At 66.6% G+C, this 48551-nt stretch carries 59 protein-coding genes and 1 pseudogene (1 of these 60 cut by a window edge); 35 read left to right on the plus strand and 25 right to left on the minus strand.

The window, feature by feature from the left end:
• A protein-coding gene (locus ASE48_RS22285) for a helix-turn-helix transcriptional regulator (RefSeq protein ID WP_082614352.1) crosses the window boundary here: on the minus strand, nucleotides 1–1867 show its 5' portion. 899 nt of this gene lie to the left of the window's left edge; 1867 of the gene's 2766 nt are visible here — the first part of the coding sequence; its start codon is at nucleotides 1865–1867; its stop codon lies off the left edge, out of view.
• 163 nt (nucleotides 1868–2030) lie between these two features.
• On the opposite strand from ASE48_RS22285, the gene ASE48_RS22290 reads away from it, so the two are divergent.
• Nucleotides 2031–2225, plus strand: a complete 195-nt coding sequence (locus tag ASE48_RS22290; RefSeq protein ID WP_057169305.1) for a hypothetical protein — start codon at nucleotides 2031–2033, stop codon at nucleotides 2223–2225.
• Here ASE48_RS22290 and ASE48_RS22295 read toward each other — a convergent pair.
• The 10 genes from ASE48_RS22295 to ASE48_RS22340 form a co-directional block, all read right to left on the minus strand.
• On the minus strand, nucleotides 2197–3075 hold the full coding sequence (locus ASE48_RS22295) for a TIGR03854 family LLM class F420-dependent oxidoreductase (RefSeq protein ID WP_057169306.1): 879 nt from the start codon (nucleotides 3073–3075) through the stop codon (nucleotides 2197–2199). The genes ASE48_RS22290 and ASE48_RS22295 overlap by 29 nt on opposite strands.
• 6 nt (nucleotides 3076–3081) lie before the next feature.
• Nucleotides 3082–3429 (minus strand): STAS domain-containing protein, encoded by a 348-nt coding sequence (locus ASE48_RS22300; protein WP_057169307.1) that lies wholly within the window; start codon nucleotides 3427–3429, stop codon nucleotides 3082–3084.
• A gap of 116 nt (nucleotides 3430–3545) precedes the next feature.
• Nucleotides 3546–4526, minus strand: a complete 981-nt coding sequence (locus tag ASE48_RS33525; RefSeq protein WP_057169308.1) for a helix-turn-helix transcriptional regulator — start codon at nucleotides 4524–4526, stop codon at nucleotides 3546–3548.
• A gap of 215 nt (nucleotides 4527–4741) precedes the next feature.
• Entirely contained in the window at nucleotides 4742–5440 is a 699-nt protein-coding gene (locus ASE48_RS22310) for a GAF and ANTAR domain-containing protein (protein ID WP_057169309.1), read from the minus strand.
• Between the two features lie 95 nt (nucleotides 5441–5535).
• Entirely contained in the window at nucleotides 5536–5997 is a 462-nt protein-coding gene (locus ASE48_RS22315; RefSeq protein WP_057169310.1) for a hypothetical protein, read from the minus strand.
• A 109-nt stretch (nucleotides 5998–6106) separates the two neighbouring features.
• Complete coding sequence (locus tag ASE48_RS22320; RefSeq protein ID WP_057169311.1) at nucleotides 6107–7345, minus strand: MFS transporter; 1239 nt, start codon at nucleotides 7343–7345, stop codon at nucleotides 6107–6109.
• Nucleotides 7342–7806, minus strand: a complete 465-nt coding sequence (locus ASE48_RS22325) for a MarR family winged helix-turn-helix transcriptional regulator (RefSeq protein WP_057169312.1) — start codon at nucleotides 7804–7806, stop codon at nucleotides 7342–7344. The genes ASE48_RS22320 and ASE48_RS22325 overlap by 4 nt, the downstream gene beginning before the upstream one ends.
• A 24-nt stretch (nucleotides 7807–7830) precedes the next feature.
• Nucleotides 7831–8160, minus strand: coding sequence for a rhodanese-like domain-containing protein (locus tag ASE48_RS22330; protein WP_057169313.1), 330 nt, complete (start codon nucleotides 8158–8160; stop codon nucleotides 7831–7833).
• Nucleotides 8157–8576 (minus strand): hypothetical protein, encoded by a 420-nt coding sequence (locus ASE48_RS22335; protein ID WP_057169314.1) that lies wholly within the window; start codon nucleotides 8574–8576, stop codon nucleotides 8157–8159. Before ASE48_RS22335 ends, ASE48_RS22330 begins: the two co-directional genes overlap by 4 nt.
• Nucleotides 8577–8597: 21 nt before the next feature.
• Nucleotides 8598–9017: a MarR family winged helix-turn-helix transcriptional regulator gene (locus ASE48_RS22340; protein ID WP_057169315.1), complete on the minus strand. Its 420-nt coding sequence runs from the start codon at nucleotides 9015–9017 to the stop codon at nucleotides 8598–8600.
• A gap of 85 nt (nucleotides 9018–9102) precedes the next feature.
• Between ASE48_RS22340 and ASE48_RS22345 the strand changes: the two genes are divergently transcribed.
• Genes ASE48_RS22345 through ASE48_RS22375 form a run of 7 tightly spaced genes read left to right on the plus strand, consistent with a single transcriptional unit; the run spans nucleotide 9103 to nucleotide 14218 of the window.
• Nucleotides 9103–10071 (plus strand): AAA family ATPase, encoded by a 969-nt coding sequence (locus ASE48_RS22345; protein ID WP_057169316.1) that lies wholly within the window; start codon nucleotides 9103–9105, stop codon nucleotides 10069–10071.
• A 7-nt stretch (nucleotides 10072–10078) separates the two neighbouring features.
• Nucleotides 10079–10948 carry a DUF58 domain-containing protein gene (locus ASE48_RS22350; RefSeq protein WP_057169317.1) on the plus strand — a complete coding sequence of 290 codons (870 nt, stop codon included), beginning with the start codon at nucleotides 10079–10081 and terminating at the stop codon, nucleotides 10946–10948.
• Complete coding sequence (locus tag ASE48_RS22355; RefSeq protein ID WP_057169318.1) at nucleotides 10938–11420, plus strand: hypothetical protein; 483 nt, start codon at nucleotides 10938–10940, stop codon at nucleotides 11418–11420. The genes ASE48_RS22350 and ASE48_RS22355 overlap by 11 nt, the downstream gene beginning before the upstream one ends.
• Entirely contained in the window at nucleotides 11411–12334 is a 924-nt protein-coding gene (locus tag ASE48_RS22360) for a hypothetical protein (RefSeq protein WP_057169319.1), read from the plus strand. Before ASE48_RS22355 ends, ASE48_RS22360 begins: the two co-directional genes overlap by 10 nt.
• Nucleotides 12331–13119 carry a vWA domain-containing protein gene (locus ASE48_RS22365; RefSeq protein WP_057169320.1) on the plus strand — a complete coding sequence of 263 codons (789 nt, stop codon included), beginning with the start codon at nucleotides 12331–12333 and terminating at the stop codon, nucleotides 13117–13119. The genes ASE48_RS22360 and ASE48_RS22365 overlap by 4 nt, the downstream gene beginning before the upstream one ends.
• Nucleotides 13116–13757, plus strand: coding sequence for a hypothetical protein (locus ASE48_RS22370; protein WP_057169321.1), 642 nt, complete (start codon nucleotides 13116–13118; stop codon nucleotides 13755–13757). Before ASE48_RS22365 ends, ASE48_RS22370 begins: the two co-directional genes overlap by 4 nt.
• Nucleotides 13758–13807: 50 nt before the next feature.
• A complete protein-coding gene (locus ASE48_RS22375; protein WP_057169322.1) occupies nucleotides 13808–14218 on the plus strand; it encodes a Dabb family protein in 411 nt (136 codons plus the stop codon).
• Here the strand turns inward: ASE48_RS22375 and ASE48_RS22380 are convergent.
• Nucleotides 14175–14561, minus strand: coding sequence for a winged helix-turn-helix transcriptional regulator (locus tag ASE48_RS22380; protein WP_057169323.1), 387 nt, complete (start codon nucleotides 14559–14561; stop codon nucleotides 14175–14177). The genes ASE48_RS22375 and ASE48_RS22380 overlap by 44 nt on opposite strands.
• A gap of 46 nt (nucleotides 14562–14607) precedes the next feature.
• Between ASE48_RS22380 and ASE48_RS22385 the strand changes: the two genes are divergently transcribed.
• The 5 genes from ASE48_RS22385 to ASE48_RS22405 are packed head-to-tail and all read left to right on the plus strand — an operon-like array spanning nucleotide 14608 to nucleotide 18194.
• Nucleotides 14608–15270, plus strand: a complete 663-nt coding sequence (locus tag ASE48_RS22385) for an LpqN/LpqT family lipoprotein (protein ID WP_082614353.1) — start codon at nucleotides 14608–14610, stop codon at nucleotides 15268–15270.
• 25 nt (nucleotides 15271–15295) lie between these two features.
• Nucleotides 15296–16132 carry an SDR family oxidoreductase gene (locus ASE48_RS22390; protein WP_057169325.1) on the plus strand — a complete coding sequence of 279 codons (837 nt, stop codon included), beginning with the start codon at nucleotides 15296–15298 and terminating at the stop codon, nucleotides 16130–16132.
• 15 nt (nucleotides 16133–16147) lie between these two features.
• Nucleotides 16148–16867 (plus strand): pyrimidine reductase family protein, encoded by a 720-nt coding sequence (locus ASE48_RS22395; protein WP_442928754.1) that lies wholly within the window; start codon nucleotides 16148–16150, stop codon nucleotides 16865–16867.
• Nucleotides 16868–16869: 2 nt separating this feature from the next.
• Nucleotides 16870–17883, plus strand: coding sequence for a DNA topoisomerase IB (locus tag ASE48_RS22400; RefSeq protein ID WP_057169403.1), 1014 nt, complete (start codon nucleotides 16870–16872; stop codon nucleotides 17881–17883).
• Between the two features lie 53 nt (nucleotides 17884–17936).
• Nucleotides 17937–18194: a DUF7218 family protein gene (locus ASE48_RS22405; RefSeq protein ID WP_057169404.1), complete on the plus strand. Its 258-nt coding sequence runs from the start codon at nucleotides 17937–17939 to the stop codon at nucleotides 18192–18194.
• A gap of 2 nt (nucleotides 18195–18196) precedes the next feature.
• Here ASE48_RS22405 and ASE48_RS22410 read toward each other — a convergent pair whose 3' ends face one another.
• Complete coding sequence (locus ASE48_RS22410; protein ID WP_057169327.1) at nucleotides 18197–18742, minus strand: nucleotidyltransferase; 546 nt, start codon at nucleotides 18740–18742, stop codon at nucleotides 18197–18199.
• Between the two features lie 47 nt (nucleotides 18743–18789).
• Between ASE48_RS22410 and ASE48_RS22415 the strand changes: the two genes are divergently transcribed.
• Nucleotides 18790–19554: an endonuclease/exonuclease/phosphatase family protein gene (locus ASE48_RS22415; RefSeq protein WP_057169328.1), complete on the plus strand. Its 765-nt coding sequence runs from the start codon at nucleotides 18790–18792 to the stop codon at nucleotides 19552–19554.
• Here ASE48_RS22415 and ASE48_RS22420 read toward each other — a convergent pair.
• Nucleotides 19551–19733 (minus strand): hypothetical protein, encoded by a 183-nt coding sequence (locus ASE48_RS22420; protein ID WP_057169405.1) that lies wholly within the window; start codon nucleotides 19731–19733, stop codon nucleotides 19551–19553. The two genes, ASE48_RS22415 and ASE48_RS22420, sit on opposite strands and share 4 nt — an antisense overlap.
• Before the next feature lie 52 nt (nucleotides 19734–19785).
• On the opposite strand from ASE48_RS22420, the gene ASE48_RS22425 reads away from it, so the two are divergent.
• Nucleotides 19786–19974, plus strand: coding sequence for a hypothetical protein (locus tag ASE48_RS22425; RefSeq protein WP_057169329.1), 189 nt, complete (start codon nucleotides 19786–19788; stop codon nucleotides 19972–19974).
• Here ASE48_RS22425 and ASE48_RS22430 read toward each other — a convergent pair.
• Complete coding sequence (locus ASE48_RS22430; RefSeq protein WP_057169330.1) at nucleotides 19971–20210, minus strand: DUF6480 family protein; 240 nt, start codon at nucleotides 20208–20210, stop codon at nucleotides 19971–19973. The two genes, ASE48_RS22425 and ASE48_RS22430, sit on opposite strands and share 4 nt — an antisense overlap.
• Before the next feature lie 75 nt (nucleotides 20211–20285).
• On the opposite strand from ASE48_RS22430, the gene ASE48_RS22435 reads away from it, so the two are divergent.
• The 3 genes from ASE48_RS22435 to ASE48_RS22445 all read left to right on the plus strand — a co-directional run bounded on the left by ASE48_RS22435 (nucleotide 20286) and on the right by ASE48_RS22445 (nucleotide 24241).
• A complete protein-coding gene (locus ASE48_RS22435; RefSeq protein WP_057169331.1) occupies nucleotides 20286–21800 on the plus strand; it encodes an FAD-dependent oxidoreductase in 1515 nt (504 codons plus the stop codon).
• 16 nt (nucleotides 21801–21816) lie between these two features.
• Nucleotides 21817–22998 (plus strand): zinc-dependent alcohol dehydrogenase, encoded by a 1182-nt coding sequence (locus ASE48_RS22440; protein ID WP_057169332.1) that lies wholly within the window; start codon nucleotides 21817–21819, stop codon nucleotides 22996–22998.
• Between the two features lie 97 nt (nucleotides 22999–23095).
• Nucleotides 23096–24241, plus strand: a complete 1146-nt coding sequence (locus ASE48_RS22445) for a 1,4-beta-xylanase (protein ID WP_235571428.1) — start codon at nucleotides 23096–23098, stop codon at nucleotides 24239–24241.
• On the opposite strand, the gene ASE48_RS22450 is transcribed toward ASE48_RS22445, so the two are convergent.
• Nucleotides 24216–24602, minus strand: a complete 387-nt coding sequence (locus ASE48_RS22450) for a VOC family protein (protein ID WP_057169334.1) — start codon at nucleotides 24600–24602, stop codon at nucleotides 24216–24218. The genes ASE48_RS22445 and ASE48_RS22450 overlap by 26 nt on opposite strands.
• 9 nt (nucleotides 24603–24611) lie before the next feature.
• Entirely contained in the window at nucleotides 24612–24785 is a 174-nt protein-coding gene (locus tag ASE48_RS32845) for a hypothetical protein (protein WP_156409326.1), read from the minus strand.
• 104 nt (nucleotides 24786–24889) lie between these two features.
• On the opposite strand from ASE48_RS32845, the gene ASE48_RS22455 reads away from it, so the two are divergent.
• Nucleotides 24890–25570: a winged helix-turn-helix transcriptional regulator gene (locus ASE48_RS22455; protein WP_057169335.1), complete on the plus strand. Its 681-nt coding sequence runs from the start codon at nucleotides 24890–24892 to the stop codon at nucleotides 25568–25570.
• Here ASE48_RS22455 and ASE48_RS22460 read toward each other — a convergent pair.
• Both ASE48_RS22460 and ASE48_RS22465 read right to left on the minus strand, forming a co-directional pair.
• The gene (locus ASE48_RS22460; protein WP_057169336.1) at nucleotides 25567–26241 is read right to left on the minus strand and encodes an SDR family oxidoreductase; all 675 of its coding nucleotides are present in this window, start codon (nucleotides 26239–26241) and stop codon (nucleotides 25567–25569) included. The two genes, ASE48_RS22455 and ASE48_RS22460, sit on opposite strands and share 4 nt — an antisense overlap.
• Before the next feature lie 71 nt (nucleotides 26242–26312).
• The gene (locus ASE48_RS22465; protein WP_082614369.1) at nucleotides 26313–28820 is read right to left on the minus strand and encodes a DEAD/DEAH box helicase; all 2508 of its coding nucleotides are present in this window, start codon (nucleotides 28818–28820) and stop codon (nucleotides 26313–26315) included.
• Nucleotides 28821–28914: 94 nt separating this feature from the next.
• Here ASE48_RS22465 and ASE48_RS22470 point away from each other — a divergent pair, with 94 nt between their 5' ends.
• The 9 genes from ASE48_RS22470 to ASE48_RS22510 all read left to right on the plus strand — a co-directional run bounded on the left by ASE48_RS22470 (nucleotide 28915) and on the right by ASE48_RS22510 (nucleotide 36603).
• Nucleotides 28915–30198, plus strand: coding sequence for an aromatic ring-hydroxylating oxygenase subunit alpha (locus ASE48_RS22470; protein WP_057169338.1), 1284 nt, complete (start codon nucleotides 28915–28917; stop codon nucleotides 30196–30198).
• Nucleotides 30167–30496 carry a hypothetical protein gene (locus ASE48_RS22475; RefSeq protein ID WP_057169339.1) on the plus strand — a complete coding sequence of 110 codons (330 nt, stop codon included), beginning with the start codon at nucleotides 30167–30169 and terminating at the stop codon, nucleotides 30494–30496. Before ASE48_RS22470 ends, ASE48_RS22475 begins: the two co-directional genes overlap by 32 nt.
• Nucleotides 30493–31737, plus strand: coding sequence for a metal-dependent hydrolase family protein (locus tag ASE48_RS22480; protein WP_057169340.1), 1245 nt, complete (start codon nucleotides 30493–30495; stop codon nucleotides 31735–31737). The genes ASE48_RS22475 and ASE48_RS22480 overlap by 4 nt, the downstream gene beginning before the upstream one ends.
• A 69-nt stretch (nucleotides 31738–31806) precedes the next feature.
• Nucleotides 31807–32265, plus strand: coding sequence for a MarR family winged helix-turn-helix transcriptional regulator (locus ASE48_RS22485; protein WP_442928748.1), 459 nt, complete (start codon nucleotides 31807–31809; stop codon nucleotides 32263–32265).
• Between the two features lie 68 nt (nucleotides 32266–32333).
• Nucleotides 32334–33380 (plus strand): ferredoxin--NADP reductase, encoded by a 1047-nt coding sequence (locus ASE48_RS22490; protein WP_057169406.1) that lies wholly within the window; start codon nucleotides 32334–32336, stop codon nucleotides 33378–33380.
• Nucleotides 33381–33395: 15 nt separating this feature from the next.
• Entirely contained in the window at nucleotides 33396–34139 is a 744-nt protein-coding gene (locus tag ASE48_RS22495) for an SDR family NAD(P)-dependent oxidoreductase (RefSeq protein WP_057169342.1), read from the plus strand.
• Nucleotides 34140–34155: 16 nt separating this feature from the next.
• A complete protein-coding gene (locus tag ASE48_RS22500) occupies nucleotides 34156–35400 on the plus strand; it encodes an aromatic ring-hydroxylating oxygenase subunit alpha (RefSeq protein ID WP_057169343.1) in 1245 nt (414 codons plus the stop codon).
• Nucleotides 35397–35738 (plus strand): hypothetical protein, encoded by a 342-nt coding sequence (locus ASE48_RS22505; RefSeq protein WP_057169344.1) that lies wholly within the window; start codon nucleotides 35397–35399, stop codon nucleotides 35736–35738. Before ASE48_RS22500 ends, ASE48_RS22505 begins: the two co-directional genes overlap by 4 nt.
• A 13-nt stretch (nucleotides 35739–35751) precedes the next feature.
• Nucleotides 35752–36603 carry a TauD/TfdA dioxygenase family protein gene (locus ASE48_RS22510; protein ID WP_057169345.1) on the plus strand — a complete coding sequence of 284 codons (852 nt, stop codon included), beginning with the start codon at nucleotides 35752–35754 and terminating at the stop codon, nucleotides 36601–36603.
• Between the two features lie 5 nt (nucleotides 36604–36608).
• On the opposite strand, the gene ASE48_RS22515 is transcribed toward ASE48_RS22510, so the two are convergent.
• The 3 genes from ASE48_RS22515 to ASE48_RS22525 form a co-directional block, all read right to left on the minus strand.
• The gene (locus tag ASE48_RS22515) at nucleotides 36609–37106 is read right to left on the minus strand and encodes a DUF1942 domain-containing protein (protein ID WP_235571430.1); all 498 of its coding nucleotides are present in this window, start codon (nucleotides 37104–37106) and stop codon (nucleotides 36609–36611) included.
• A gap of 218 nt (nucleotides 37107–37324) precedes the next feature.
• Nucleotides 37325–38191 (minus strand): SDR family NAD(P)-dependent oxidoreductase, encoded by an 867-nt coding sequence (locus ASE48_RS22520; protein WP_057169347.1) that lies wholly within the window; start codon nucleotides 38189–38191, stop codon nucleotides 37325–37327.
• A 4-nt stretch (nucleotides 38192–38195) separates the two neighbouring features.
• Nucleotides 38196–39587, minus strand: a complete 1392-nt coding sequence (locus ASE48_RS22525) for an aldehyde dehydrogenase (RefSeq protein ID WP_235571431.1) — start codon at nucleotides 39585–39587, stop codon at nucleotides 38196–38198.
• 159 nt (nucleotides 39588–39746) lie between these two features.
• Between ASE48_RS22525 and ASE48_RS22530 the strand changes: the two genes are divergently transcribed.
• From ASE48_RS22530 to ASE48_RS22540, 3 genes and pseudogenes are all read left to right on the plus strand, one after another.
• Nucleotides 39747–40499, plus strand: coding sequence for an SDR family oxidoreductase (locus tag ASE48_RS22530; RefSeq protein WP_057169349.1), 753 nt, complete (start codon nucleotides 39747–39749; stop codon nucleotides 40497–40499).
• 38 nt (nucleotides 40500–40537) lie between these two features.
• Nucleotides 40538–41245: an SDR family oxidoreductase gene (locus ASE48_RS22535; RefSeq protein WP_327049662.1), complete on the plus strand. Its 708-nt coding sequence runs from the start codon at nucleotides 40538–40540 to the stop codon at nucleotides 41243–41245.
• A gap of 52 nt (nucleotides 41246–41297) precedes the next feature.
• Nucleotides 41298–42143, plus strand: a pseudogene (locus tag ASE48_RS22540) (hypothetical protein); the annotation flags it as partial.
• Here the strand turns inward: ASE48_RS22540 and ASE48_RS32310 are convergent.
• Nucleotides 42104–42754, minus strand: coding sequence for a potassium channel family protein (locus tag ASE48_RS32310; RefSeq protein ID WP_082614370.1), 651 nt, complete (start codon nucleotides 42752–42754; stop codon nucleotides 42104–42106). The pseudogene ASE48_RS22540 and the gene ASE48_RS32310 overlap by 40 nt on opposite strands.
• A gap of 37 nt (nucleotides 42755–42791) precedes the next feature.
• Here ASE48_RS32310 and ASE48_RS22550 point away from each other — a divergent pair, with 37 nt between their 5' ends.
• A complete protein-coding gene (locus tag ASE48_RS22550; protein ID WP_057169352.1) occupies nucleotides 42792–44288 on the plus strand; it encodes a potassium/proton antiporter in 1497 nt (498 codons plus the stop codon).
• A 9-nt stretch (nucleotides 44289–44297) separates the two neighbouring features.
• Here the strand turns inward: ASE48_RS22550 and ASE48_RS22555 are convergent, their stop codons facing one another.
• Nucleotides 44298–45110, minus strand: coding sequence for a mycofactocin-coupled SDR family oxidoreductase (locus tag ASE48_RS22555; RefSeq protein ID WP_057169353.1), 813 nt, complete (start codon nucleotides 45108–45110; stop codon nucleotides 44298–44300).
• An 89-nt stretch (nucleotides 45111–45199) separates the two neighbouring features.
• Between ASE48_RS22555 and ASE48_RS22560 the strand changes: the two genes are divergently transcribed.
• Nucleotides 45200–45739, plus strand: a complete 540-nt coding sequence (locus tag ASE48_RS22560; protein ID WP_057169354.1) for a hypothetical protein — start codon at nucleotides 45200–45202, stop codon at nucleotides 45737–45739.
• Here ASE48_RS22560 and ASE48_RS22565 read toward each other — a convergent pair.
• Nucleotides 45713–46300, minus strand: a complete 588-nt coding sequence (locus tag ASE48_RS22565) for a TetR/AcrR family transcriptional regulator (protein ID WP_057169355.1) — start codon at nucleotides 46298–46300, stop codon at nucleotides 45713–45715. The genes ASE48_RS22560 and ASE48_RS22565 overlap by 27 nt on opposite strands.
• Nucleotides 46301–46505: 205 nt before the next feature.
• Here ASE48_RS22565 and ASE48_RS22570 point away from each other — a divergent pair, with 205 nt between their 5' ends.
• Both ASE48_RS22570 and ASE48_RS33530 read left to right on the plus strand, forming a co-directional pair.
• Nucleotides 46506–46937 (plus strand): MmpS family transport accessory protein, encoded by a 432-nt coding sequence (locus ASE48_RS22570; RefSeq protein ID WP_057169356.1) that lies wholly within the window; start codon nucleotides 46506–46508, stop codon nucleotides 46935–46937.
• 61 nt (nucleotides 46938–46998) lie between these two features.
• Nucleotides 46999–48551 (plus strand): MMPL family transporter (locus tag ASE48_RS33530; protein WP_442928749.1); only part of this gene is annotated, 1553 nt, incomplete at its 3' end.

A 48551-nucleotide genomic window follows, 5' to 3' on the forward strand; every position in this document is an offset into this window, starting at 1 on the left:
GTGCCCCCGCGCGTGCGAGCAGCGCAGACGGAAGCAACGCCAGCGCACCGCGTTCGGTGGCGAGACTCATTGCAGATGAGGCAATCTCGTGCCAACCCTCATCGTCCCACGCCTCATGGATCAGTGACTCGTGCACGACGGGAAAGCCCAGCCAGAACCACCGGTTGCGCTGGCCCGCGACCTCGTCGCGGCCGGCGCGCTTGAGGGTCTCCACCGCGCGGACCACCGCGGGCATCGACGCCGCGGCGCCGAGCGCCAGTCGATCGGCCAGCGCATGGGTGACCTCGTCCAGGGGGCGCGCGGGGGTCACACCGGCGAAGGCCCGCCGCGCAGCCACAGCGATCTGCTCGGCTTTCGGTCCACCCCGCCGGCCGAGGTACATGGCGGCGCTCATCGCCTCGAGGTAGGCCTCGGTGGCCATCTCGGCGTCCAGAAGCTCCAGTTGTGCTGCCACGGAGCTGAATCCGTCGACGGACGCGACGAGGGCCTCGGCGTCCCCCCGGGTCCGCGCCGACACGAACACCAGCCGGGTGCGTAACTGGGCCAGCCGGGCGCGCTGCAGCTCCGAGAGCGGGCAGAGTTCGGCCGTCGCCAGCAGCTGCTGCGCGGCCTCGAAGGAAGCTACTTCGCGATGGGTCTCCGCGGCGTCCAATGCCCGTATGCCCCGGGTGGCTGGGTCCGGCGTCAGTTCGACCGCACGGGTGAGAAACGCCGCGGCGGCCGCCGTCCCGCCCCTGAGGCGGGCCCGGCGGGCAGACGCTTCGAGTTCGTCGGCAACCTGCGCGTCGACGGTGTCGGCAGCCAGCGCGCGGTGCCAGGCGCGGCGGTCGGGGTCGGCGTCCGGGTCGGTGCACGCGGCCAGTGCCGCGTGCACGGTCCGGCGCTCATCCAGGGCGGCCGACCGGTAGACGACGCTGCGTGCGAGTGGATGCTGAAACTGCACCCGGGTCTCGATGGTGATCAGTCCGGCATCCTCGGCCTTTGTCGCCGCATCGGGCGGGAGGTCCAGATGCTGCATGGCGCGGCGTAGCAGGACCGGATCGCCGACCGGTTCTGAGGCCGCGAGGAGCAGGACTCGACGGGCCGCGAGCGGTAATGACTGCACGGTGGCCTGGTAGCGATCTTCGATCTCGGCGACGACGGGCCGCCGGTCCGGTCGCTGATAGCCGCCGGCCAGTTCCACGGCGCTCAGATCCTTGGTGATGGCCAGCAGTGCGAGCGGGTTTCCCCGCGCCTCGGCGACGATACGGTCGCGGACCGCAGGGTCCAGCCGTCCGGGAAAGCTGGTCTCCAGCAGCTCGCGCGCGTCCTCGTCGTCGAGGCCCCCGACCGCCATCGCGGGCAACCCGGAGATTCCGTCGATCGGTGTCCGCAACGCCAGCACCAGGCAGACCCGTTCGGCGAGCAGGCGGCGCGCGACGAAGAACAAGGTCTGGGCCGACACGGTGTCCAGCCACTGGACGTCGTCGATGACGAGCAGCACGGGCTGCTCCGCGGATGCGGCAGCAAGCAGACCGACCACGGCCAGACCGACGAGGAACCGGTCCGGCGTGGGCGCGGAGTCGCTGAGACCGAAGGCTCCCTCCAACGCGGCGCGCTGCGGAGCGGGCAACGCCCGCCGCATGTCCAGGATCGGTGCGCACGCCTGTTGCAGCCCGGCGAACGGAAGCTCCATATCCGACTCGATGCCGGTGGCGCCGAGCATCAGGAAGCCGGACGCGGACGCGCGCAGGTGCTGCAGCAGAGACGATTTGCCGATGCCGGCCTCGCCGAGGAGCACACGCACTCCGCTGCCGCCGGCGCGGACCGAGGCCAGCAGATCGTCCAGCACTCGGCACTCGGCGGCACGACCGGGTAGCGCAGTCATCGCGGCAAGTCTGTCACAGCGACAGCGCCGCCGCGGTTCTCGGTTCCCCCGATCGGGGGACATGGAATTCCCCCGGTGCAGGGGCCGGTTGGCCGACAGACCGCCCGCGGACTGCGGCGCATTGTTGAGTCATCAACAGCCCAGCGTCCCAGGAGATCACGAGATGAAGAGCATCGGCCACCAGTTCGCCACCGGAATCGCACTGCTGGGCGCCACCGCCATCCTGGCGGTCGGCGCCATGACCACCAATCAGGCCATGGCCGCCACCGCCGTCAACCCCGATGCGAGCGCCGTCCAGACGGTCTCCACTCATGTCGGTGCGCCGCAGCTCAATTCTGGCGTGGCAGAAGCTCGGTGACGAAGTTGTCGATGAAGTGCCGGGTGGGTACCGAACCCACGGTGCTGATGACGAACTTCGTCAGTCCGGCTTCGATGTAGCCGTCCAGCAATCGGTGCAACGCCGGCCAACTGTCGGCGATCAGATCACCGGGATCGCAATCGGGACGTTGCCGGCGGATGAGATCGCCCACCTGGGGCGGAACACCGCCCTCGGCGAACAGCACGGTGATCCCGAAATGGTCGGGTTCTATCGCGCGCCCCGCCTCGGTGGCCGCGGCGATGATGGATTGGCGCGCCCGACCGGCTTCCGCGGGTGTCAGGAAGCTACCGAGCCAGCCGTCGCCGTACGTGCCGACGCGACGCAGTGCCGCGGGGGCCGACCCGCCGAGCCACACATCGATCGGCGCGACCGGCCCGGTGTCCAGCCGGAAATCCAGGTCGAAGTGATCACCATGAAAGGACACGTCGGTGCCGGTGAGCGCCGCGCGCAGCAGGCTCAGGGACTCATCGAACAGCTCCGCCCGGCGACCCTCCGGCGCCGGGAACAGCCGGCGCTCGGCAGGCTGTGCGGCCCGCAGACCGAACACCGGGAGAATGCGTTTGGGTGCCAGGGCGCTCAGTGATGCCAGCTGTTTGGCCACCAGCACCGGGTGCCGCCCGGGCAGGATCGCCACGGACGTGCCGACTTTGAGCCGCGTGGTCCGCGCGATGGCGAAGGCCATCCCCACGGTGGGGTCGACGGCAGGTGAGTAGACGAGTTCGGGAAACCACAGGGAATCGACACCCGAGCTCTCCAGGGTGTCGACGATTTCGGCCAGGCCCCCGGGTGAGGTGCTACCGCCCAGCGCGACGCCGAATCGGACTTTCACTGCCCATCAGAGTACGTGCTGGTCCGCCCGACGGCAGATCTGCAGCACACGTCCCACGTGGGCTCCGGGAATGAGATTGAACTCGATGTCGGCCATCGCGCAGCGCGATTCCAGGGTTTTCAGCATCCAATAGCCGTCGCTGGCGAAGAAACCGACATGCGAGAGGTCGAGGATCATCCGCCGGCACAGCAGTACCTTGCTCAAGGTGTAGTCGAGCAACCGGTGCGTGTTCGCGGCGTCGACATCGCCGATCACGGTGATCACCGCCAGATCGATATCGCGCCATTCGGTCGCGAATTCCAGCGCCGCGGATCCGGGACGCGTCTGAGCGCCGTTGGTGAGCATTTCCGTCATGGCAGCCTCCGCAGGTCACGTCGTGATGGCTGCTGCTGAACCAGCCTCAACGCTACGCCGGGCAGGAATCCACAATCCGACTTTTCACATCCACCAAACGCACGGCGCGGCGGCAATCACCGGCGCAGCGTCTCATGTGGACTCTCCCCGAAGGTGCGCCGGTACAACACCGCGAAGCGCCCGGTGTGAGCAAACCCCCACCGGGCCGCGGTGGCAGCCACGGTGGTCACGCTGCGGTCGCTGGCGATGAGTTCCTCGCGGGCCCGGGCCAGCCGGACTTCGCGCAGGTAGGCGGTGGGCGTGGTGTCCAGATGCCGCCGGAACATGTACTGCACCGTGCGCGGCGACAGATACAGCGCAGAGGCCACATCCCCGACTCCGACATCGTGGGCGGCGTTGTCCTGGATGAACTCGACGGCCTGGCGGAGCAGCGCGGGGTACACGTCACCGGCGCCCTCCGGCGTGCCCTCGGCGGGCAGGTCATTCGGGAATGCGGTGAGGATTGCGCCAGCCAGCATCCGGCCCGCCGAAGCCAACAGGATGCGGTTCTCGGGTGGCTCGTGCGCGGTGAGGATGCGGTTCAGGAAGCGTTCGGTGGCTTCCAGTGTGCGTCCCGCCGTCACCGACGTCGGGGTGAGACCGGTGAAGCGCGGCACCGATGCGGCGTCGGTATCGATGGCCGCGACCTCGGTCAACAACGTGCGGGCCACCACCACGGAACGCAGCTGAGCGTCGACCAGGCGGACCCGGACTCCGCCGACGCCGGTGGAGGCCAGCAACCATTCGCCGGGTCCGGCGGTGCCGCTCAGCCGGCCGTGCTCCACCTCGGCCCGGCCACTCTGGACGAACAGTGCGACCACCGAGGGCACCCGGTCGGCCCGTAGCAACACGTCACCGTCATGCCGGATCTCTTCGATCGCGTAGCTGCCGATGTCCACCCGCGTGTGCGCGCAGTAGCACCCGCCGGAGGCCTCATCGGCGCGGGTGATGGTGAATCGAGCTGAATAGGCCTGGTCGAGATGCTTCTGGATCAGGTCTGAGTCGTTGGAGTCGATGCCAGAACGCTCTGGCCAGGCATCAACACGGTCGGTCGTCATCAGGGCTCCATAAGGAAACAGCACCGGATGGGCATCGACCTGAACCCACGTTCACTTAAGTCTAACCTGGCGATACACGTCGTCGCTGCTCCCCTCCCGGAATGGACGGCTCACAGCCATCGGTCGAGGGATGATGGCACCGGTCAGCTCACCTGCGCAGTGCCGAACGCGCATGATTCGGCCGGTTTCCGGCCACCAAGCGAAGTATCGGGTGGTCAGGGTTTATGTGACGTCTGAATGACTTGTTCGGCAACGGATATCAGCGGGGTGTTGGTCTCTTGAGACAGTCGCCGGAGCAACCCGAAGGCGGCGGCGGCATCGATGCTGTAGCGCTCCATCAGCATCCCCTTGGACTGTCCGATGACATCGCGTGAGGTGAGCGCGCTGCGAAACTGGTCGTCGCGCAGCAGGAGGTTCCACGCCACCGCCGTATGGGTGGCCAGGATCAGTCCCACTTCCAGGGATTCCTCGTCGAAGGCGTCGACGCGATCGCTGTAGAAGTTCAACGCGCCCATCGACTCCCGATCCTTGAACAGCTGGAACGACTGGGCGGATCGAACATTGGTGTTTCGCGCGGCCTCTCGGCAGAACACCGGCCAACGTGTCTCGGCCGCAATGTCTCTGATCCGGATCGTGTGCTGCTCCCATGCCGAAGTGAGGCAGGGCCCCTCGCCGGTGCGGCGCTGGATCTCGTCGAGTTCGTCGGCCATCGCATCAGAAGCCGCCACCGACCTGACGGTGCCGTCCCGGGTCGCAATGGTGATGCCCGCGCAGATCGCCCCGGGCAGGAGCGCTGCGGCATTCTTCGTCAGTTCACGCAGGGCACTTTCGGTGTCGCTGGGCTGGTTGCGCTCAAGATCGCGGAGCATCTCCGCGAAGCGCAGAGCGATCTCTCCATGCGAGCTTTCCGACATCTACCGACGATAGTCCGGTTTCCGCCCTCAGCGGTCGAGGAACTCAAGTCTGGGCGCGCAGATCTTCGCTCGCGCCGAGGATCTCGTCGACGACGTCAGCGAGCGTGCGCGTGGGCAGTGACGGTACGCGTCGGGGTGGCCACGGGAGCGGCGGTGCGCCGCAACTGGCGTTCGGCACGTGAGATGCGCCGGTTGAGGCACCGGTCGTCGCGTTTGGTCAGGGTGCGGCTGCGCAGCGCGAGCAGATCGAGCTGCTGCCAGCTGAGCCCGTCGAGGTCACCGTCGGAATCGTGGGTGGCGATCACCACGGCGCCGCGTAGCAGTGGGACGTTCTTGGCGTCGAAAGAGGTTGTGGCGAGCAGTAGTTCGGTGGCACTCCGGTTGACGCGGCGCTGGCACCCGCGGGTGGACGGGCTGAACCAGAAATCGAACTGGCGATCAGCGCTGGTGAGCGACTGCAGCCCCTGATCATGCATCAACCGGGTGATATCGGCGGTGCTATATGCGCGCGTTTCGTATGCGGCGCCATTGGCGCTGAAGTACAGGACGGTATTCATTCAGATGATCCATTCGGCTCTCTTGTCGTTTTTCAGGACCGCGCAGAGCGTGCTCCGCGCTGTGACCAGAGTTACCCGTGTGACAATCGGGGTAAACCTCGATAACGATTCAGACTCGGGGAAGATCGCCGGAGAGCTTCGCGGGGCGGCACACCAGCGCCACCGTGAGCGTGAGCGCCGCGGCCACCGCGAACGCCACCTGCACGTTCGCCACGTCGGCGGCGCCGCCGAGCAGTGCCGCGGCGATGGGCCGCGAGCCGAGGAAGCCGACCAGCCACAACGCCATGATCCGGCCCCGCAGTTCCTGGGGCGCGCGTTCCTGGACGACGGTGCTCAGGCCCGTCAGCGCCCAGCCGAAGCCCAGGCCGGCCAGCGCGAAACCGGCCAGGGCCACCGCCGGGATCACGCCGACGGCCAATACCGCACAGCCCAGGCCCAGCCCGGCCAACCCGACCGAAGACACCTGAGCCGAGGCCATCCTGCCGCGCATCAGCGCAAGCACCACCATGCCCAGCGCCGCACCGATGCCGAATACCGCCGACAGTGTGCCGACCATGCGGGTGTCCCCGCCGAGCGAATCGGCGAGTGAGGGCGCCAGGGTGATCGACGGGTCGGCGGCGACGCCGACGGTGGTCACGGCGACCAGCGCCAGCAGCAGCGGCCGGTCGCGCCAGACGTATTTCAGGGCGGTGCGCACGCGATAGTCGGCGCCGGACACCTTCTCCGCCGGGGCGGGCAGGCGGATCACCACGAGGAACAACGCGAACACCAGGTGTAGCCCGGCGCTGACCGCGAAGCCGGTGGCGGCGCCGAAGTGCGCGGCCAGATAGGCGCCGGCCGCGGGACCGAGGATCCGGCCGATGGTCATCGGAATGCTGTTGAGCGCCATTGCCGTCGAGAGTTCGCCCTCGCGGATGAGGTCGGGCACGATCGCCTGCATGGCCGGCCCGCCGACGACGAAGCCGAATCCGACCAGGGTCGAGCCGATCAGCACCGGCAGCGCGGCCGACAGGCCCTGCAGCTCGGGCTCGATGAACATCCACACCGCGATGGAGCCGGAGCCCATCAGGCACAGCACCCGGCCGAGCAGGATCTGTCGGCCCGGATCGCCGGTGTCGGCCCACTTGCCACTGATCGGGCTGAGGATCAGTTGAGGCCCGAACTGCACGACGCCCACCAGGCCGACCATCAGAGCTGAGCCGGTCGCGTCGTACATCACGACCGCGGCGATGATGCTGTGCGTCCACACCGCGACGACGGAGAACATCTTGCCCCAGAACAGGGCACCGAAGACGGGGTCGAACATGAGCGCCAGTGCGCTGCGCGGACGCGTGAGGACGGTGCTCACTTACAGGCCGCCGCTTCGATCCGTTCGGTCAGACGCTCGAGCAGTGTGACGAGCCGGTCGACATCGGCGGCGTCCCAGTCGGCGACGGTTTCGGCGACCAGGTCGCGCCGCCGGTCGGTCACGGTGGCCAGTGCCTTCACTCCGATGTCGGTGAGCATCAGGACGCTGCGACGCTGGTCGTCATCGGCCGAGGATTTGGTCAGCAGCCCGGCGGCGACCACCGCGGACACCGTTCGGCTGGCGGTCGAATGCTCGACGGCCAGGTACTCGGCAACGTCTCCGATCGACGCGCCGGCGCCGTTTCGCTGATGGTGCTCGACGGCGCGCAGCGTGCGCAGTGTCGACACGTTGGTGACTGGGTCCGCGCCGTCGAGCAGTCGGCGGCGCCAGGAGGGCCGTTGCCGCGCCACATGGATGCGGGTGAGCAGGTCATCCAGGTGGTCGAAGGGCGAAGAAGGCACTAAATATGTTTAGCACATACAAATTTATCCAGTGAGGGCACCGCCCGCGGCACGCCACTGGACGAGCCCACCACTCATGTTGACCGCCTCGAAGCCGTTCTCCACCAACAGATTTGCCGCACCGGCCGAGCGTAGTCCGCCGGTGCAGAAGGCGATGAGCAGCCGATCGTCGGGAAGCTCCAGGCACCGTTCGGGTAACTGCTCAAGCGGCATGTGCACGGCATCGGGGATGTGCACGCGATTCCACTCGAAGCTGCGGCGAACGTCCACGACGAGCGCGCCCTCGGAGGTCAGCCGCACCGCCTCGGCCGCGGTGATGGCGGGCGGCCGATGCAGGTAGTGCCGGAATTTCATGTGTAGCTCGAACCGGGCCGGACGATCATCAGCACCACCACGACGGCCCACAGCAGGTTGAAGACACCGGTCCAGATGCCGAGCCGCCGCAATCCGGCCGCGCCTTCCGGGGCCGCGAGCGCCGCCCGTTGACGCGGGGTGATCTGCAGCGCGAGCAGGCCGCCGGCCAAGGCGGTCAGCAGCATCGCGACCAGCACCCACACCTCCGTTGCGCGGCCCTGCGCGAATGCGAGTGCCAGACCGACGACCGGCACGGTCACGGCCAGCAGTCCGTACACCCGGGTGATGCGGTGCAGCACCACGGCCACCTCCCCGCTGTCGGGGGCGTATCGGGGAAACAGGCTGGTCGACACGGCAACCGGGCCGATGAACAGGATGCCGGCGATGACGTGCACCGACAGTAGGAAGGCCTCCATAACCTTCAGGGTAACTGAAGGTTATGGATTCCTGGTGACCATCTCCTCCATCAGCGCGCGCAGCGCCGACGTCAGTCCGGGGTGCTGAGCGGTGAACGCGGCATCCAGCCGGGTCACCTCGCCGGCCGCCTGCGCCAACAGGGACGCGCCCTTCTCGGTGACCCGCAGGCTGGACGCCGACCCGGCGTGCGCGGTCCCGTCGTCGACGAGCCCGGCCTCGGCGAACGCCGACACGGCGGCATGGGCACTCTGCACGGTGATCCGCGAGCGCCGCGCCAGTTCACTGAAGGAGATGCCCGGCATGCCGCGGATGTGGCCGAGCAGCCCGTACTTCCGCGTCGTCAGGCCCAATGGCTTCAGCGCATCGGCGAGCGCGGCGTCCCACGTCCGGCTCACCGTCAGCAACCCGATGGTGGGGCTGAAGGGCGGCGGCTCGGACATGCAGGCAGGGTACCTGGCGCCGGCTGCTTCACCTCAGCAAAATCTGGGTACCCGAATCCGGCAGTCGACCCGACCGGAAGGACCCATGACCGCACCTCCCAGAGACGTCATCGGCGCGGTGGCCACCGCGTTCTCCGCCAAGGTGGTCGGTCAGACGAACCTCCGCGAATCCATCCTGCTCGTCCTGCTCTCGGGCGGTCATCTGCTCATAGAGAGTGTTCCCGGCCTCGCCAAGACCACCGCGGCACGTGTGGTCGCCGAGGCCATCGACGGCAGCTTCCGCCGCATCCAGTGCACGCCCGATCTGCTGCCCAGCGACATCATCGGCACGCAGATCTACGAGGCGGCCAGCAATACCTTCGCCACCCAGTTGGGTCCTGTGCACGCCAATATCGTGCTGCTCGACGAGATCAACCGCTCCAGCGCCAAAACGCAGAGCGCGATGCTGGAGGCGATGGAGGAACGCCAGACCACGATCGCCGGCGTCGAATACCCGATCCCCGAACCGTTCCTGGTCATCGCCACCCAGAACCCGGTGGACCAGGAGGGCACCTACCCGCTGTCGGAAGCCCAGACCGACCGCTTCATGCTCAAGGACCTCGTACAGTATCCCTCCGTCGAGGAGGAAGTCGAGATCATCGATCGGATGGACGCGGGCCTGTACGACCGTGACCACCGTTCCGCTCCCGTGGTGACCACCGCCGACGTGCGACGGGCCCGGGCCGTCGTGCGGTCCGTGCACATGGACCGGGCGCTGGTCGAATACGCCAGCCGGCTGGTCGCGGTGACACGCGAGCCCGAGCGACACCTGCCCGCCAACCTTGCCCGGCTCGTGGAGTACGGGGCGAGCCCGCGCGCGACCATTGCATTGTGCCGCACCGCAAGGGCTTTGGCGGTGCTGCGGGGACGCAACCACGTACTGCCCGACGATATCGCGCGCCTGGCGCACCGCGTACTGCGCCACCGCCTGGTTCTCGGTTTCGAGGCGGCGAGCGCACGGATCACACCTGACGTCGTGATCGACGCAGTGCTGCAAACAGTTCCGGTGCCGTGAGGCCGGCATGGGTAAACACCTTGACGCCGCGAAGGCGTACGTATCCCGTGACGCCGCGGGGCTCCTGGCCGGCGGGCGATATGCGCTCGTGCACACCCGCAGCATGGAATTCGACGAACTGCGCCCCTACGTCCCCGGCGACGACGTGCGCGACATCGACTGGAAGGCCTCCGCCCGCTCCGGGCATACGCTGATCAAACAGTTCGTCTCCGAGAAGCACCACAAGATCCTGATCGTCGCCGACACGGGCCGTAACACCGCCGCCCTCACACCCACTGGACAACGGAAAAAGGAAGTGGCGGCGCACATCATCGGCGCGGTCGGACTCGTCACGCTTCCCCGTTCCGACGAGATCGGCATGGTCGCCGGTGATCGCCGGGGCAGTATCGACATCCGACTGCGCCGCGGCGAGACCCATATCGAGCGCATTTTGCACCGCTTCATCCAGCAGACGGACACCAACCCGGACCGCAGCGACATCGTCACCCAGCTGGAATGGGTCGCTCGGCACTACCGGCACCCGATGCTCATCGTGATCGTCTCGGACGAACCCGAGCTCGACGAACGTCTGCGGGAGGTGTTGCCGCCGTTGACCGCGCGCCACGACGTGCTGTGGGCCATGGTGACCGACATGCCCGCCATCGGCACGGATGCGGCGGGGGTGGGTTACGACGTCGCCGACGGCCGGACACTGCTCGACGCGGACATCGTGGGCCACCGCGTCATCACGGCCTACCGGCAGGCCGAGGAGCTACGCCGCGCGCAGTTGTCGGAGTTCCTCACCGCGCGGCGCATTCCGCACGCGCGCATAGCCTCCAGCAACGGCATCATGCCCGCGCTGGTGGCGATGACGGGGGTGTACGCGCGTGCCGGATGATCTGCTGGGCAGCATCATCGGCCCGACGCCGTACTCGTCGATCTGGGTGTGGATCGCCGCGGTGCTGACGGTGCTGACGGTGCTCTGGTACGTCGGTGTGTTCTGGTGGACCGCGCCAGGACGCACGCGCAGTGAGCCGTCGGTGATCGGCTCGGCGCGCGTCGCGCTGCAGCGGCGCCGAGCGCTACGGGCCATCCAGGCAGTCCAGAATGCATATCGCACAGGTGAACTGGCGGCCACCGCCGCCGCGGCAGCGCTCAGCGAGGAAGTCCGGCGTTTCCTGCACGACGCCACCGGTGTGCGCACCGAGTACGTCCAGGTGCCGGACATCGCGACGGCCTCCGGGGGAGTGTTGGCGCCCGCCGCAGCGGTGCTCACCGATCTGGAGGACGTCCAGTTCAATGCGGACTCCACCGTGGATATGTGTGCAGCCGGGCAGGCCGCCGAGGAACTGGTGCGGCAATGGACGTGATCTATTGGGGCGCAGCGATCGTCGGCTGTGTGGCGTTGGCCGCCTGCATCGCGGGGGCCCTACTGTCGCCGCGTCGCGACCAACCCGACACGCTGCGGGCCCTGGCCAACACCAGCCGGCTGACCAGCCTGCCCGAGTATGCGCGTGCCGTCCGCAGGCACACCATCACCGCCGCCGCGGCCGTGGCGGTCCTGGTACTGGCCTTTGTGGCAGCGGCACTTGCGGCATCCAGGCCGACCGGTCTGCCTGCACTGAACCAAGCCGCCGGATCCGAGCAGCCCGAGGACATCATGGTCTGCGTCGGCGCACCGGCCGAGGACCCGGCTGTCAACGGCACCCTGCGGTACTTCGCCGAGGCGGTGCGCGAGTTCGGCACCGAGCGCATCGGCCTCACGTCGCCGGACCGGCGACTGATACCGCTGACGCGCGACTACCAGTATGCGGCAGGCCGATTCGCCGGGTACGCCCAACCTCAACGACTGGTCTCGTCGGTGGTGTACGCCGACTACACCGCCACCATCGAAGATGTCCTGGCGATGTGCCTGACCGGATTCCCCGAATTCGACGCCGGCGCCCCGGTGCGCCGCTCGCTGATCTACGTGGGGCCCGCAACGCTGGGTGAGGACGCACGGACATCGCTGTTCACCGCACAGCAGGTACGCGATCTGGCCACCACGGCCGGGGTACAGGTCAACGCCATCACCGACGATGACGGATTGCCCGCGGAACTCGCCCGTCAGACCGGCGGCCGTGTCCAGTCCGATGTCGGCGATATCCGCAGTCACCCGCCGGCGCCGCAACCGGACGCTGGCGGCGCGTCGGTGCAGTCGGCCGAAACGCCGGATCTGCTGCTGATCGTGGCCCTGCTGGGAGTCGTCACCCTGCTGGCCTGGCCATTGGTGGTGCGGCGATGACGCTCCGTAAAGCCGGGTTGGCGCTCGCCGCCATGCTCCTGCTGACCGCGCTGTTTCGCCCCACCCTCGGCGGCGGCGAAGCATCGGTGACCAGAATCGCCGGCGAGGGAGAACCGAACATCTTCCTGATCGTGGACCGATCCGAGGAGATGTCCACCCGAATGGCGCTGGCTCGCGACGATATCAACGCCGTCATCGACCGGTATCCGGGTGCCCGCTTCTCGATGATCAGCTTCGATGCGCGCCCATCGCTGGACTGGCCGCTGTCGGCCGATTCGTGGAGTCTGCGCCCGATCATCGCGGCAGCAGAGCCCTACTCGCGAGGCGACGATGTCATGACCAATGCCGGTGCGGCCAGCACCGTGTTGCGGTATCAGCTGATCAGCGCGCTGCAACAGTATGCCAAGGCCGAGAATCTGGTGTTCTACTTCGGGGCCGGCGCACCGGAATCGACGGTGCCGCAACGCGAATTCCAGGTTCCGGACAACGCGGTCGACGGCGGTGCGGTGCTCGGATACGGCGCGGGCGGCGCCCCGGTGCTGCAGTCCGTTGCCGATCAGCTCGGGGTGGACTACCTGCAGCGCGAGCAGGTCCCATCGGTGACCGAGGCGATACCCGAGCCCGAAGAACTCGAGCAGACGCCGGACAACCCCTCGACCGCTTCGGGATTCGAGCTTTACTGGGTGCTGGCCGGCATCGCCGCTCTGCTGATCCTTGTCGAGCTCTACCACGCGCTGCGCCATCTGCGCCGCACCCGCCTCGACCGGATCGTGGTGGGCCGATGACCCTTCGGCGGCGATTGCTGATCTACTCCGCACCGGTGGTGTTCGTGGTGCTGATCCTGGTGGTCAAGCTGGTGTCGGTGGTGGTGGCGGGAAATGCCGCGGTCACGCACTTCTCCGAATCCGACGTGACGGCGCTGTCCGACGATGCCGCAACGCTGCAGACCCTCAACATCATCGAGCCCGCCAAGGCCCATTTCGCCGCGGGCACATCGGCGGTTCTGCGAAACCGCCTGGACGAGGCCGACCGCGAGTTCTCACGCGCGCTCGCCAGTACCGATCACGACGAATCATGCGACTTCCGAGTCAACCTCGAACTCGTCCGGGAGTCCCGCGGAGACGCCGCCGCGGCGATGTTCGAGGCACAGAAAGCGGTCGATCACTACCTCGGCGCGAAGCAGGTCGTCGAGGGGGCGCCCGCGGGCTGTTTCGATGCCGACGTAGCGGTTCGTCTCGACGCCAAGATCGCGGCGGTGACGGCACCGCCACCCCCGCCCCCGCCGAGCCCCCCGCCGGTCTCGGCGCCCGCCGCCGCGGCACCGGGCAGTGCGCCGACCGCCGAGCAGGAGTATGTGCTCGATCCCGGGCAGGGTGACCCCCTGGAGAAGCTGCAACAGATCCTGCGAGACGCGGCGGGCTAACCTTGAAGTGCGTTCTTCCGCAGCGTGTCCGGGCGTGATTATCTTCTCCCATGATTGTCAGCGCGCAACGGTTCCGCTTCAGACCCGACGTCACCGACGAGCAGAAGTCACACGCGATCGCGGCGATCACCGCCGTCTCGCGGCTGGAGTCGGTGGCCTTCGCCGTCGTGGGCCAGGATCTCGGCGACCCGCAGGAAGGGTTCACCCACGGCTACCTGGTAGGTATCGCGGATCTCGACGCCCTCGAACGATATTTCCGGGACCCGGTGCATGCCGCCGGTGACCGAGCCTTCCTGCCACTCCTCGAAAGAGTCTCCGGAAGCGGCATTTCCGACGATGCGGATCCCGAGCTCCGCGACAAGGTGGTGGCCCTGCATGCCGCACGGGTTCAGCGCGACCCCGAATATGCCGAGTTGCTCAGCGCGATCCCGCAGTCGGCGCTGCTGCACGAGGATCACTGACGTCGAAGGCCTCCTGCGCGGCGATGAGCGCGCCGGCGTTGTCCCGGATCCAATCCGTCAATCCACCGAGGTGCGTACCGAGTTCGGTGCCCAGCGCGCTGAGCCCGTAGGTGACCCGGGGCGGATTCACCGGCTCCACTGCGCGCCAGACGAGCCCGTCACGGACAAGGACCCGCAAGGACTGGGACAGCACCTTGTCGGTGACGCCCTCCACCGCATTGCGCAGTTCGTAGAACCGCAGATCGCCCCGGCGCAGCGCGAGCAGGATCAGCACGCCCCATTTGCCGGTGACGTGGTCGATGACCTCCCGTGCGGGGCAGTCCTGACGCAGCACCTCGTCCACGCCTCGAGCCTAAGCTACCGTGACCTACGGGAAGAGGAGGATCAGCATGGAAATGCTTGCCATGGCAAAGGTTCTGGTCGCCGGGTCCGTCGCGATGAGTTTCGCGCTCGCCGGTTGCGGGTCGAGTTCGACGCCGGAGCAGAGCACCGAACCGACCGCGAGTTCACAGACGCCGACGCCCGAGCAGCCCTCCGCACAAACCGTCGGGGACTACCTGGAGGACAACGGCATCACCATGGCCCCGGTGAAACGGGGTGACCCCGGCTCGCCGGAACTGAACCTGCCGATTCCGCCCGGGTGGAGCGACCTCGGCCCGGACACCCCCGAGGACGCCTGGGGCGGCATCGCGCTCACCGAGCCCGCCTCGGACAATCCACCCGCCATCATCGCCAGAATGGCCAAGCTCTCCGACGACGCCGACCACGCCAAAATCCTCGAACTCGCCCCCAACGCGGTGAAGAACCAGCCGGGCTACAACGGGCCCGATACCGGACAGCCCAGCAAGTTGGGCGGATTCGATGCGATGGAAATCGCGGGCACGGTCGAGCAGAACGGACAGACGGTGTTCGTGGCGCGCAAGACGGTGGTGATCCCCGGCCAGGATGCGCTCTATCTGTTGGCGCTGGACGCGCAGGGCACACCGGATCAGCAGGAGGCGCTGATCCTTGCGATGGAGACCATCGACGCGGATACGACCATCACCCCTTAGCTGGGCTTCGTATATCGTCGGAGGCATGACTTCAGTGACGGTAATCACAGGCGGCGCCGGCGGTATGGGTGTGGAGACCGCCAAGATCGTCGGCCGGGACCACACGGTGGTGTTGTGCGATGTCCGACAGGACCGTCTGGACACGGCCGTCGCGACGTTGCGTGAGCTCGGTGTCACCGCGACGACGGTGAACTGCGATGTCACCGACCGAGCGGCCGTCGACGAATTGTTCGACACGGCAGCCGGTCTCGGAATCATCGCCGCAGTCGTTCACACCGCAGGGGTGAGCCCGGCGATGGGTGACGCCGAGTACGTCATCCGGACGAACGCACTCGGCACGGTCAATGTCAACGAAGCCTTCTACGACAAGGTCGGCGCGGGCGGCGCCATCGTCAACGTGGCCTCGATGGCCGCCCACATCCTGCCCGAGGAACTCATACCGGTCGCGGCGTTTCCGCAGGCCCTCACCGACGAAGCGGCTTTTCTGGCCGCGACGCTGGCCGGTTGCGATATCGCCGGTGAACAGCAGCGCTCGGGCATCGCGTACGCCATCAGCAAGAACTTCGTGAAGTGGTACAGCAGCGCACAGGCCGAACGCTTCAACGGCCGTGGGCTGCGCATCGTTTCGGTGTCGCCGGGCTCCGTCGACACCGAGATGGGCCGCCTGGAGGAGGCCGGTGGCGCCGGGGCACTGGTCGCCGACGCCGCGGTGCCGCGCTGGGGGAAGCCCGAGGAGATGGCCGAACTCTTCGCCTTCTGCGTCAGCGACAAGGCCGGCTACCTCACCGGGACCGACATTCTCAACGACGGCGGGGTGGTCGCCTCCATCCGGGAACGCGCCAGAGCGGGTTCGAATCCCTAGCCAGCGGGCATAGATATCGGCATGACCGCCACGGTGGCCGAGGTGGGTGGCATCACCGATCTCGCACGGTTCTACGCCGACCCGCCCCTCGGCGTGCGCGCCAACATGATCTTCAGCGCGGACGGTGCCGCCGCGTTCGCGGGCCGGGCCGGGCCGCTGTCGAATCCTGTGGACCAGGAACTGCTGCGTGTGCTGCGGGGCTACGCAGATGTGGTGCTGATCGGCGCGGGTACCGCCCGCGCCGAGAATTACGGTCCGGTGCGGCTCTCCGAAACACAGCAGGCCGAACGAGATGCCGAAGGCAGACCCGATCCGCCACCGATCGCGGTCGTCAGCCGGACCGGCAACCTGCCGGCCAGACTGTTGAGCGATCCCTACCAGCCGCCGATCCTGGTCACCACCGAGCGGGCCGCCCCGCCTCGCCACGGACCCGTCGACCGGCTGTCCCGGGTGTTCGCGGCCGGCGCCGAGGACGTGGATCTGGTGCGGGTGGTCAAGATGCTGGGCGAGGCCGGGATGCCTCGCATCCTGTGCGAAGGTGGGCCGACACTACTCGACGAGTTGGTCGAAGCGGGTGCGGTCGATGAGATCTGTGTGACTCTGGCACCCAAACTCGCTGCGGCCCAACCGGTTCGCGCGGTGGTGCAGCTGTCCCCGTTGGCGGTGCCCGTCGGGATGCAGCTGGACCACGTTCTCGTGCACCAGGACTACGTGTTCCTGAAGTACCGGAGGTGATTGTGCGGCTGCGACGCAGTGCCCTCGACGGTCCCGGAATCACCCGTCGGAGAAGCGGAAAGGGGTTCTCCTACCAAGCCCCGGACGGGACCCGGCTCGACGATGCGGATGCGCTGGCGCGGATCAGGGATCTCGTCATCCCGCCGGCCTGGCAGAAGGTATGGATCAGTCCGCATGCCAACGCGCACATTCAGGCCGTCGGCACCGATGCCGCCGGGCGCCGGCAGTACCTCTATCACCAGGCCTGGCAGGACGAACGCGCCGAAGAGAAGTTCGACCGGGTGCTCGACATGTCGACGCAGTTGCCCGCCTGGCGGGAGCGCATCGCCGAGGACCTGGCCGGACGCGGCCTCAGCCGGGATCGGGTGCTGGCACTGGCCCTGCACCTGCTGGATCTGGGGTACTTCCGTGCCGGGGGAGAGCAGTACGCCGAGGAGCACGAGTCCTACGGCCTGGCCACCCTGCAGTGCGAGCACGTGACGCTGCGCGGCGGTGCGGCGGCGTTCGATTATCCCGCCAAGAGCGGTGTGCGGCGCACCATCGAGATCGAGAATCCCGAGGTGGTGCGCGCGGTCAAGGCGCTGCTCCGGCGCGATGACCGAACAGATCGCCTCCTGGTGTGCCGCAACGGTTCCGGCTGGGTGGACATCCATGCCGCGGATCTGAACGCGCGGTTCAAGGAACTGGTCGGCGAGGAGTACAGCGTCAAGGATCTGCGGACCTGGCACGGTACCGTGTTGGCGGCCACCGCGTTCGCCGAAGCCGATCCGCCCGACACCGAGCGCAAGGCCAAGCGCGCCGTGTCGGCCGTGATGAAACAGGTATCCGAGGAGCTGGGTAACACTCCTGCCGTGGCGCGGAACTCCTATGTGGACCCCCGGGTCGTCGCCGGCTACCACCAGGGGGCCACCATCGCCGCGGCGGTCAAACGCGCCGCGAAACAGAAGGATCAGGCCGCCGCCTGCACCCTCGAAAAAGCCACTCGCTCCCTGGTCCGCAAGATCGCCAAGAGCTGATCGGGTTTCGCCGGGGGCCCGTCCGGGCACTCGATCCACCGGAGGTGATGACGATGCCGAACTCGTCGATCAAGAACGAGAAGATGTACGAAGACCTGCGTGAAGAGGGCAATTCCAAGGAGAAAGCGGCGCGTATCTCCAACGCGGCTGCGGCGCGGGGAAAGTCGTCCGTGGGGCGTAAGGGCGGCAAGTCCGGTTCCTACGAGGACTGGAATGTGGCGGACCTCAAGAAGCGCGCCAAGGAACTCGGCATGACGGGTTACTCCAGCCTGACCAAGGACAAGCTCGTGGCCAAGCTGCGTAACCACTGAAGCTATTCGCTGATCCCCAGTCTGTCCGCGAGCACGAGGAAGGCCGCCGCGAAGTCATTGTCTGCGGTGTCGCGGCGGACCGCCTGCCAGTCGACTCTCTCGCGTACCGCCCGCGCGGCCGGCAGCAGCGAGGTGAAATCACAGTAGTGCTCGTTCAGCGCCCGTAACTTCTGGGTCAGCACGAAGGTCACCGGTAGCACCGGCATCCGGATGGCAATGACATCGTGCTCCTCGGCGCAGTCCAACGTCTCGGGGGTCACGGGAACACCGTTGAGCCGGTGCAGCACATCGACCAGCACCTCGTCGGCGTGCGCCTTGAACAGCCAGTCCTCGGGCGGACGCTCGATCCGGAAGCCGGCCTTGCAGAGGGTGGTCGCGGCCGCCTCGGTGTCGACTTCCGCGACGACGAAGTCGACGTCATGCACCGGTTCCGGTCCGCCCGACACCCACAGGGCGTAGCTGCCGGCCAGGGCGAACCTGGGACCGTGTTCTTTCAGTGCCGACGCCGCGGTGCGAAGTGCGGCCCGCAACTCCTCATGTGTCGACATCGCGCTCCTCCAGTTCTTGCGTGCCCCAACCTGGGTACCCAAGGGGCATGCGCTTTGCGACCTTCAACATCCTGCACGGCCGCACCGTCGGTGACGGCGTCCACCCAGACCGTCTGGCGGAATGTGTGCGCCAACTCGATCCCGACATTCTGGCCTTGCAGGAGGTGGACCTCGAGCAGCAGCGATCGGGACGTTCGGATCTGACCGCGGTCGCCGCGGAGGCCATGGGTGCGGAGTCGCACCGGTTCGTCGCCGCCATCTCCGGGACGCCGGGGGCCACCTGGATGGCGGCCACCGGAGAGGAACAACCCGGCACCGCCGCCTATGGTATTGCGTTGCTGTCGCGGTTTCCCGCGACGAGCTGGCAGGTGGTCCGACTGCCGCGGATCCCCATGAGGTTTCCGATGTATCTGCCCGGACCCGACAAAGTGATGATCGTCAACGAAGAGCCCAGGGCCGCGGTGATCGCGCAACTCGATACGCCGCTGGGCCCGATGTCCGTTGCCAACACCCACCTTTCGTTCGTTCCCGGGTGGAACCGCAGGCAGCTGCGGCGCTTGATGAAAGATCTCAGAGGTCTGCCCGGACCGCACATCCTGGCCGGTGATCTCAACCTCACTCCGGAAGCGGCCTCGAAGTGTTCGGGTCTGCGGCCGCTGGCCACCGCCCCCACGTTTCCGGCAGAGGCGCCCACACGACAGCTGGATCACATCCTCACCGACGACCCTGCGCTGTGCGCCCGGAACAGCACCGCCCCGGCCGCCGGGTTGTCCGATCATCGCCCGCTGGTCGTCGACATCGAACTGGGTTAATCCGCAGATCGCGCTTCCGCACCGGTTTCCCCGGCATCGAAATCGTCATCGGAACCCGTGCGGCCGACATAGGAGCCGCCGTCTTCGTGATCCGCGCGGGAGCTCGCGACCTTGGGATCGTCCTGCACATCGGTCTCGCCCGTTTCGGAGTCCCGCTTCTCGCCATCTGGATTGCTCATGGTCATGGAATACCCAGGTTTGGCTTGTGCAAGCGCGGGAAGACAGTCACCCATGGCTACCTATCGAGTTCTGAATCCGCACGGCGACGTTGTCGACACCAAAGACATCGAAAGCGCCGGGGACGCCCACGCCTGGTTCGTCGACGCCAAGGCCGACAACTCCGAACTCGGCTGGCGGATGGAAGTCCAATCCGATGACGGCTGGGCGTTTTTCGACGACAGTGAGGGCTCGCCCGACTAGGTCGACATATCGATGATCAGGCCCACCGCGGCCGCCGCGAAGATGAGGATGAAGATCGCCAGCGCTATCAGCGACACGATCTGCGTCCGGGTGTAGCGGTGGCGGGGCCGCGGTTCTGGCTCGGACAGACCCGATGTCTGCGCCGAATCCGGCGGCGTGCTGCCGGGGGTGACCCCGCCGCCGGGTTCGAGGTCGGGGGTCTGGCTCGGATCGGGATCGGGCGGTTGCGCGGTCATGGCAATTGAGTGCCCGGCCCACCGCGCGGTAAACGCGCCTTGTTTGACCACCCCATCGCGGGGAACACAAAGGCCATGACATCTTTGTGGCTCGACGGCCGCTCCGAAACCGCCAACCCGGCGCCCCCGCTCGACACGCGATATGACGTCGTCGTCGTGGGCGCCGGGATCACCGGTCTGTGCACCGCACTGCTGTTGGCGAGGTCCGGAAAGAGCGTGCTGGTGCTGGAGGCCCGTCACGTCGGCGCGGGTACCACCGGTAACACAACCGGGAAGTTGAGCCTGCTACAAGGCACCAAGCTGTCGCGGATCAAATCCAAACACGGCGACCAGGTCCTGCGTGATTATGTGGCGGGCAATGTGGAGGGACGCAACTGGTTGGGCCGGTTCGGCGAAGCGCATGGGGTGGCGATCCAGCACGAAGACGCCTACACCTACGCGCAGTCTGCCGAGGGTGTCGATGCCGCCAGGGCGGAGCTGGAGGCATGCCGCGCGGCCGGCCTTCCCGCGCAGTGGGCCGGTGACGCCGACGTGCCCTTCCCGTTTCACGGTGGTGTGCTGTTGCCCGATCAGGCCCAGCTCGATCCGCTCCCGTTGCTGGATGCCTTCGTCGGCGAGCTTGTGCGGCATGGCGGCACCGTGGCAGAAGGCGCGCGGGTCACGTCGGTCTCGGTGGGCAAACCGTTACGGCTCACCGTCGCGCTGGCCGATCACGCCGACACCCGGACCGTCACCGCGGACCACTGCATCTTGGCCACCGGCATTCCCATCCTGGACCGCGGCGGCTTCTTCGCGAAGGTCAAGCCGAAGCGGTCTTACTGTGTGGCCTTCGACGTCCCCGGTGACATCACCCGCCCGATGTTCCTGTCCACCGACTCGCCGACCCGATCCATCCGCTACGCCCCCACGCCGGACAAGGACCTACTCATCGTCGGCGGCGCCGGCCATACGGTCGGCCGGGCCAGCGACGCCGCCCGGTCGGTCGGGGAGTTGTTGCATTGGGCCAAGCAGCACTATCCGGGCGCGACCCAGACCCATTTCTGGTCGGCGCAGGATTACTCGCCGATCGACGAACTTCCCTACGCGGGACCGATTCTCCCCGGCGCTCAGCATGTCTGGGTCGCCACCGGATTCGACAAGTGGGGCATGACCAACGGTGTGGCGGCCGCACTCGCGCTGTCCGGGCAGATCCTCGGTGGCCACATGCCGTGGGCCGGTGCCTTCGCTGCCTGGAGTCCGCACGAGCTACTCGGGCTGACCACGGCGTTGAAACAGAATCTGTCCGTCGGCTATCACCTGGCCAAGGGGTGGGTGGCGCCGCTCGCGAGAGATGACGCCCCGGCGGAAGGCCAGGGTGTCGTCGCGGGACCGCCGTGGCATCTGCACGCCGACAGCGTGGTGGACGGTGTCGAACGCACGGTGTCGCCGGTGTGCCCGCACCTGGGTGGCATCGTGAACTGGAACGACGCCGACTGCGCGTGGGAATGTCCTTTGCACGGTTCGCGATTCGCGCCGGACGGCACCCTGTTGGAGGGACCGGCCACGCGAGGTCTCACACCCGCGGCCGCCGACGTTTCGGCCGGACACTGAAGGGTATTTCTGAGCCATGAGAGCAGTCACCTGGCAGGGGAAACGCGACGTACGGGTGGAGCAGGTGCCCGATCCGAGGATCGAAGAGCCCACTGATGCCATCATCGAGGTCACCTCGACGAACATCTGCGGGTCGGACCTGCATCTGTATGAAGTGCTGGGTGCCTTCATGAGCCCGGGCGATATCCTCGGTCATGAGCCGATGGGCATCGTCCGCGAAGTCGGTTCCGGGGTCACCAATTTGGCGGTCGGCGACAGGGTGGTCATTCCGTTCCAGATCTCCTGCGGCAGCTGTTTCATGTGCGATCGCGAGCTGTACACCCAGTGTGAGACCACGCAGGTCCGTGAACAGGGAATGGGTGCCGCACTGTTCGGATACTCCGAACTCTACGGCCAGGTCCCGGGCGGACAGGCCGAGCTACTGCGGGTGCCGCAGGCGCAGTTCACCCACATCAAGGTTCCCGACGGTCCGCCCGATTCCCGATTCGTCTATCTCTCCGATGTCCTGCCGACCGCTTGGCAGGCCGTCGCCTACGCGGACATCCCCGAGGGCGGGTCGGTGACCGTGCTGGGGCTGGGACCCATCGGTGACATGGCCGCCCGGATCGCGGCGCACCTCGGATACGACGTCATCGCGGTCGACCGGGTACCCGAGCGGCTGAAGCGCGCGCAGGACCGCGGGATACGCACCATCGACCTCGGCGTGCAGGAGAACCCCATCGGGGATGTCATCCGGGAGCTGACCGGTGGCCGTGGCACCGATTCCGTCATCGATGCCGTGGGAATGGAGGCCCATGGTTCGCCGATCACCAAGGCGGCACAACAACTCACCGGAATCCTGCCGGATTTCCTGGCCAAGCCGTTCATGGAGAAGGCCGGTGTGGACCGCCTCGATGCGCTGTACTCGGCCATCGACATCGTCCGGCGTGGCGGCACCATTTCGCTGATCGGGGTCTACGGCGGCATGGCGGACCCCTTGCCCATGCTCACCCTGTTCGACAAGCAGGTGCAGATCCGGATGGGACAGGCGAACGTCAAGAAGTGGGTGCCCGAGATCCTGCCCCTGCTGACCGATGACGATCCGCTGGGAGTTGACGGCTTCGCCACCCACACCCTGCCCCTCGACGAGGCGCCGCACGCGTATGACATCTTCCAGCGCAAGGCCGATGGCGCCGTGAAGATCATTCTCAAACCGTAGTGCTGAACTGGAGTTGTGTAGCCGGGCGACGATCCGGGTAGGCATAACGCTGCCCGGGGGTTACTCGACGTCTACGCGAAAACCGAAGGACAGCAACTTGGTACGTGATTTGAAGCACAGCCGCAGGACCCTGCTCAAACTTCCACTTCTCGCACCACCCGCCGTCGCACTGGCCAACGCCCCGCGCGCCGCGGCCACGCCGGGTCGTTGGTCCAACGACCGGGCGCACCGCTGGTTTCGCGGACAGGGCTGGCTGGTCGGCGCGAACTACATCACCTCGAACGCGATCAATCAGCTGGAGATGTTCCAGCAGGGCACCTTCGACCCGCAGCGCATCGACGGCGAATTGCGGATGGCCCGATCAATGGGGTTGAACACCGTGCGGGTCTTCCTGCACGATCAGCTGTGGACGCAGGACCGCGTGGGCTTTCAGCGGCGACTCGCGCACTTCGTCGACATCGCGGCCCGGCACAGCATCAAACCGCTACTGGTGCTTTTCGATTCGTGCTGGGATCCGCTGCCCAGGAGCGGCCCGCAACGTGCTCCCCGACCGGGCGTCCACAACTCCGGCTGGGTGCAGAGCCCGGGTGCCGAGCGGCTCGATGACCGGCGCTACCGCCAGGTGCTGCAGGAGTACGTGGTGCGCATCCTGACCCAGTTCCGCAACGACGAACGCGTCCTGGGCTGGGACCTGTGGAACGAACCCGACAACCCGGCGGCGGTCTACAAGACGGTGGAGCGCGACGACAAACCCGAACTCGTCGCCGACCTGCTACCGCAGGTGTTCCGCTGGGCGCGCACGGTGGATCCGGTGCAGCCGTTGACCACCGCGGTCTGGGAAGGGGAGTGGGGAGATGCGTCGAAGCGCAGTGACATGGCAGGCATCCAGCTCGATCTCGCCGACGTGCTCACCTTTCACAGCTATGACAATCCGGCCGGCTTCGAGGGCAGGATCAACGAACTCCAGCCGTGGGGCCGGCCCATCATGTGCACCGAATACCTGGCGCGCACCGAGGGAAGCACCATCGAAGGAGTGCTGCCGGTGGCCAAACGTCGTCACGTCGGCGCGTACACCTGGGGGTTGTTCGCGGGCAAGACGCAGACCTGGCTGCCGTGGGACTCTTGGGATCACCCGTACCTGAAGCCCCCGAAGGAATGGTTCCACGATCTGGCGTTTGCCGACGGGCGTCCCTACCGGGGGCGTGAGATCGACACGATCAGGAAGCTGACTGGATCTGGATGAGGTTGCCGCAGGTGTCATCGAGCACCGCGGTCACCACCGGACCCATCTCGGTGGGCTGCTGGGTGAAGCGCACGCCCAGACCGCTCAGCCGAACGAACTCGGCGCGCACATCGTCGACCTCAAAGGCGGTGAACGGAATACCGTCGCGCACCAGTGCGTCCTTGAACGGCTTGGCCGCCGGATGTCCGTCGGGTTCCAGCACCAGTTCGGTGCCATCGGGTTGGTCGGGTGACACCACGGTGATCCAGCGCGCCGCACCCATCGGGATGTCGTGTTTGGGCCGGAAGCCGAGCGTGTCGGTATAGAAGCGCAGCGCCTTGTCCTGATCATCGACCATCACACTGGTCAGGTTGATTCGCACCCGTCCAGGCTAAAGGCGGAACATCTCCCGTGCCATCGCGGCGTCCTCGATCATCTTGTCGCGCTGGGGCGGGTAGTGCCGACGGTCCCGCGGTGTGCGGGCCGGCCGGTCCGTGCGCTGCAGACTGCGCAGCAGGGCGGCCAGGAGTCCGGCGGACGGATGGGCATTTGTCAGTGAGGCCATGGTTGGCTCCTCTCGCTTCAGCGAAAGTAACATAAGAAATAGAAGTGCACTAGATGAAAAGTAAGTTCACCCCGAAAACGAGTAGCGATGAGTAGCCTGAAGTCATGACCCGACGGAATTACAGCCAGTTCTGCGGCCTGGCCCACGCGCTCGACGTCGTGGGTGAGCGCTGGACGCTGCTGATCGTGCGCGAACTCAGCTCGGGCCCCAAGCGCTACACGAACCTGGCCGACGCGCTGCCCGGGATCGGGACCAGCCTGTTGGCGACCCGGGTCCGTCAACTCGAAGCCGATGGGGTGATCCAGCGCCGGTTGCTGCTCGACCAGCCGAGCTCGGCAGTGGCCTATGAGCTCACCGACGCCGGCCGCGAGCTGGCGACCGCCGTGATACCGCTGGCGCTGTGGGGCGCCCGCCACCAGCTCGTCGAGGCCGACGCCGGGGGCGAGGTGTTCCGTGCGGAATGGGCGCTGGGTTTCCTTGCGGGCAGCGGCGCTGGCGGCGTGCCAGTTGGTGTGGCAGCACTGTACGAATTTCACATCGGTGACAGCGTGGCGTGCCTGCGTATCCGCGACGGCCGGATGTCGGTGGCTCCCGGTCCCGCCGACACTCCCGCCGACGTGGTGGTCCGCACTTCGGCGGGCGTCCTCGGGGCCATCGCCGGTCAGCGCACCACCATGGCCGAGGCGGTCGGTGCCGGCCAGGTGGAGGCGACGGGCGACGCGACCGCGATCGGCGTCCTGGTCGGGATCGTCGAGCGCAGCGTGTCGGTCTTCAGTCCCGCCTAGGTCCCTGACAACCCCGCCTTGACCTGCCGGGTCAGCTCGTCGGCCAGGATCTCGCGGTCCCCGGCGAACAGGCCGTCCAGAGCCAACCTGGCGACCTCCGCGGGATCGGTCTTCTGATCGGCGGGGATGTAGCTGACCATGTCGGTGTCCATGTATCCGACGTGCAGAGCCGACACCTGAATACCCTTGGGAGACAGCTCGTCACGTACAGCATCGGTGAGTGCCCACGCCGCCGCCTTGGCCGAGGAATACGCACCGCTGGTCGCTGGGTGCAACCAGGACAGCACCGACAGCACGTCGAGAATCGCACCGCCGCCGTTGCGTTCGATGACGGGGGCGAATGCGCGAATGACCTGGAGTGTCCCGAAGAAGTGAGTTTCCATCTCAAGGCGGATGTCGTCCATCGTCCCATCGAGCAGGCCGGCCCGGGTGGAGACGCCGGCGTTGTTGATCAGGACGGTGACGTCACCGGCGATCTCCGCTGCGCGGCGGATGGATTCGGGATCGGTGATGTCGAGCTGGACCGGTATGACGCCGGGCAGGTCGACGGTTTCGGGTCGTCGCGCCGCCGCGTAGACCTTGGCCCCGCGGGCGGACAGTTCCGCGGCGAATTGCCGTCCGAGACCGCGGTTGGCGCCGGTCACCAGTGCAGTTACCTGTTGTGTGTTCATACTTGATCTGAACAGATCCGCCGCGCGAAAACGACCTGAGCGGAGCAGGTTTGCAGGTAGCCGGTAGAGCGTCAGTCCAGCAGACCGGCATCGACCAGCCGGATCACCGCGGCACCTTCCTCGTCGGAAGCCTCCAGGTCGACCTCGGCCAGCAGGGCCCAGTCGTGGTCGCCGGCCGGGTCGTCCAGAATTTGGCGTACCCGCCACACGCCGGGCTGCCGCTCGATGATCAACAGCGCCGGACCTCGCGCGTCGGCGCCGGTACCCACATCGTCGTGCTCGGCGAAGTAATCCTCGCCGACCTCTTGCCAGCGTTCAGCCGTCCATCCCGAGGCCGCGTCCAATTCTCCCAGGTCGTACCAGCGCCGACGCGAGAACAACTCGACCCTGCGGAAGAGCGCGTTGCGCACCATGGCCGTGAATGCCCGCTCATTACCGGTCAGCGGGCGCGGGCGGGCCGGTACCGCCACCGGGACATCGTGCGGCTGATCCGGACTCGTCAGCTGCTCCCACTCGTCGAGCAGGCTCGAATCGACCTGCCGCACAAGCTCACCGATCCACTCGACGATATCGTTGAGCTCCTCGGTGCGCGCGGTGGCGGGCACTCCCGAGCGCAGTGCCTTGAAGGCATCGGACAGGTAGCGCAGCACCGCGCCTTCGGAGCGGGTCAGGCCGTACTGGCTGACGTACTCACGGAAGGTCATGGCGCGCTCCCACATCTCGCGCACCACGGACTTGGGTGAGAGCTGGCCGTCGGCGGCCCACGGGTTGGTCTGCAGATACACCGCGTACGCGTGGCCGAGCAGCTCCTGCAGCGGCTTGGGATAGGTCACGTCATCGAGCAGTTCCATCCGCTCGTCGTACTCGATCCCCTCGGCCTTCATCGCCGCGACGGCCTCGCCCCGCGCCTTCTTCAGCTGGGCGGCCATGATCTGCCGAGGATCTTCCAGCGTCGCCTCGATGACCGAAACCACGTCCAGGGCATAGGTTTCCGACGCGGCATCGAGGGTGTCCACCGCGGCCAGCGCAAACGTGGACAGCGGCTGGTTGAGCGCGAAATCCCGTGGGAGGTCCACCGTCAGGCGGTAACGCCGCCCGTCGGCCTCCGGCTCGGGCAGCCGCTCCAGGACGCCGGCCTGCAGCAGTGAGCGGGCGATGCCGACGGCCTCGCGGATGAGCCGGAGCTGACGTTTGCGCGGCTCATGATTCTCCGTCAGCAGCCGCCGCATGGCGATGAAGGGGTCGCCCGGCCGGTCCACGACGTCGAGGATCATCGCCGTCGTCACCTTCATATTGCTGTGCAGGGCCTCCGGCGTGGCCTCGATCAACCGGGTCATGGTCTTCTCGCTCCAGGGCACCATGCCCTCGGGAATCTTGCGGCGCACCAGCTTCCGGCGCTTCTTCGGGTCGTCGGCCACCTTGGCGAACTGCTTGAGGTTCTCCACCTCATGGTCGGGGGCCTGCACCACCACGGTGCCCGCGGTGTCATAGCCCGCCCGTCCGGCGCGCCCGGCGATCTGATGGAACTCGCGGGCATTGAGCAGACGGGTCCGGACGCCGTCGTACTTCGACAACGCCGAGAAGACCACGGTGCGGATGGGCACGTTGATGCCGACCCCGAGAGTGTCGGTGCCGCAGATGACCTTCAACAGACCGGCCTGGGCGAGCTGTTCCACGAGGCGGCGGTACTTGGGCAGCATCCCGGCGTGGTGCACGCCGATCCCGTGGCGGACCAGCCGGGACAGGGTGGACCCGAAGGCCGTCGAGAACCGGAACGCGCCGATCATGTCGGCGATCGCGGCCTTCTCCTCCTTGGTACTCACGTTCACACTCATCAGGGCCTGCGCCCGCTCCAGCGCCGAGGCCTGGGTGAAATGCACGACGTAGATCGGTGCCTGTTTGGTGTTCAGCAGGTCGGCGATCGTCTCGTGCATGGCGGTGGTGGCATAGGAGTAGAAGAGCGGCACCGGCCGTTCGGCACCGGTGATCAGTGCGGTCTCCCGACCGGTCCGGCGGGTCAGGTCGTCACGGAGGAACGTGACATCGCCGAGCGTGGCCGACATCAACAGGAACTGGGCGCGGGGCAGTTCCAGCAACGGCACCTGCCAGGCCCAGCCGCGGTCCGGGTCGCCGTAGAAGTGGAACTCGTCCATCACCATCAGGCCGATATCCGCGTCGGCACCCTCGCGCAACGCGATGTTGGCCAGGATTTCGGCGGTGCACGCGATGATCGGCGCATCGGCGTTGACCGCGGCGTCGCCGGTGAGCATGCCGACGTTGGCCGCACCGAACACCTCGCACAGGGCGAAGAACTTCTCGCTGACCAGTGCCTTGATCGGGGCGGTGTAGAAGCTGGTGCGGTCCGCGGCGAGCGCCGCGTAGATGGCGCCGGTGGCCACCAGGGATTTACCGGAGCCGGTGGGCGTGGCGAGGATGACGTTGGCGCCGCTGACCAGTTCGATCAGCGCTTCCTCCTGCGCCGGGTACAGCACCGTGCCGCCGGCGGCGGCCCACTCGCCGAACGCGCTGAACAACCCGTCGGGATCGGACCCGACTGCGGGCAGGGGTAAGGCGTCCATGGTGACCATCAGCCTGCCCGACGCCGGGTAAGCACGCCACGGCGGGCAATATCAACTACTTGTCATTCAACCGGTACGGCGATACCGTCTTGGCATGGCGCGTTTCCCGAAACCGGCAGAGGGCAGTTGGACCGAGCACTACCCGGAGTTGGGTACCGGCCCGGTCTCCTATGAAGACTCGATCAACCCGGAGATCTATGAACTGGAACGCCAGGCGATCTTCAAACGAGCGTGGCTGAACGTCGGGCGGGTCGAGTTGCTGCCGCGCAAGGGCAGCTACTTCACCAAGGAGATGAAGGCCGCCAACACCTCGATCATCGTGTGCCGCACCACCAAAGGTGAGGTGAAGGCCTACCACAATGTCTGCAGACACCGCGGCAACAAGCTGGTCTGGAACGACAAGCCGTTGGAAGAAACCAGTGGGACCTGCCGCCAGTTCATCTGCAAGTACCACGCCTGGCGCTATGACCTGGAAGGCAAACTGACCTACGTCCAGCAGGAGGAGGAGTTCTTCGACCTGGACAAGGAGCGCTACGGCCTCGTGCCGGTGCACTGCGAGGTGTGGGAAGGCTTCATCTTCGTCAACTTCGCCGCCGAACCGGAACAGACGCTGATCGACTTCCTCGGCCCGATGATCACCGATCTGGCCGGTTACCCGTTCGACAAGATGACCTCGCGGTTCACCTATCGCTCCGAGGTGAAGGCGAACTGGAAGCTCTACATGGACGCCTTCCAGGAGTTCTATCACGCACCGGTGCTGCATGCGAACCAGACGCCCACCGCGTACTCCAAGGCCGCCGCACAAGCCGGGTTCGAGGCGCCGCATTACCGCATCGATGGACCGCACCGTCTGGTGAGCACGTCCGGTGTGCGGCCCTGGGAGATGGCCGACGAATTGCGCAAGCCGATCGAGGACATCTGCAAGAGCGGTCTGTTCGGGCCGTGGGACGCTCCCGATCTCGGTGCGATGCCGGTGGGCCTGAATCCTGCCAAATGCGAACCGTGGGGCCTGGATTCGTTCCAGTTGTTCCCCAACTTCGTCATCCTGTTCTGGGGTCAGGGTTGGTATCTGACCTATCACTACTGGCCGACGTCATACAACACCCACACGTTCGAGTGCACGTTGTACTTCCCGCAGCCACGCACGCCGCGGGAACGTCTGGGCCAAGAACTGGCGGCGGCGACGTTCAAGGAATACGGGCTGCAGGATGCCAACACCCTGGAGGCGACCCAGACCAGCATCGAATCCCGTGCGGTGGAACAGTTCCTGTACTGCGATCAGGAGATACTGCTGCGGCACCTGCACAAGGAGACCGCATCGTGGATCGACGCCTACCAGCGGGAGAGTGAGCAACGTGCTACCAGTGGAATTCGCTGACCTGGAACAGTTCTCGGACTGGTGCCTGGCCACCGAGGCGCAGCGCTACAGCAAGCGGCTGGGCAGCACCATGGTCGAGATGCAGCCCTTCTACGACGCCATCACCGCACGCGCCGAAGAGGCTATTACCTACTGCGACAAATTCAGCCTCGACGATATGCCCGAGGATGTGCTCAACCTGATGCGCCTGCTGTATTCGATGGTGACGGTGTCGTTCTCGGTGGAGTGCTGGAAGCAGCCCCGGGTGCCGGATTCCGGAGCCACCCGGCTGGACTGCGTATACGAGCCGGTTCCGTGACCGTAACCGTTCTGCGGGCAGACCGCTGGGCCGATGTCGTCACCGGCGAGATCCACACGCCGGCCGTGTTGGTGATCGAGGGCAATCGCATCACCGCCGTCAATCCCGAAGGCCCGCTGCCTGATTCGGCCGTCGAGATCAATCTGGGCGACGTGACGCTGCTGCCCGGCCTGATGGATATGGAGCTGAACCTGCTCATCGGGGGCCCCGGAAGTCCGGAGGGTCTGCCGACACCCATGCACGGCGTGCAGGACGACCCGGCGTATCGCACCCTGCGGGGAGCGGTCAATGCGGCCACCACGTTGAACGCGGGATTCACCACCGTGCGCAACCTGGGCCTGATGGTGAAGACCGGTGGGTATCTGCTCGATGTCGCGCTGCAGCGGGCCATCGACCAGGGCTGGCACCCCGGCCCGCGCATCTGGCCGGCCGGACATGCCGTCACACCCTATGGCGGGCACCTCGATCCGACGGTGTTCCAGCGACTGGCGCCCGGCGTGATGCCGCTGTCGGTGGCCGAGGGCATCGCCAACGGAGTGCCCGACGTCATCGCCTGCGTGCGCTATCAGGTCCGGCACGGCGCCAAGCTGATCAAGGTGTCGGCATCCGGCGGGGTGATGTCCCACAGCACATCGCCGGGCGCCCAGCAGTACTCGGACGCCGAGTTCGAGGCGATCGCCGACGAGGCGCACCGCGCGGGGGTACGGGTGGCTGCGCATGCGGTGGGCGACAAGGCCATTCAGGCGTGCATTCGCGCGGGCATCGACTGCATCGAGCACGGTTTCCTCGCCAGCGATGAGACGATCCAGATGATGGTCGACCACGGGACCTTCCTGGTCTCCACGACCTATCTCACCGATGCCATGGCCATCGACCGCATCGCGCCGGAGCTTCGCAAGAAGGCTCTGGAGGTCTTCCCGAAGGCGAAGGCGATGCTGCCCAAGGCGATAGCGGCCGGGGTCCGCATCGCCTGCGGCACCGATGCGCCGGCGATCCCGCACGGCCAGAACGCCAAGGAACTCGGCGCGCTGGTGGAGCGCGGGATGACCCCGATGCAGGCCATCAAGGCCGCCACGGTCATCAGCGCTGAACTCATCGACGCCGACGACGAGCTGGGCCGGTTGGCCCCGGGTTACCTGGCAGACATCATCGCGGTGCCCGGGGATGTCTCCACCGATATCACCGCCACGCTGGACGTCCGGTTCGTCATGAAGGACGGGGTCATCGTCAAACAGGTGTAGCGCCAGGGACCGGCCGGATGTGCGCTAGCGTCATCGTGAATCCAGCAGTAGGCGATGGGCGGCAGAGAAATGAGCGTAGAACTCACAGACAATGTCCTGTGGCTGCTCAAGCAGGCCTTCTACTTCTCCCTGACCAGTGTCAACGACGCGGTCAAGCCCCACGGCGTCAGCACCGCACAGATCGGCGTGCTGCGGCAGCTGACCAATCAGCCCGGTCTGTCCGGCGCCGAACTCGCACGTCGGCTGTTGATCAGTCCGCAGGGCGTTCAGCTGGCGCTCACCGCTCTGGAGAAGCGCGGTCTCGTGGAGCGCAAGCAGGACCCCCAGCACGGCCGGATCCTGCAGGCTTTTCTGACCGATGAAGGTCGTGCGGTCGCCGCGGCAGTGGTCAGCGACGCCGTCGCCGCACACGACAAGGTATTCGGGGTGCTCAGTCGCGAGGAGCAGGAGCAGTTGCGCACTTTGCTCAGCCGGGTGGTCGAGCAGGGCACCGGTCATACCCTGTACGCGGACCACGTCGACCCCTGATCAGCCGTTACCGCTCCTACATATCTAGTACTTGAGATATATGACAAGTACTTGATAACCTTGTGGAGATGACCTCCCCGAGCGAAGCTGCCGCCGAAACCGCCGACGCGGACGGCTTCACATCGCTGCGGATCAAGGATGTGGTGCGCGAGACCGACGACGCGATCTCGATCGTCTTCAATGTTCCGCCGCACCTGGCCGAGCACTTCTCCTACCGCGCCGGGCAGTACCTCGCGCTGCGCGTCCCGGTGGACGGACAGGAGTACCGCCGCTGCTACTCGATGTCGTCCTCGCCGGTGAAGCACCAGGACCTGCGGGTCACCATCAAGCGTGACCGTGACGGCGTGGTGTCCAACTGGCTCAATGACCATGCGGCACCGGGGGATCGGATCAGTGTCGCAGCACCCGAGGGTCGCTTCGTCCGCTCCGGCAACGGTCGTGAGCTGGTGGCGTTTGCCGGCGGAAGCGGTATCACGCCGGTGTTCTCGCTGATTCAGACCGAGTTGGCGGAGTCCACCGGCCGCGCGCGGTTGCTCTACGCCAATCGTGAGGTGAAGTCGGTCATCTTCAGGGAGGCTCTCAACGGCCTTGTCGATGAGCACGGTGACCGCTTCGGACTCCAGCATCACCTCGACGTCGAGCAGGGCGTGGTGACCGCGGAGAAGATCGCCGCGTTCATCGCCGAGACCGGAACCGATGCGGACTGTTTCGTCTGTGGGCCGGGCCCGTTCATGGACACTGTCGAGCGGGCACTGCTGGCCGCCGGAGTCCCGGCGGAGCAGGTGCATCTGGAGCGCTTTACCGTGGCGCCGATCCCGACCCCGTCGCCCGGCGCCCCGGTGACCGAGACCGTGACGATCGAGCTGGACCGGGAAACGGTCACGGTGGACTACCGGGCGGGACACACCCTGCTGCAGATGGCCCGGATGGCGGGGCTCAGGGCGCCCTCATCCTGCGAAACAGGTTCGTGCGGAACGTGTATCGCGCAGGTGACCGAAGGCAGCGCGCGCCTGCTGAACAATGACGCGCTCGACGAGGACGAGATCGCCGAGGGACTCGTGGTCACCTGTCAGGCGCTACCCACCAGTGCGACCATTCGGTTCGTCTATGAGTAACAACAGGAGGATGCGATGAGTCGCGTTGCAGTGGTGACCGGCGGGGCATCCGGGATGGGTGAGGCCACCTGTCATGAGCTGGGCCGGCGCGGCCACAAGGTCGCCGTCTTCGATGTGAATGCGCAAGCGGCCCAACGGGTCACCGACGAGTTGCGCGCCGAGGGAATCACCGCGGTGGCCGTGGCCGGGGACGTCTCCGACCGGGTCGCCGTCGACGATGCCTACGCCAAGGTGCGCAGTGAACTGGGCCCGATCGAGATCCTGGTCACCAGCGCAGGGCTGTTCGGGTTCGCGCCCTTCGAGGAGATCACTTCCGAAGCGTGGACGCGCATCATCGAGGTGAACCTCACCGGCACGTTCCACTGTTGTCAGGCCGCCTTGCCGGACATGGTGGCAAGCGGCTGGGGTCGCATCGTGATGATCTCGTCGTCGAGCGCGCAGCGGGGTTCACCGTTCGCCGCCCACTATGCGGCCTCGAAGGGCGCGTTGCTGACCTTGACCAAGTCGCTGGCACGTGAGTACGCCAGCCGCGGCATCACGGTCAACAACATCCCGCCCTCGGGTATTGAAACGCCGATGCAGCACCAGGGCCAGGCTGCGGGGTATCTCAAGAGCAACGAGGAAATCGCCGCGAACATCCCGGTGGGGCATCTCGGCACCGGGGACGATATCGCTGCGGCGGTGGCCTTCCTGTGCTCCGAGGAGGCCAAGTTCATCACCGGCCAGACGCTCGGGGTCAACGGTGGAGCAGTGATGTGATGAGGAGGAGTTTCGCATGACGCAATGGCCGAAACCGGTTGAGGGGTCCTGGACGGAGCACTACCCGGAACTCGGGACCGGACCGATTTCGTTCCGGGACTCCACGTCCCCGGCGTTCTACGAGCTGGAGAAGGAAGCCGTCTTCAAGCGGGCCTGGCTGAACCTGGCCCGCGTCGAAGAGCTGCCGCAGGTGGGCAGCTACCTCGCCAAGGAGATCGAGGTCGTCAACGCATCGCTGATCCTGGTGCGCGGCAACGACGATGTGGTGCGGGCATTCCACAATGTGTGCCGTCACCGGGGTAACCGACTTGTCGGTGAAAAGTCCGGTCAGAGCGCGGAATTGAACTGCGCACAGTGCGGTTGGCGATACGCCGTGGACGGCACGTTGGTGCACGTACCCAATCCCGAGGCATTCGTCGACTTCGACACCGCGGACTACGGACTGCTCGAGGTGCACTGCGATGTGTGGGCCGGATTCATCTTCGTCAATCTGGATGTCGAGCCCCGGCAGAGCCTGCGGGAATTCCTGGGCCCCATGATCACCGGCCTCGACGACTACCCCTTCGGGAAGCTGACCGAGACCTACGAATGGGTGGCCCACAACAACAGCAACTGGAAGATCTTCGCCGACGCCTTCCAGGAGTACTACCACGTGCCCTCGCTGCACACCCAGCAGGTTCCCGCCGAAGTGCGCAATCCCAGTGCCGGCTTCACCTGCGGGCACTTCCAGCTCGACGGGCCGCACCGGCTGGTCTCCACGGCCGGGACGCGGCGCTGGCTGCTCGCCGACGAGTACATGTACCCGATCGAGCGGGCCACCCAGAGTGGATTGGTCGGGCCGTGGCGGACACCGGACATCGGCGAGCTGCCGGCCGGACTGAATCCCGGTGATATCCAGCCGTGGGGCATCAGCAACTTCCAGATCTTCCCCAACCTGGAAATCCTGATCTACGGCGGCTGGTACCTGCTCTACCGGTACTGGCCGACCTCGCACAACACCCACCGCTTCGAGGCCTTCACCTATTTCCACCCGGCGCGGTCCGTGCGGGAACGCATCGAGCACGAAGTCGCCGCGGTGGTGCTCAAGGAGTTCGCACTGCAGGACGCGGGCATGCTGGGCGGCACCCAGGCGGCGCTGGAGTACGACGTCATCGACGAGTTCCCGGTCAACGATCAGGAGATTCTGGTTCGCCACCTCCACAAGGTGGCCGTTGACTGGGTCGAGCGGTACCAGCGCGAGACCGCACCGGCGAAGGTCTGACAATGGCAACCAAGCAACTACCGGCCCCATTCGAAGAACTGGAACCCTTCACCGAAGCCTGGTGTCTGGCCACCGAGACGGAGCGCTGGGAGCAGCGGCTGGCGAGCTCCATGCCGACCATGCAGGCGTTCTACGACGCCTTCTTCCCGCGGCTGGAAGAAGCCATCGACTACTGCGACAAGTTCCCCCTCGACGACCTGCCCGAGGATGCGACCAATCTGCTGCATCTCATCTACTCCCTGGTGATGGTCGCGATGTCGATCGAGATCATGCACCAACCCGCACCCGTGGACGCCGCCGACGCGGTGATGATCCGCACCGGCGAACCCACACCCTGAGAGAGGACGCACCATGAGTGTGCTCACCATCAACAAGCTCACCGCCTCGGTGGGAGCCGAAGTAAGCGGTGTCGACCCGGAGCGGTTGGCCAACGACGACGGCCTGGCATCGGCAGTGCTGGAGGCGTTGGAGGACAACGGGGTATTGGTGTTCCACGACCTGCATCTCGACGAGGATCCGCAGGCGCAGGTGGCCTTCTGCGAGCGGCTCGGCGAGATCGACCGGTCGGCCGATGGCCACCATCCGGTGTCGGGCATCTATCCGATCACGCTGGACAAGACCAAGAACAAGGCGGCCGAGTACCTGAAGGCGACCTTCGATTGGCATATCGACGGGTGCACGCCGACGGCCGGTGAATGCCCGCAGAAGGCAACGGTGCTGTCGGCGATCCAGGTCGCCGCCCGTGGTGGTGAAACCGAGTTCGCGAACTCCTATGCCGCCTACGAGACGCTCAGCGAGGGGGAGAAAGAGCGGTACGCCTCGTTGCGTGTCGTGCATTCCCTGGAGGCATCCCAGCGCCGGGTCTATCCCGATCCCACGCCGGAGCAGTTGGAGCGGTGGAAATCGCGGCCCACACACGAGAATCCGCTGATCTGGACGCACCGCAACGGGCGTAAGTCATTGGTGCTCGGTGCCTCGGCGGACTACATCGTGGGCATGGATCTGGACGAGGGCCGCGCGCTGCTCGCCGAGTTGCTGGAGCATTCCACCACCACCGACAAGGTGTACAGCCACAAGTGGTCGGTGGGGGACACGGTGATCTGGGACAACCAGGGTGTGCTGCACCGGGCCGCGCCGTACGAGCCGAACTCACCCCGAGAGATGTTGCGCACCACGGTGCTCGGGGATGAACCCATCCAGTAGTTCGCTCAGGGGCGGGTACCTCCCTCGGGAGAACCGGGAATCCACGCGAGAATGTCGCGCATGCCGTCGTTGTAGACGACGCTGAACGGTACGTCGGGGCCCACGGCATCGAAATAGAGCTTGCCCGTCGCACTGGCGCCCGGTGGCAGCATTCCGCCGACGCCCGCGGCGCCGACGAGCGGGTACAGGGTCGAGTTCTCGGCACGGGCGTTGAACCGGTGGATCAAAGGATCGGCCTGCGCCCCGAATGTGTCCACCGTCAGCGAGGCTTCGTACAACTGACCATTATGTGGCACTGGGTCGGAACTCGGCACGAGGTCCCTGACCGTGTAACCGACCGACGGTGCGCCGGTGTAGTCGAGTATTCGCATCTGCTGATCGAATGGCTTGATGTTATCCACCGCCGATGCCGGCCCAGCGGTGACGGCGCCTGCGCTGACCATGAGCGCGGTGGCAATGACGGCTCCGGCAAGCTTTCTGAGGTTCATCCCGACTCCCTTCATTCGCGTGCAGTCATTAGGCGAACGCTACGCGCGAAAGCGGAAATCATCCCCGTCCGTTAGGTCGCCTAAACGAAAACTATTGACAATGAGCCATATTCGAGCTCCTTCGCTTAGCAGCTCTAACCCCGCCGATTAGCGGGCCTAACTGAAAGGCGCTGGGCGCGGCCCGCTTTGGTGGGCAATGCGCTTTGTCGCTTAGTTCACCTAATCGACGAGGACTACGTGCGCGCCGGTCCGCCCCGGATCGTGAACGACCCGGCGTCGTCGATGGCGTCGATCTCCGCGGCGAAGGCTTCCGCGGTCGGAGCCTCCAGATCCACACCGGCGGTCTCGGCGATGAAGACCCGCGACACGTGCTTGCCGCCGACGCGGTAGATGTTGGCCGTCCGCTCGCAACTCTCGTGCGCCAGGTAGACGACCACCGGGGTGACGTCCTCGGGATCCAGGTCCTTCACCAACTCGGTCATGGTGTTCTCGGTCATCCGCGTCCTGGCGATGGGGGAGATGGCGTTGACCCGAATGTTGTTGCGCTGCCCCTCGATCGCCAGCACGTTCATCAGCCCGACCAGCCCGGTCTTGGCCGCCCCGTAGTTCGACTGCCCGAAGGTGCCGAACAGGCCGGAGCCCGAGGTCGTCATGACGATGCGTCCGTAGTCCTGCTCGCGGAACACCGGCCATACCGCGCGGGTGACATTGAAGGCGCCCCGCAGATGCACGTCCAGCACGGCATCGACCTGATCGGCGGTCATGTTCTTGAACGCGGCGTCACGCAGGATGCCGGCATTGTTGATCAGCACATCGACCCGGCCGAAGGCCTCGGTCGCGGTGCCGATGATGCCCTTGCCGCCCTCGTCGGTGGCCACCGAATCGGTGTTCGCGACCGCAGATCCGCCGGCCGCGGTGATCTCGTCGACCACGGCCTGCGCCGCCGATGTCGCCGGTCCGGTGCCGTCGACGGCCGCCCCCACGTCGTTGACCACGACATGGGCACCGCGGCGGGCGAATTCGAGAGCGTGGCAACGGCCGAGGCCGCCGCCGGCGCCCGTCACCACGACGACACGACCATCGAAACCTAACGTGGACAAACGATCACACTCCTGCCGCGACGGCGATTGATTTGGTATCGAGGTAGCTTTCCAGACCCTCGCGGCCGAGTTCGCGGCCGTACCCACTGTCCTTGACACCACCGAAGGGTGCGAACGGGTCCATCGTGTAGCCCTGGTTGACGCCGAAGGTGCCGGTCTTGATCTGCGTGGCGATGGCCAGCCCGCGGTCGGTGTCCGCCGTCCACACCGATCCCGCCAGTCCGTATCCGGAGTCGTTGGCGAGTGCGGCGGCCTCCTGCTCGTCGCGGTACCCGATGACCGTCAGAACGGGTCCGAAGATCTCCTCCTGTGCGATGCGCATCGAGTTCTGCGCGTCGGCGAACAACGTGGGGCGCACATACCAGCCACGGTCGGTACCGGCGGGAGCTTCCGTGCCGCCGACCACGAGCCGGGCGCCCTCGTCCCGGCCGATGCCGATGTAGTCGAGCACCCGCTGCTGCTGACGCCGGTTCACCAGCGGTCCGAGCTGAGTCTGCGGATCGGTCGGGTCGCCGACCTTGATCGAGGTGATCTCCGCGGCGAGTGCGTCGACGAACTCCTGCTGCCGGGCGGCCGGAACGAGGATGCGGGTCAGCGCATTGCAGATCTGGCCGCTGTTGGACAGGCTGGCCGAGCGCACCCCTGCGGCGACCGTGGCGGGATCGGCATCGTCGAGGATGATGGCCGCGGACTTGCCGCCGAGTTCCAGGCTGACCTTGGTGAGGTTGGCCGCGCACGCGGCGGCCACCGCCTTGCCGACGGCGGTGGATCCGGTGAACGACACCTTGTCGACGCCGGGATGGCTGACCAATCGCTCGCCGACCGTGTTGTCGCCGGGTAGCACCGTCATCACCCCGGGCGGCAGTCCCACTTCCTCGAACAGCTTGACCAGATAGAGCGCGTCCAACGAGGTTTCCGGCGCCGGCTTCACGATGACCGCGCACCCGGCCAGCAGCGCGGGCACCAGTTTGGCGATGGTGAGGAACTGCGGCATGTTCCACGGCACGATCGCGGCCACCACACCGACGGGTTCCTTGCGGACGTGGATGTCGGACCCGAAGAACCCGGGCCGGATCTCCTGCCAGTCGTAGCCCTGCGCGGTGTCGCAGAACGCGCCGATCATCATGGCGGGCAAGCCGATCTGGGCCCGCTGCGCAAAGGTGATCGGCGCACCGATCTCGGCGGTGATGAGCTGGGCGATTTCCTTGCCGTGCGCGCGATAGACATCGGCGAACCGGCGCAGCACCTCGACACGCTCACCCGGGGCCATCCGTGGCCACGGGCCGGAGTCGATGGCGGCTCGTGCCGCGCTCACGGCGGTGTCGATCTCGTCGGCGGTGGAGATCGGGACCTCGGCGAGTAGTTCCTCGGTGTGCGGAGAAACCAGTTTGAGCACGCCAGCCCCCTCGGGTATCAACTACTTGCCATTGCGGCCCCGAGCATACGTCAGCCCAATTTGATGGCCACGCTGACTACGGACTTTCAAGGGTTTGCGTAGAGGTCCCGGCCACCAAGCTGAAGTGGACAGCTCGAACACTTCGGAAAGGCGCTGAAAATGAGGATCGTAGTCATCGGGGGAACCGGTCTGATCGGCTCGAAGGTCGTCGCCAAGCTCACCGAGCTGGGTCATGACGCGGTGGGTGTTTCCCCGAGTACCGGGGTGGACAGCATCTCGGGTGAGGGTGTGGCCGCGGCGCTGGCCGGTGCCCAGGTGGTCGTCGACGTCACCAACTCGCCGTCCTTCGCCGACGACGATGTGCTGGAGTTCTTCACCACCTCGACGCGGAATCTGTTGGCCGCCGAGCGCGAACAGGGTGTCGGTCACCATGTGGCGCTGTCGGTGGTGGGCGCCGGCGGCGTCGCGGACAGCGGCTACATGCGGGCCAAGGTGGCCCAGGAGGCGTTGATCGCCGAATCGGGCGTCCCGTACACGATCGTGCGCGCCACCCAGTTCTACGAGTTCGTCGAGGCCATCGCCGGATCGGCCACCGACGGCGACACCGTCCGCCTGCCGCACGCCGCCATGCAGCCGATCGCCGCCGAAGACGTCGCCACCGGCGTCACCCGCGGAGCTGTCGGCGAACCGGTCAACGGCGCCGTGGAGATCGCCGGACCCGAGAAGATCGGCATGGACGATTTCGTGCGCACCGGGTTGGCCGCCAAGGGCGACCCACGTGAGGTCGTCACCGACCCCGCCGCGCCTTACTTCGGCGCCGTCATCGACGACCGCAGCATCGTGCCCGCCGGTCCCGCCACCCTCTTCGAGACCACCTTCGCAGACTGGTTGTCCGCCCAGAAGTGCGCATAGTCGTCATCGGCGGCACGGGGAGGCTGGGGTCAAAGGTGATGCGCGGCTTGACCGCAATCGGTCATGACGCCGTCGCCGCAGCCACCTCGACCGGTGTCGACACCGTCACCGGTGTGGGACTGACGGAGGTGATCCGGGGCGCCGATGTGGTCGTCGACGCCTCGGACGCCCCGTTACACGAAGACGCCGCGGCGCGTGAGTTCTTCGCCACCTCGACGGTGAACCTGCTCGCGGCTGAGGCCGCGGCGGGGGTGCGGCATCACGTCGTGCTGTCGGTGGTCGGGGTGGATCTGCTCGCCATCGGGAAGGGCTACTACGCGGCGAAGATGTTGCAGGAGCAACTCATTGCCGCCGGGGCGATTCCGCACAGCATCGTGCGTTCGACGACGTTCTTCGAATTCCTGGACACCATCGCTGAATTCGGCGCCGCCGGCGACACGGTACGTCTGCCTCCGGTGTTGATCCGGCCCATCGCGTGTGCCGACGCCGCCGAGGCGCTCGTCATCGCCGCGGCCGGGGATCCGATCGGCGGGGTCGTCGAGGTGAGCGGGCCCACGACCTACCGGCTCGACGAGATCGTCCGGGTCGCATTCCTGGCGCGGGGGGACCACCGCACCGTCATCGCCGATCCGGCCGCCCCCTATTGGGGGATCGGCATCGAGAAACGCACACTCATCCCGTCCGGTGGCGCCATCCGCTTCGAGACCCGATTCGAGGACTGGCTTGCCTCTCAGGTGCCCGACTGACTACGCTTTTCCAAGGGTTCGCAGCACCCGGGCGGCTGCCACTCTGATGAGCATGTCGAGAATCCTGTTGCAGACCACCATCACGAAAGACCCCGACGACTGGGATATCAGCCGCTTCTCGCTGCTGGCCCGCGAGCTGCGCCACGCCGGGCATCAGGTGGTCGCGCGCAACCGGGTCGGCGGCGTCGACAACGATCCCGTGCTCAGCCACGTCGACAAGCTCGGCATCGACCAGGTGTGGTTGATGGCGGTGGATGTCGGCGACGGGCTCAGCGCCGCCGACGCCGAGGCGATCGTGCGGTTCCGGGAGAACGGCGGGGGAGTGCTCACCGCCCGCGACCACCAGGACCTGGGTTGCTGTCTGCTGCAACTGGGTTCGCTCGGCGCGGTCAATCAGTTCCACCACAGCGTGGACGACCCGGCGGTGCTGTGCGATGACCAGGACAACCCCGATATCGCCTGGCCCAACTATCATTCCGGCGCCAACGGCGACTACCAGCCGGTGCTCGGCGGTGACACCGTGCACGAGTTGCTGCGCACCGGACAGACCCGTAGCGGGCGGATCGAATGGTTCCCCGCCCACCCGCACGAGGGCGCGGTATCGGCGGACATCCCGCATGCCGGCGTGCTGGCGCAGGGCCGCAGCGCCCACACCGGCCGCCGGTTCAACCTGGCCGTCCTGCTCGACGGCGAGACGACCCCCGACGGCAGGCCGCTGGGCCGGGCGCTGGCGGAGTCCACGTTCCACCACTTCGCGGATTACAACTGGGACATCGGTTACGGGGCGCCGAGCTTCGTCACCGAGGCTCCCGGCACCGGCATCATCGAGGATCCGTACCCACTGCTGGCATTCAAGGATTACGTGCGCAATATCGCAGAGTGGCTGTCGCCCTCGCCGCCGATCAGCAGCAGTTCGTCACCGGTCGCGAAGATGTCCCCGGGCTTCGGGATCAGCACGGTGTCACCGCGCAGCAGCGTCACCAGTGCGGTGTTGGACGGCAGTTCCAGCTGATCGACCCGCTGGCCGACCAGCGAATTGTCTTCGGGCAGGGTCAGTTTGGTGAGACTGGCATGACCCTCACGCAGACCCATCAACCGGACGAGATGGCCGACGTCGATGGCGCCCTCGATACCGGCGGCCAGCGCACCCGGCGTCGAGACCGCGACGTCGATGCCCCACGCCTGGCTGAACAGCCATTGGTTGTCGACATCGTTGATGCGAGCGACCACCCGCCGTACCCCGAACTCGGTCTTGGCGAGCAGACCGACGACCAGGTTGGCTTTGTCGTCGCCGGTCGCGGCGATCATCACATCGCAGGTCTGCGCCCCCGCCTCCTGCAGCGCGGACAGCTCGCAGGCGTCGGCGAGCAACCAGTCGGCGCCGGGAACGGTGTGCGGTTCGAAACGCCGCCGCTCGCGTTCGATGAGCAGCACCTTGTGGCCGTATTCGAGCAGTTCGCGCGCGACGGAGCGGCCGACGTTACCGGCGCCCGCTATCCCGATCCGCATCTTGCGTACTGCCACCCGGCTATCTTGACTTAACCCTATGACGTTGCACCAGCTGTACCTGGCGATGCTGATCGGCGGCCTTGTGCTGCTCGCAAGCATCATCGGTACCCGGGTGGCGACGCGGGTCGGCTTTCCCGCCCTGTTGTTCTTCCTGCTGGTCGGTGTGGTGCTCGGCGAGGACGGGCTGGGCCTGGACTTCGACAGCGTGGAGGTCGCCCGCAACGTGTGCACCGCTGCGCTGGCGGTGATCCTCGTCGAGGGCGGTTTGACCACGAGGTTCTCCGACATCCGCAAGGTGCTGGCACCGGCGGGTGCGCTGGCCACCGTCGGCGTGGTGGTGAGCACCCTGATCACCGCTGCCGCGGCGCACTTCCTGCTCGGCTTCGACTGGCAGCTGGCTTTGCTGTTGGGGGCGATCGTGTCCTCGACCGATGCGGCGGCGGTGTTCTCGGTGCTGCGGGTGCTCCCGCTGCCGCGGCGGCTGGCCGGCCTGCTGGAGGCCGAGTCCGGGTTCAACGACGCTCCCGCGGTGATCCTGGTGCTGATGTTCAGCGTGGTGCCGTTCGTGTTCGAACCGGCCGGCGCACTCGGCGAGATCGTCTTCGAATTGGTGGCCGGCGCCGTGATCGGTTTGGGCGTCGGCTTTCTCGGCGCGCTGACCTTGCGCAGCATCGCGCTGCCGGCATCTGGTCTGTATCCGATCGCCACCTTCGGGTTGGGGGTGGTGGCCTTCGCCGCCGCGGGCAGCCTGCACGGCAGCGGATTCCTGGCTGCCTATCTGGCGGCGGTGGTGCTCGCCAACTCGGGTCTGCCGCACCGCTCGACGACACGGTCCTTCGCCGAAGGGCTGGGCTGGCTGGCTCAGATCGGGCTGTTCGTGCTGCTTGGTCTGCTCGTCGACCCGAGCGAGCTGCCCCGCGACATCGTGCCGGCGATCATCGTCGGGACGATACTGCTGCTGGTCGCCCGGCCGGTGTCGGTGGCGGCGTCGCTCGTCGGCTTCGGCATCCCGTTCCGCGAACAGCTTTTCCTGTCCTGGGCCGGTCTGCGCGGTGCGGTGCCCATCGTGCTCGCGACCTTCCCGATCGTCGCCGGGGTGGCGGGCAGCTCGCGGCTGCTCAACATCGTCTTCATTCTGGTGGTGATCTTCACCCTGATCCAGGCGCCGAGCCTGCACCTGATCGCCCGGCTGCTGGGCCTGACCGACGGAGGGGCCACCCGTGAGATCCAGGTGGAGGCGGCGCCGCTGGACGTCCTGGACGCCGAGCTGCTCACCATGAAGGTGCAGTCACCGTCGCGACTGCACAACGTGACGATCCTGGAGCTGCGGCTGCCCGACCCGGCGGTGATCACGTTGATCATCCGGGACGGGCACACCTTCGTCCCGCTGCCCGACACCCGCCTCGCCACCGGAGACGAGTTGCTCATCGTCACCACCAGCACGATGCGGGCCGCTGCCGAGGCCCGGCTGCGTGCGGTCAGCCGCCGCGGCAAGCTGGCCTACTGGTTCGACGAATACGGTGACCCGGAATAGCGTTGCGGCTCAGTCCATTCCGTTGGACAGCGTTAAGGCGTCACCGGAGCGCAGCCGACCCTGATCGGACACCAGGTAGAGCACCGCGTTGGCGACGTCCTCGGGTTCCAGCAGCCCGGGCCGCGGTCGGCCCTTGGCGAAGATCTCCTCGACGTCGGCGCGTCCCGGGTCTGCCAGGTCGGGCCGGATGGTCCGGTAGGTCATCGGATTGTGGATCATCGGGGTGTCCACGCCGGAGGGCAGCAGGGCGTTGACCGTGATGCCGTGCTCGGCAACCTCATAGGACAGTGACCGCACCAGCGCGACGACACCGGCCTTGGCCGCCGCATAGTGCGCGGCATCGCGGGCCCCGGTCGTCGCGACGCTGGAGGCGGTGGCGATGAGGTGCCCACCCGTGCCCTGCTCGATCAGCCGCGGCAGTACCGCACGGAAGGTGTTGAAGACACCGGTGAGGTTGACGTCGATCATGGTGCGCCAGCGCTGCTCGGACATGGACGCGAGTGGTGAACCGCTGGCGATACCGGCGTTCGCGATGACGATGTCGAGGCGCCCGAAGTGGTCGAAGGCGGCATCGGCGACCGCCTGCATGGCGCTCAGGTCCCGGACGTCGGCGGTGAGTGCGACACATCGCCTGCCGGTCGCTTCGACGGCGCGGACCGTCTCCTGCACGTCGGCGGGGGTGGGCAGTTCGTAGTCCACCTCGTCGATCGGGGCCGCGATATCGCAGAACACGATGTCGGCGCCCGACCGGGCCAGGGCGATCGCGTGCGCGCGGCCCTGCCCGCGTGCCCCGCCGGTGATGAGTGCTGTGCGTGTGGTCATACAAGACAGACTGCGTGACGGGCGCGAAATCATCACGGGTCGGCATCACCGGTGGCAGAAACGTGCGAGGTCGTGGTCAGCTGGAATCGATGTCTGCTCCTGGAACTCCCACCGCCCACCCGTCACGCCGCCTGGTGGTCGGTCTGGCCGTGGCCGCCGCGGCGGGTGCCACCGTGCTCGTGATGTCGGCCTCGGCCGATGCCGCCCCGGAATCGGACAGCCAGGGCTACCTGGAATCCACTGCGCGCTGTACATCCCCGGCCACCGCCGTGATCTTCGGCAGCACCGAGACATCGCGGATCGCGATCTGCGAACAGTCCGACGGCAGCTACCAGTACCGCGGGGTTCGGGTGCGCGACGGAGCCCGGCTGGTGTTGCCGGCCACCGCAACCGGTGACGGATATGTGGCGGAGAACGACGGACTGTCCTACACCGTCACCACCGAGTCGCTCGTGGTGAGCGCGGGGGACGACGTGATCCGGGACGAGTCGCTGCTCGACGTGCACAAGTCCGAAGAGTTCAGCGAGGTGACCACCTCGACTCAGACCACCTCGACTCAGACCTCGACGACCCGGACTTCGACCACGCCGCTGCCGCCGCCGCTACCGGCTGAGGTGGGCGCCGGCTGAGTGCGGTGCGTGCAGCAGGTTCTGTGCGCAGTCGAGCAGTACCCGGTGCAGATCGGCGTCGCAGACGTCCTGCAGGTGCGGCTCGGCGGTGCTTCCGAACACTCCCGCGGTGATCATGGCGATCGCGACGCGAGTGCCGATATCGTGCGCCGCGCCGATGAGGAGTTCGCGCAGGCTGTTGGAGATGTCCTCGAATTCCTGATGCGACTGCACCAGCGAGATGACGGCGGGGTCGCCGTAGAACAGCGATCCGATGCGGCGATGGCGCACGGCGAGTTCGACGAAACCGCTGATGGTCGCGTCGCGGCGGGAATCGGGCGACGCGATGGACTCGGCGATGCGGACCAGCCGCGCCATATCGTCGAAGACCGGGCGCACCACCGCGAGCACGATGTCGTCCTTGGTGTGGAACTGGTAGTAGATGGCGGCTTTCCGGACGCCGAGGTGGTCGGCGATCATCTGCAGCGAGGTGCCGTTGACGCCGCGTTCGGCAAACAGGGACAGCGAGGCCTCGATCACCCGTTCGCGCGCGAATCCGCGCTGCGATACCGGCTTGGCCATCGTCCCCGTCCCTTCCTCAGCTCCGTCTCACCGACATGACATTGCGGACACTTTGACATGTCGCGGACCGCAATGCGGACGATAAGTTGTCCGCGTCACATTTTCTAGCCGTGCGACTTGTACTAGCTTAGCCGTATGGCTAACCTGACCGCAGTCGGTTAGCAAGGCTATGCGAAAGGCCCAATAGGCGAATGGCGTCCCAGCGGTGAACGTGCTGAAGCGGATCTGGATCCCACTGGTCATCGTGGCGGTGGTCCTGGTGGCGACGTTCACCGTGATGCGGGTTCGTACCTTTTTCGGGACCGGCCCCGGCTACATCTCGACCGAGAACAGCGCCTCCGACGACACCGAGCCGTTCGACCCGAAGGTCGTCAAGTACGAGGTGTGGGGCGAGCCCGGCGCGACGGCCAATGTGAACTACATGGATCTCGACGCCCGTCCGGTGCGTGCCGACAACGTCACGCTGCCCTGGGAGATCACGCTGAGCACCACGGCGCCTTCGGTGTTCCCGACCATCTCCGGGCAGGGCGACGGCAGCACGCTGTCCTGCCGGATCACCGTCGATGACGAGGTGAAGGACGAACGCACCGTCGACGGCGTGGGTGCGCACACCTACTGCCTGGTGAAGAGCGCATGAGCGAGCGCAGCGAGCGAATCAACCGCTATGCATGCGGCACCCGAGCCTGCGAGGTGGCCGCATGAGCGAACCCCGCACCGACGCCATTCCGGTCGCCGAGCCCCAACACCGCGGCGGTATCGCCAAGGCGGTCCGCACCCTGGCACTGCCGATCATCATCGGCTGGGTCGTGCTGATCGGCTTCCTCAACGTCTCGGTGCCGCAGCTCGAAGAGGTCGGGCAGATGCGCTCGGTCTCGATGAGCCCGGATAACGCGCCCTCGGTGATCGCCACCAAGCGGGTCGGCAAGGTCTTCGAGGAGTACAACTCCGACAGCTCGATCATGATCGTGCTGGAGGACGAGCAGCAGCTCGACGAAGCCGACCGCGACTTCTACAAAGAGATGATCTCCAAGCTGGAGGCCGATACGGCGCACGTCCAGCACATCCAGGATTTCTGGGGCGATCCGCTGACCGCCTCCGGCGCGCAGAGCGCCGACGGCAAGTCGACCTACGTGCAGGTCTACACCGCGGGTAACCAGGGCGAGGCGCTGGCCAACGAATCCATCGAGGCCGTCCAGGACATCGTCTACAACATGCAGGCGCCGCCGGGCCTGAAGGTGTTCGTCACCGGACCTGCAGCGCTGCAGGCGGATCAGCAGATCGCCGGCGACCGCAGCCTGAAGATGATCGAGGCGCTGACGTTCACGGTCATCATCGTGATGCTGCTGCTGATCTACCGGTCGTTCATCACGATGATCGTCACCATCTTCATGGTGGTGCTCAGTCTGCTGGCCGGCCGTGGTGTGGTGGCCTTCCTGGGCTACCACGAGATCATCGGTCTTTCGACGTTCGCCACCAGTCTGTTGGTGACGCTGGCCATCGCCGCGTCCACGGACTACGCGATATTCCTGTTGGGCCGATATCAGGAGGCCCGCGCCGAAGGTGAGGACCGGGAGTCCGCGTACTACACCATGTTCCACGGCACCGCGCACGTCGTGCTGGGTTCCGGTCTGACCATCGCCGGCGCCACCTTCTGCCTGCACTTCACCAGGCTTCCGTACTTCGTGACCCTCGGTATCCCGCTGGCGATCGGCATGATCACCGTGGTGCTGGCGGCGTTGACGCTGGGACCGGCGATCATCACCGTGGTCACCAAGTTCGGCAAGGTGCTCGAACCCAAGCGCGCCATGCGCACCCGTGGCTGGCGCAAGATCGGTGCGGCCGTGGTGCGTTGGCCCGGACCGATCCTGGTCACCACCATCGCGATCACCATGGTGGGCCTCCTGGCGCTGCCCGGCTACCAGACCAACTACAACGACCGCGAATACCTGCCCGCCGATCTGCCTGCCAACGAGGGATACGCGGCCGCGGACCGGCACTTCTCGCAGGCTCGGATGAATCCCGAACTGCTGCTGGTCGAAAGCGATCACGATCTGCGCAACTCCGCGGACTTCCTGGTGATCGACAAGATCGCCAAGGCTATTTTCCGCACCGAGGGTGTGGGCCGCGTGCAGGCCATCACCCGCCCGCAGGGGACCCCGATCGAGCACACCTCGATCCCGTTCCAGATCAGCATGCAGGGCACCACGCAGAAGATGAACGAGAAGTACCAGCAGGACATGATGGCCAACAT

Source organism: Mycobacterium sp. Root265 (genome assembly GCF_001428895.1).
GTDB lineage: Bacteria > Actinomycetota > Actinomycetes > Mycobacteriales > Mycobacteriaceae > Mycobacterium.

Bases quoted from the DNA above. Each gene is read 5' to 3' on its own strand.
- ASE48_RS22385 (WP_082614353.1), top strand. From the start codon at position 14,608: ATGGAAATGCTTGCCATGGCAAAGGTTCTGGTCGCCGGGTCCGTCGCG.
- ASE48_RS22330 (WP_057169313.1), bottom strand. From the start codon at position 8,160: ATGAAATTCCGGCACTACCTGCATCGGCCGCCCGCCATCACCGCGGCC.
- ASE48_RS22510 (WP_057169345.1), top strand. From the start codon at position 35,752: ATGAGTGTGCTCACCATCAACAAGCTCACCGCCTCGGTGGGAGCCGAA.
- ASE48_RS22560 (WP_057169354.1), top strand. From the start codon at position 45,200: ATGTCTGCTCCTGGAACTCCCACCGCCCACCCGTCACGCCGCCTGGTG.
- ASE48_RS22360 (WP_057169319.1), top strand. From the start codon at position 11,411: ATGGACGTGATCTATTGGGGCGCAGCGATCGTCGGCTGTGTGGCGTTG.
- ASE48_RS22455 (WP_057169335.1), top strand. From the start codon at position 24,890: ATGACCCGACGGAATTACAGCCAGTTCTGCGGCCTGGCCCACGCGCTC.
- ASE48_RS22340 (WP_057169315.1), bottom strand. From the start codon at position 9,017: ATGTCCGAGCCGCCGCCCTTCAGCCCCACCATCGGGTTGCTGACGGTG.
- ASE48_RS22470 (WP_057169338.1), top strand. From the start codon at position 28,915: ATGGCGCGTTTCCCGAAACCGGCAGAGGGCAGTTGGACCGAGCACTAC.
- ASE48_RS22335 (WP_057169314.1), bottom strand. From the start codon at position 8,576: ATGGAGGCCTTCCTACTGTCGGTGCACGTCATCGCCGGCATCCTGTTC.
- ASE48_RS22375 (WP_057169322.1), top strand. From the start codon at position 13,808: ATGATTGTCAGCGCGCAACGGTTCCGCTTCAGACCCGACGTCACCGAC.
- ASE48_RS22460 (WP_057169336.1), bottom strand. From the start codon at position 26,241: ATGAACACACAACAGGTAACTGCACTGGTGACCGGCGCCAACCGCGGT.
- ASE48_RS22555 (WP_057169353.1), bottom strand. From the start codon at position 45,110: ATGACCACACGCACAGCACTCATCACCGGCGGGGCACGCGGGCAGGGC.
- ASE48_RS22515 (WP_235571430.1), bottom strand. From the start codon at position 37,106: ATGAAGGGAGTCGGGATGAACCTCAGAAAGCTTGCCGGAGCCGTCATT.
- ASE48_RS22345 (WP_057169316.1), top strand. From the start codon at position 9,103: ATGACCGCACCTCCCAGAGACGTCATCGGCGCGGTGGCCACCGCGTTC.
- ASE48_RS22300 (WP_057169307.1), bottom strand. From the start codon at position 3,429: ATGACGGAAATGCTCACCAACGGCGCTCAGACGCGTCCCGGATCCGCG.
- ASE48_RS22310 (WP_057169309.1), bottom strand. From the start codon at position 5,440: ATGTCGGAAAGCTCGCATGGAGAGATCGCTCTGCGCTTCGCGGAGATG.
- ASE48_RS22425 (WP_057169329.1), top strand. From the start codon at position 19,786: ATGGCTACCTATCGAGTTCTGAATCCGCACGGCGACGTTGTCGACACC.
- ASE48_RS22410 (WP_057169327.1), bottom strand. From the start codon at position 18,742: ATGTCGACACATGAGGAGTTGCGGGCCGCACTTCGCACCGCGGCGTCG.
- ASE48_RS22500 (WP_057169343.1), top strand. From the start codon at position 34,156: ATGACGCAATGGCCGAAACCGGTTGAGGGGTCCTGGACGGAGCACTAC.
- ASE48_RS22405 (WP_057169404.1), top strand. From the start codon at position 17,937: ATGCCGAACTCGTCGATCAAGAACGAGAAGATGTACGAAGACCTGCGT.
- ASE48_RS33525 (WP_057169308.1), bottom strand. From the start codon at position 4,526: ATGACGACCGACCGTGTTGATGCCTGGCCAGAGCGTTCTGGCATCGAC.
- ASE48_RS22290 (WP_057169305.1), top strand. From the start codon at position 2,031: ATGAAGAGCATCGGCCACCAGTTCGCCACCGGAATCGCACTGCTGGGC.
- ASE48_RS22315 (WP_057169310.1), bottom strand. From the start codon at position 5,997: ATGAATACCGTCCTGTACTTCAGCGCCAATGGCGCCGCATACGAAACG.
- ASE48_RS22420 (WP_057169405.1), bottom strand. From the start codon at position 19,733: ATGAGCAATCCAGATGGCGAGAAGCGGGACTCCGAAACGGGCGAGACC.
- ASE48_RS22350 (WP_057169317.1), top strand. From the start codon at position 10,079: ATGGGTAAACACCTTGACGCCGCGAAGGCGTACGTATCCCGTGACGCC.
- ASE48_RS32310 (WP_082614370.1), bottom strand. From the start codon at position 42,754: ATGCGGATCGGGATAGCGGGCGCCGGTAACGTCGGCCGCTCCGTCGCG.
- ASE48_RS22485 (WP_442928748.1), top strand. From the start codon at position 31,807: ATGAGCGTAGAACTCACAGACAATGTCCTGTGGCTGCTCAAGCAGGCC.
- ASE48_RS22490 (WP_057169406.1), top strand. From the start codon at position 32,334: ATGACCTCCCCGAGCGAAGCTGCCGCCGAAACCGCCGACGCGGACGGC.
- ASE48_RS22370 (WP_057169321.1), top strand. From the start codon at position 13,116: ATGACCCTTCGGCGGCGATTGCTGATCTACTCCGCACCGGTGGTGTTC.
- ASE48_RS22565 (WP_057169355.1), bottom strand. From the start codon at position 46,300: ATGGCCAAGCCGGTATCGCAGCGCGGATTCGCGCGCGAACGGGTGATC.
- ASE48_RS22440 (WP_057169332.1), top strand. From the start codon at position 21,817: ATGAGAGCAGTCACCTGGCAGGGGAAACGCGACGTACGGGTGGAGCAG.
- ASE48_RS22390 (WP_057169325.1), top strand. From the start codon at position 15,296: ATGACTTCAGTGACGGTAATCACAGGCGGCGCCGGCGGTATGGGTGTG.
- ASE48_RS22435 (WP_057169331.1), top strand. From the start codon at position 20,286: ATGACATCTTTGTGGCTCGACGGCCGCTCCGAAACCGCCAACCCGGCG.
- ASE48_RS32845 (WP_156409326.1), bottom strand. From the start codon at position 24,785: ATGGCCTCACTGACAAATGCCCATCCGTCCGCCGGACTCCTGGCCGCC.
- ASE48_RS22465 (WP_082614369.1), bottom strand. From the start codon at position 28,820: ATGGACGCCTTACCCCTGCCCGCAGTCGGGTCCGATCCCGACGGGTTG.
- ASE48_RS22535 (WP_327049662.1), top strand. From the start codon at position 40,538: ATGCGCGGCTTGACCGCAATCGGTCATGACGCCGTCGCCGCAGCCACC.
- ASE48_RS22550 (WP_057169352.1), top strand. From the start codon at position 42,792: ATGACGTTGCACCAGCTGTACCTGGCGATGCTGATCGGCGGCCTTGTG.
- ASE48_RS22530 (WP_057169349.1), top strand. From the start codon at position 39,747: ATGAGGATCGTAGTCATCGGGGGAACCGGTCTGATCGGCTCGAAGGTC.
- ASE48_RS22495 (WP_057169342.1), top strand. From the start codon at position 33,396: ATGAGTCGCGTTGCAGTGGTGACCGGCGGGGCATCCGGGATGGGTGAG.
- ASE48_RS22415 (WP_057169328.1), top strand. From the start codon at position 18,790: ATGCGCTTTGCGACCTTCAACATCCTGCACGGCCGCACCGTCGGTGAC.
- ASE48_RS22430 (WP_057169330.1), bottom strand. From the start codon at position 20,210: ATGACCGCGCAACCGCCCGATCCCGATCCGAGCCAGACCCCCGACCTC.
- ASE48_RS22365 (WP_057169320.1), top strand. From the start codon at position 12,331: ATGACGCTCCGTAAAGCCGGGTTGGCGCTCGCCGCCATGCTCCTGCTG.